Below are 56,437 nucleotides of genomic sequence, written 5' to 3' on the forward strand. Positions count from 1 at the left end.
CACGTGCGAGCGTCAACGAGGCAGTGGCGAGGTTGGTGGTTACGGCACGTCCGGCCGCCACATAAGTGCTAGCGGCGTCCTTGTAGACGATGCTGCCGCAGCCCGAGAGAACCAGGGCCGCTGCAACAGCCGAGAGCCTTGCCATCCACGCATAGGCGCGGCTGGTTCGTTGTGTTTGATGCATGAGACCTCCGAGGGAATGCCCTGCGGACGCCCCAACGACATCCCACCCAAGACACCTCGGCGCGGATGCTGACGCCCTCGGTGGTACGCAGCATCATCAAAGTTGGCGAGGCGCTCCACCTATTCGGACGAGGTCCGACCTTGTGGGCCAGACACGTGAAAGCACAGTCATATCTGACAACGATGGAGTAATTGGGGCAATTTCTCACAGCAACCTCACCCTCCTAGCGCCCTATCTATTGCTGAATGTGAAGCTGAGAACCTAGGCTGCGGAAAGCAGAAGCCGCCGCCGGCACCCCGGCACTACGGGCTGCGGAGGCGCTTCTGCACAAGTCACACCGTCCGCACTCATGGAGACAGCATGACCGCGATGAAGAACCTGCGCATCGGAACACGACTCGGCGGGGCTTTTGCCCTTGTGGCCTTGCTGATGATCGGCATGGCCGTGAACAGCTGGATGGGTCTCAGAAGCATCCGCTCGGACTTGGACTCCGTCGTGAACGACCGCTACGAGAAGGTCAAGCTCGCCAATGCCATCAACGAAGGGGTGAACCTGCAGGCGCGTGCGATGCGCAACATCCTGCTGATGGACACCGAGGCGCAGCGACAGCCCGAGATCAAGGTCATTGAGGAGGCGCGGGAGCGCATCGTCAAGCTTTACGCGGACTTGGACAAACGTGTCAATTCGCCGAAAGGCCGCGAGCTGTTGGACAGGCTGCAGCGAGAGCGCGCCATCTTCCTTTCCAGCCAGGCCGAATTTCTGAAGATGGTGCAGGCAGGCGATCTCGCAGCCGCGCGCACCCTGCTGCTGGAAAAACTGCGCCCGCACCAGTTGGCCTACATGAAGCTGCTTGACGAGATGGGCGACTTCCAAGAGAAGCTCATGGACCGCACCGCTGAATCGGCCTTCGACACGATCAGCCGCGTGACGCTGCTGTCCATTGGCGGCACGTTGCTTGGCCTCGCGATGGCGGTAGTCGCGGGCGTCGTCGTGACTCGCTCCATCACGCGGCCCGTGGCGACCGTCGTGGACGAACTCAAGACCGTGGCTGGCGGCGACCTGACCGTCAACATCGTCGCTGACCGCGGCGACGAACTGGGCGAGCTGCAGCGCGCACTGGCAGACACAGTGGGCGCTCTGCGCAGCGTCGTGGGCCGCGTGCGCCAGGGCGTGGACTCCGTGACCACGGCCTCCAGCCAGATCGCGGCGGGCAACCAGGACCTGTCCAGCCGCACCGAGCAGCAGGCTTCCAGCCTGCAGGAGACTGCCAGCTCCATGGAGGAACTGACGGCCACGGTGCGCCAGAGCGCCGATTCGGCCCGCGCCGCCAGCAGCCTGGCTGCGCAGGCCAGCACGGCCGCCAGCCGTGGCGGCGACGTGGTCGGTCAGGTCGTGGGCACGATGGACGACATCAGCACCAGCAGCCGCAAGATCGTCGACATCATTGGCGTCATCGACGGCATCGCGTTCCAGACCAACATCCTCGCGTTGAACGCCGCGGTGGAAGCCGCCCGGGCCGGCGAGCAGGGCCGCGGGTTCGCCGTCGTGGCCACAGAGGTGCGCACGCTCGCGCAGCGCAGCGCCGAAGCGGCCAAGGAGATCAAGGCCTTGATCGGCGCGAGCGTCGAACGCGTGGAGGCCGGCAGCCGCCAGGTGGCAGATGCCGGCCATGCCATGCACGAGATCGTCGAGCAGGTGCGCAAGGTCAACGACCTCATCGGCGAGATCGCCAGCACGGCCGGCGAGCAAAGCCGCGGCATCGATCAGATCAACACGGCCGTTACGCAGATGGACCAGGTGACGCAGCAGAACGCCGCGCTGGTGGAGGAAAGCGCCGCGGCCGCCAGCAGCCTCGCCCAGCAGGCCGACTCGCTCTCTAAGGCGGTGAGCGCGTTCCGCATCGACGTGGCGCAGATGGCGCGCCAGTACGCGCCGGCCGCCGGCTGAACCGCCGCGGCGCCGCCACCTGCAAAGCCAGCAGCGCGGCGCGCAGCGTCCACGGCGTACGCTAGGCCATCGCCGGTCCGCGGGCAGGTTGCCGCGCAGGAAGGCAAGGCGGATGACGCCGGCCTGGCCTTGGAAACCGTCTGACCCTTCCGGGACCACCATGCGCGCCCGCCGGGCGGGCGGCCTGAACCCATGGCCCTTGGGGCGGACATGCACGACGATCGTGCCGCCGCCCGCGTTTGGCCATGCCGGGGTCTCCTTCGCACCTGCGCACCGGGTTCGGTCGGCCTTCGGCCTGGCACAACCCTGGGGGGCGCAAGGCACGCTTGAGATCTGCCGAAATCTGGCCAAATGCGGGGCTGCATGTCCACGCCCCATTACCGCTTCGGCGACTTCAAGCTGCTGCCCGCCGAGCGCCTGCTGTTCCGTCGCGGCAGCGAGGTCGCGCTGACGGCGCGCGCCTTCGAGCTGCTGGTCGCCTTCGTCGAGCGAGCAGGCCAGCTGCTCAGCAAGGACGAATTGATGCGCCGCGTCTGGGCCGGTATCGTCGTCGAAGAGAACAACCTTGCCGTGCAGGTGGGCGTGCTGCGCAAGCTGCTGGGGGCCGAGACGATCTCGACCATTGCCGGCTTCGGCTACCGCTTCGCGCTGCCGGTACTGGACGTCGCCGAGAAGCCAGCCGCCGCTCCCGTCCCCCGCGGCCGGCTGCCGCTGCGCCTGCCCGCGCTGTTCGGCCGCGCCGACGAATTGCAGGCGCTGCAGGCGCTGCTGCAGACCAACCCCGCCGTCACGTTGTGCGGCCCGCCCGGCGTCGGCAAGACGCGTCTGGCTCAGGAGTTGGCACTGCGGCAGCAGGACGTGCATGCCGACGGCATCTGGTGGGTGGACCTGACACTGCTGCGTGACGACGAACCGGTCGCCGCCGCCGTAGCGCGCACGCTCGGCCTGCCGCCCGGGCCCGATCCGCTGGCGGACCTGACGGCCAAGCTGGCACCGCTGGCGCTGATGATCGTGCTGGACAACGCCGAACACCGCGTGCGGGACGTGGCCGAGACCGTGACCGCCCTGGCGCAGCACACCGAGCGCGTCAGCCTGCTCGTCACCAGCCAGTCGCCGCTGCAGGCGCCGGGCGAACGCGTCCACCGCCTGGCGCCGCTGCCGCTGCCCGATGCGGTGCGGCTGCTGTCTGAGCGCAGCGGCGAAGCCGATGGGGCCCGCGCCGAGCAAATCTGCGCGGCACTGGACTGCAACCCGCTGGCCATCGAGCTGGCCGCGTCGCGCGTGGACGTGCTGGGGCTCGACGGCCTGGCCGCCAGGCTGCACGAGCGGCTGACGCTGCTGGTGCCGGCGTCTGCCCACCCGTCCCGGCGCAACGCGCTGGCCGAGGCACTGGGCTGGTCACACGACCTGCTGGCCGAGCGCGAGCGGCGCGTGCTGCGCCGGCTGGCCGTGTTCCCGGGTAGCTTCTCGCTGGAGGGGGCGGCGCTGGTGCTGTCGGACGACGAACTGCCCGCGGCGGCGGCCGTGGCCTCGGTGCTGGCACTGGTCGAGCGCTCGCTGGTCAGCGTCGATCGCAGCAGCACGCAGCGCCGCTACCGGCTGCTGGAGACGATGCGGCTGTTCGCGCTGGACAAGCTCGCTGCTGCCGGCGAGACGGCACTCGCACAGGCCCGCCACTGCGCCGGCCTGCTCTGGCTGTTCGAAGACGCGCACGAGGAGTCGTGGCGCGTGCCTTATGCCGCGTGGAAGTCCCGCTACGAGCCGGAACTGCCAGGTTTGTGGGCGGCGCTGGACTGGGCGCGCGACCACGACCTTGGCAGCGCGGCGTCGCTGTTCGGCGCCTCTGCGCCGCTTTGGGCCCCGCGCGCCGTCGACGCGCGGGCGCATGCACTGAAGCTGGCCCAGCTCATTGGCGACGGTCCCGTCAGCATTCCGGCGCACGTGCTGGCGCGTTTTTGGTGGGCCTGCGCACGCTGCCACACCATCGTCCACCCCGGCCTGGCGCGTGACGCCTCGGAACGCGCCGCACGGCTGTACCGTGAGCTGGGAGACGAACGCGGCGAATACCTCGCCCTTGTGGAGCACGCATTGAACTGGCGGGTGGACGGCCCCGAGGTGCGCGCCGCGCTCGCCGCCGCCCACAGGCTGGAGAACCCCGCCTGGCCGGCGACCGTGCTGGAGCGCGGACGGACAACGGAGGCGGTCGTGCACCTGACGGCCGGCCGGCACGACGATGTGCGGCGCTGCTACCTGGCGGCGCTGCAGATCTGCGAGCGCGACGGGTTCGAAGCGGGCGCCTGGCGCGCGCGCATGAACCTGGCCGACGTCGCGCGTGCCGCCGGCGACCTGCCACTGGCCGTGGACATGGGCGAGGCCTTGCTGGCCGATGCCGACCGGATCGACGATCTCGTCGGACTGACGACGCTGTTGAGCAACCTGATCGGCGCGCTCATTGCGCAAGGCCGCTTCGAGCGTGCAAGGGAGGTCGCCCGGGACTGCCCGAGGCGCATCGGCCGACTCGGCCTGGACGACTTCTGGGTCGGGCTGGATGCGCTGGCGCTGCTGCAGCTGCACAGCGGCAACACGCCTCTGGCCGCCCGACTGGCCGGCGTCGCCGACCGCGAGTTCGAGGCGCACGGGCAGATGCAGCGTCAGCCGAACGAGGCGGAAGACCGCGCCATGCTCGAAGCCGGTCTGGCCGAGCGCCTACCGCCGCAGGACATCGAACGGCTGTCACGCGAGGGGCGCCGCATGAGCCTGAGCGACGCGATGTTCACTGCGTTCCGGTTCGACGGCGACGGCGCCGTGCCGACCGCCACGGCCGAGGCGCGGTTCACGACGCGGGGCTGACCGGCCGCTCGATGCCGAACAGGCGCCGGGCAAGCTCGCCGGCATCGTTGACGGTGCGCAGTTCGGCATACGCCGCCTCGGCCTCGGGATAGGCCCGCCTGAGGTAATGCAGCCACTGCTTGAGCCGCCCGCCCTGGTGGCGCGGCGCAACGGTGGCCCGCACCTGCGCGAAGAACACCTGCATCAGCGGCAGCAGCTCCACCCACGGCAGCGGTGTCGGGCGCAGGCCTGCCACGCGCAGCGCCAGGCCCGGGTCGGCCACCATGCCACGGCCCAGCATCAGGTGTTCGCAACCGCTACGCTCGCGGGCCAGCCCGGCGTGCTCGACAGTCCAGATCTCGCCATTGGCGATGACGGTGACCGGCACCGCCTCGCGCACGGCGGCGATGCGCTCCCAATAGGCCGGCGGCTTGTAGCCATCAGCCTTGGTACGGGCGTGCACGACGATCTCGCTGCCCCCCGCGTCGGCGATGGCCCTGGCCACGTCCAGCGTGCGGCTCGTGTCCATGTAGCCCAGCCGCATCTTGGCCGAAACCGTCACCGAAACCGGCACCGCGCGGCGCACGGCGGCCACGATGGCGTGGATCAGCTCCGGCTCGTCCAGCAGTACGGCGCCTCCGCGGTGGCGGTTGACGCACTTGGCCGGGCAGCCGAAGTTCAGGTCGATGCCCTCCGGCTTCAGCTCGGCGAGCCGCGCGGCGTTGTCGGCCAGGCAGGCCACATCGGAGCCCAGCAGCTGCGGGTGCACCGGCACGCCGGCGGCCGTTCGGCCGCCGGTCTTCAGCTCCGGCACGATTCGCGTGAAGACGCGGGCAGGCAGCAGCTGGTCGGTCACGCGGATAAACTCGCTGACGCAGCGGTCCACGCCGCCCACGCGGGTCAGCACATCGCGAAGGATGTGGTCCAGCAGGCCTTCCATCGGTGCGAGCAGGATCATGGGGCCTCCGGCCCGCTGGAGTCAGCGGTCGGCTGCGCAACCGGCTCGGCCGCGGCGGCTTCCAGTTGCATCAGGTACAGCCGCAGGTCGAACTCCAGCTGAAAGTAGTCCGGCTCCATGTGCTGGCACAACTGATAGAAGGCCTTGTTGTGCTCCAGCTCGCGCAGGTGGGCCAACTCGTGCACGACGATCATCCGCAGCAGCGCGGCCGGCGCCGTCTTGAACAGCGTCGCAATTCGGATCTCGCGCCGCATCTTCAGCTTCGCGCCCTGCACCTGCGTGCGGCGCGTGTGCGTGCCCAGCGCCTGCTGCAGCACGCGCAGCTTGGCATCGAAGCCGACGAAATTCAGCGGCCCCGCATTGCGCAGGTAGCGCGTCTTCAGCGCCTGCACGTAGTCGAACAGCGCGGCATCGCTGCGCACCTCGTGGCGCTCGGGGAAGCGGCGCGCCAGGTAGTCGGCCAGACGCCCCTGCGCATGCAGGCCGTCGGCCTGCGCAATGAGCTCTGGCGGATAGCCGGCCAGGTAACGGGCGGCCAGCCCGTCGCTGGCAAGATGGGGCGATGTCATCGGAAACGTTCAAGGTGAGGCTGCTGCCGCAAGGCGCGATTTTCGACTGCGCGGCGGACCAGACGCTGCTGCTGGCCGGGCTGGCCGCGGGCGTCGCCATGCCCTGGTCGTGCCGCAACGGTACCTGCCGGACCTGCATCACGCGGCTGGTCGACGGCCGCATCGAGCATCGCATCCCCTGGCCGGGACTCAGCATCGAGGAAAAGGCCGACAGGCTGATCCTGCCGTGCGTCGCCGAGCCTCGCAGCTCGCTGACGCTCGCTCCCGCCGACGATGCAGCCGAGCCACAGCGCTGACGGCCGCGAGCCGGCTTCAGCAAAGCATTTCACGTCCCGCACACGCGGCATCGACACCGAGCGTCGGATTGAGGTGAGGATCAGCGGATCAAACAGGCCCAAGGCCTCGGGGATCGCCATGTTCAAACTGAATCAATGGAAACTCCGCGCTCGCGTGCTGGCCGGCTTCGCGCTGGTGATGGTGTTGCTGACGGTGGCCTCCATCGTCGGCATGCTGCGCGTCTCGGCACTCAGCCAGCGCATCGACCATCTGGTGGAGGCGGACATGCGCACGCTGGAGCTCGCTCGCCAGTGGGCCGGCCTGACGGAAGGCAACATCCTGCGCCGGATCGTCGCGATGGTCGTGGACGACGAGGGCTTCGTGAAGGGCTTCACGGCCCGTTCCAAGGAGATCTCGGAGCGCATCGACAAGATTCAGAAGGAGCTGGACGGGCTGCAGCAGGACGCCGAATCCGAACGTCTGTTGAAGGCGGTGTCCGATGGCCGCAAGCAATACCAGGTGGCGCGCGAGGCGGTCGCGAAGGCCAAGGCCGCCGGCGAGAACGTCCACCAACGTGCCGTCACCGAAATGCTGCCGGCGATGGACGCCTACCTGGCCGCCATCGACGCCTATGCCGAGCACACGCGCAAGCTGCTGCAGTTGGCCCGCGACGACGCGCAGGCGCAGGTGACACGGGCCCGCGAAGTGGTGCTGGTGCTGATGCTGATCGCACTCGCGCTGGGCATCGTCATCGCCAACATCATCACGCGCTCGGTCACGGGGCCGCTGAGCCAGGCGCAGGCACTGAGCCGCACGATCGCCGACGGCGACCTGCGCCAGACCGTCAGCGTCGACGGCACGGACGAACTGGCCACGTTGAACCGCGCGCTGCATGACATGCAGCAGCGCCTGGCCGAGACCATCACCGGCGTGCGCGGCGCGGCCGAGCAGGTGCAGGTGGCATCCGCTGAAATCGCCACCGGCAACTCGGACCTCTCGCAACGCACCGAGAACGCCGCCGCCAGCCTGGAAGAGACCGGCGCCGCGATGGCCCAGCTCAGCGAGAGCGTGCGGCTGAACGCCGACTCCGCCCGCGAAGCCAACACGCTGGCGCAGGCCGCCTCGCAGGTGGCCGACCGCGGCGGAGAGATGGTGGAGCAGGTCATCACGACGATGAACGACATCCAGCAGTCGTCCGGCAAGATCGCCGACATCATCGGCGTCATCGATAGCATTGCTTTCCAGACCAACATCCTGGCGCTGAATGCAGCCGTCGAGGCCGCCCGTGCGGGCGAACAGGGCCGCGGCTTCGCAGTCGTCGCCAGCGAGGTGCGGGCGCTGGCCCAGCGCTCGGCGGAAGCGGCACGCGAGATCAAGACGCTGATCTCGGCGTCGGTGGAGCGCGTGGACGGCGGCAGCCGGCTCGTCACCGACACGGGCGCCACGATGCGCGAAGTGGTGGCCAGCGTGCAGCGGGTTACGCGCATCATCAGCGAGATCTCGTCGGCCAGCGCCAACCAGGCGACCACGCTCGGCGAAATCGGCCAGGCAGTGCAGCAGCTGGACCAGATGACGCAGCAGAACGCCGCGCTGGTGGAGGAATCGGCCGCAGCCGCCGAGAGCCTGCGCGAGCAGTCCTCCGAGCTCGTGCGGTCGGTCTCCGGTTTCCGGCTCCCCTGAAGCGCGCGGCCCCAACGCCGGGGGCCGCCATCCACAGCGCCTGTGGACAAACGCGTGCACAGCCTGCGGGCGAATTGCGCAAGTGGTTGGCAAATCAGGGGTTTTCTTGCGCTGCCTCAGTTTGAGGCAGGCCGCGGCGTCGGGACAATTCCGGCATGCACCGCACCATCTTCACGACGCCCGGCGTCAGCCTGCTGCTGCGCGGCTTCTCGCTCGCGTGGCTGAAGCTCGCCGGCTGGACCGTGTCGGGCGAATTGCCGCCCGAGGCCCGCAAAAGTGTCTTCATCGCCGCCCCGCACACGAGCAACTGGGACCTGCCCTACACCCTGTTCGCCGCCTTCGCGCTCAGGCTCACGCCGTACTGGATGGGGAAGGCGTCCATCTTCCGCTGGCCCTTTGGCGGCCTGATGCGCTTCCTCGGCGGCATCCCGGTGGACCGCAGCAAGAGCAACAACCTCGTGGCTGCGTCTGCGACGGCGCTGCAGGCCGCCGACGGGCCGGTGCAGCTCATCGTGCCGCCCGAAGGGACACGCAGCAAGACGGTGTACTGGAAGACGGGCTTCTACTGGATCGCCGTGACGGCGCAGCTGCCCATCGTCATGGCCTACATGGACTATCCGCGCAAGCTCGCGGGCCTGGGGCCGCTATTCACGCCGACCGGCGACGTCGACACCGACATGGCCGAGATCAAGCGCTTCTATGCGCAGTTCAAGGGCAAGAACTCCGCCCAATTCACGCACGAATGACCCACCTCTCCAAGGACCCGCTGCACGGCCTTACGCTCGAAGCCATCGTGACCGCATTAGTCGATCACTTCGGCTGGACCGAGCTCGGCCGACACATCGACATCAAGTGCTTTCGCATCGACCCCAGCGTGTCGTCGAGCCTGAAGTTCCTGCGCAAGACGCCGTGGGCTCGCGCCAAGGTCGAGAGCCTGTACCTGTTCATGCGGCGCGAGCAGGCGCGCAGCGCGAAGTCCGCAACCTAGCGGCTCGCCTTTGGAGCCGAGAGCCGGGGGGCCGCCCGTATCGCCGCGTTCAGCGCCCGAGACCGGGCGACGAGCTTATTTGCCTTCCGGCAGCTCGATCTTCACTTCGAGCACTTCCAGGTCTCCCTGGCGCTCCATGTGCACCTTGATGTCGTCTGGGTTGATCGACACGTACTTGCTGATGACGGCCACCAGCTCGCGCTGCAGCTGCGGCAGGTAGTCGGGGCTGCTGCTGCGTCCGTTGCGCTCGTGGGCGAGGATAAGCTGCAGCCGCTCCTTGGCGACGCTGGCCGAGCTCTTCTTCTCGCCGAGGAAAAAGTTCAGGAATCCCATGGTGCGGTCTCCTTCACTTGGCCCCGAAGACGCGCTTGAACCAGCTCTGCTTCACGGCCTCGGTGAAGCGCATCGGCTTGTCTTCGCCGAGGAAGCGGGCGACGACGTCCTTGTAGGCTTCGGACACATCCGTGCCGTCCAGGTGGATGGCCGGCGTGCCCTGGTTGGACGCCTGAAGCACGCTCTCGCTCTCGGGGATGACGCCGATCAGCGGCGTGCGCAGGATCTCGTGGATGTCGTCCAGACTGAGCATCTGACCACCCTCGACGCGATTGGGGTTGTAGCGCGTGATGAGCAGGTGCTCCTTCACGGGCTCGCCACCGTCGATGGCGCGCTTGGTCTTGCTGGACAACATGCCCAGGATGCGGTCGCTGTCGCGCACCGAGGAGACCTCGGGGTTGGTCACGACCAGCGCCTCGTCGGCATAGTGCATGGCCATCAGCGCGCCGGTCTCGATGCCGGCCGGCGAGTCGCAGACGATGTAGTCGAACTCCATGTCCTTGAGTTCGCCCAGCACGCGCTCGACGCCTTCCTGCTTCAGCGCGTCCTTGTCGCGCGTCTGCGAGGCGGCCAGGATGTAGAGCTTGTCGAGCTGCTTGTCCTTGATGAGGGCCTGCGTCAGCTTGATCTCGTCGTTGATGACGTTGATCAGGTCGTACACGACGCGGCGCTCGACACCCATGATGAGGTCGAGGTTGCGCAGGCCCACGTCGAAGTCGATGACGCAGGTCTTGAAGCCACGCATCGCGAGGCCGGTGGCGAAGCTCGCGCTGGTAGTGGTCTTGCCGACCCCGCCCTTGCCGGAGGTGACGACGACGATCTTGGTCATCTGGATGTTTCCTTGCGTTGAATCTGGGGTCAGGCAGGCAGCGGCTGCAGCAGCAGCTTCTCACCTTCCAGGTAGACCTGGGCCGGCTTGCCCGCCACGTCGGCCGGCAGCGGGTTCTCGGCCGTGCGGTAGATGCCCGCGATGGCCAGCAGCTCGGGCTCCAGGCTGCGCGTGTAGATGCGGGCCGACGTGTCGCCGCGCGCGCCAGCAATCGCCTTGCCGCGCAGGGGAGCGTAGATGTGGATGCTGCCGTCGGCAATGACCTCTGCTCCATGGCTGACGACCGCCAGCACGACGAGGTCGCCGCCCTTCGCATAGACCTGCTGGCCGGAGCGCAGCGGCTTGTCGATGACGAGCGTCGGTGCCGGTGCGCCGGGCTTCTCGACGACTTTTTCGATGATCTTCTCGACGACGATCTCGCGGACGACTTCCCGCACCTCCGCGGCAGCAGCGGCCACAGGCTCGCTGGCAGCATCGGCCAGGCCCAGCTCGTGCGCTAGGGCCAGTTCCTCGGCCGAGGCCCCGGCGACGGCGACCGGTTGCAACTGGCTGGCGCGCAGCAGCTCGACGATGGCGCGCAGGTCGACCGGCGCGGGGCCGTCCAGCGCCAAGGGCGCCTGCCCATCCAGGGGCGGTGTGACCGACGCGCGCTGCACGCTGCTCAGGTCGATGACGACAGGCTCATGCTCGAAGCCACCCTGGCCGGCGCGGGCAGACCAATCCGCCGCGAGCTCGGCCATGTCCGCGCTGTGCAGCAGGAAGCCCAGCAGGTTGAAGCGGCGCGATTTCAGCTCGAATGCGCCGGCGCGCGAGGCACCCTTGTTGCGCCCGCCGCTCTCCCTCGTCGTGTCCACCATCTGCGCCGCTGCCGCCGTTCAAAAGGCCGAGAGTTTAGCCGCCGGCATCTCCCAGGCCCTTGGGGACTGCCCCCAGGGACGCCGGCGCCGACCGCCTCAAAAACAGGCACGGCAGCCCGGACCACGGCCGATCAAGCACTTAGCGACGCTGTCGTCAGCCCGCCCACAGACTTGTCCACAGTTCGCGGGGACAACCGTCACGCGATCGTCATGTTGCGATCCGCCATAGCCACGACGGCGGATGCCGCCATCCGGTGAAGTGCCGTCAGGCGCCCCGGGCGTTCAGCCAGCCGATGATGTCCGCTTCCACCTCATCGCGGTTGATCTCGTTCAGGATCTCGTGGCGCGCGCCGGGGTAGAACTTGTGCGAGACGTCGGTGAGGCCCAGGCGCCGGTAGTTGGCCAGCAGCACCTGTAGGCCCGCGGTGCCGCCACTCACCGGGTCCGCATCGCCGGCCACGACGTAGAACGGCAGGGTCCTCGGGATGCGCGCCTCGTTGGCGGGGTTCCACAGATCACGCAGGCCGGTCAACAGGTCGGCGACCAGTTCGTTGTTGAACGTGAAGCCGCAAGCCGGGTCGTCCATGTACTTCCTGACCTCGACCGGGTCACGGCTGAGCCACTCGGCGCCCGGCCTGCCGGCGAACGGCTTGTTGAAAGCCTCGAAGGTGCTCGCCAGCATCGGCGAAGCGCCAAGTGGATTCGCCCTGGCGAGTCCCCGGGCCGCCGCCACGGCCGCGTCGGCATCCGGCAACACACCGCTGCTGCCGGAGAGCACCACGCCGGCCAGCGTACTGCCATAGCGGGCCGCATAGTCCTGCGCGATGAACGAGCCCATGCTGTGCCCTAGCATGAAGACCTTCAGGCCCGGGTGCCGTGCCTTGATGTGGTCGTTGAGCGCCTTCTCGTCGGTGACGAAGCGATTCCACGCATCGGGGCCGGCGTCGCCCAGCGCGCCGCTGCGGACGCGCGTGTTGCCGTGGCCGCGGTGGTCGTCGGCATAGACCAGCCAGCCTTCGCGATTGAGACGCTGCGCAAAGCGGTCATAGCGCGCGCTGTGCTCAGCGGAACCATGGACCAGCTGCACTACGCCCCTGGGCCTGCCGCTGACGGCCAGCCAGCGCCGGACGAACAGCGGCGTGCCGTCGCTCATGTCGAGCGTGAAGGTGGGAGACGGCGGCACCACCGACACGCAGCCGGGCACGCCGGACGCGGCCAGCACGGCGAGGGCAACAAGATGGCGACGGGGAAGCGACATGGTTCGGTGCTGAGGGCCGGGGGCCGCCCGGCGGATGGTGGGCCTGCGCGCAGCGCAGGGATTTACGACCCGCGAGGCAGGCCGACACCGGTCACTGGGCGGTCCAGCCCCCGTCCACGCTGAGGGTGGCACCGCGGATCTGGTCGGCGGCCGGCGAGCACAGGAAGGCCACGACGCCGCCGATCTGCTCGGGGGTCGCGAACTCCAGCGACGGCTGCTTAGCCGCCAGCAGCCGGGCCTTCGCTTCATCGACCGACACGCCATCGCGCAGGGCCCCCTCATCGATCTGCTTCTGCACCAGCGGCGTCAGCACCCAGCCCGGGCACACGGCGTTGCAGGTGATGCCGGTGGTGGCGGTCTCCAGCGCGGCCACCTTGGTCAGGCCGATCAGGCCATGCTTGGCCGCCACATAGGCCGCCTTGGTGGTCGAGGCGACGAGGCCATGCGCCGACGCGATGTTGACGATGCGCCCCCAGCCGCGAGTGCGCATGTGGGGCAGTGCCACACGCATCAGGTGGAAGGCCGCCGACAGGTCGATCGCGAGGACGCGGTCCCATTGCTCGGTCGGGAAGTCCTCGATCGGCGACACGTACTGGATGCCTGCGTTATTGACGGCGATGTCGATCGAGCCGAAGCGCTCGACGCATTGCGCCACCATCGCCTCGACGTCCGCCGGCCGCGCCATGTCGGCGCCGCTGTGCACGACATCGACGCCATGGCGCTGCGCCAGTTCCTTCGTCAGCGCCTCGATCGCCGCGGGCTCGCCAAAGCCGTTGATCACCAGGTTGGCGCCCTGGGCCGCCAGCGTCTGCGCGATGCCCAGGCCGATGCCACTTGTCGCGCCCGTGACGAGCGCGGTCTTGCCGTTCAACATGTTCGAGATCTCCAGGGTTAGGCCGCCAGAGCCGCAGGCTCGGCACGTGCCAGATAGTCGAATGCCACCTCGCCGTAGCCCAGCGTCAGGTCGGCGATGAAATGCTGTCCGCTCAGTACCTCCAGCACCGGCAGGCGCGCCACGTCGGCGATGACGTGGTTGAAGAGCTGCAGTTGCGCCGGCGACGTCCAGGCTTCCTTGAGGTGGACGTCCTGGAGGTGGTAGCGCACCAGCTCACAGATGCGCGGCGTGCCATCGACGTGCGGAATGATCTTCAGCACGAAGTTCGGCTCCTTCATGGACGCGAGCACCTTGTCGTGATCGAGCGGGTGGTGCTTGTAGCCCATGGTGAGCGACGCACACAGCGATTGGCCGTAGTGCAGCGTGCCCGAGATGAGCTCGCCTTCGTGCGTGATCTTGGGCGCCGCCAGCTTCTTCGGGAAACCCCAGAGCTCGCGGCCGCCGAGGATGGGCGCGTCGTCATCGAGGAACATCGAATGCACGAACGCGCCACGCTGCCCCTCGAACCGGACCGGGATCACCTGGCCGGACTCGGTGTAATCGCCGAACCCGGTGGAGTCGGGCATGCGAATGAATTCGTACTTGACGATGGGATCGATGATCTCGAGCGGCTCGGGCACGACCCGGCGCAGCGCCTCGAGGTCGGTGCGGTAGGTGACGACCAGAAACTCGCGGTTGAAGAACCGGTAGGGGCCGCGCGGAAACGCGGGGTTCGTCAGCGGCATGGCGTAGGCCGTGCGCCTCACTTCGTCGATCTTCACGATGCAATCTCCGTTGTGCCTGGTTTGGCGGCTGGGGGGGAAACGGGCTTGGCCTTGATCACCGACGTACCGGTCAGCAATCCATGGGCGGTTGGCAGCAGCGGCGTCAGGTCGAGCGACGAGCTCTGGCCGAGCGCGGCACGGTGCGCTTGCAGCCACCGCTCGGCAGCTTCCACGCCGCGCGCATGCAGCTGGCGCAGGAAGCGCATGTCGTTGTTGATCTTGCTGGACGCGCCATACGTCGCCAGCGTCGTGTCGCCGATGCCATGCACGAAGAGCGACTTGAACTGCCCACGAGCAGCGCCGGCGCGCACCAGGTCTTCGATGAACGCGACCGCGGCCAGTTCCAGCATCAGCGTCGAGTTGAAGCTGATCTCGTCGATGCGGTCGATGATGGCCCGGGCGCTTCGCGGCACCTGGGGTCGCTCGATCGGGTTGATGCCGATGGCAATCACATCGGTCGCCTGCGTGTACAGGTACAGCGGCGACAGCGACGGGTTGCCGGTGTAGCCCCCGTCCCAGTACGACTCGCCGTCGATCTCGACCGCCTGCATCATCTGCGGCAGGCAGGCCGACGCCAGCAGCGCGTCGATGGACAGGTCTTCGTTGACGAACACGTGTCGCAGGCCGGTGCGCACATTGGTGGCCGTGACGAAGACGCGGGCTGCCCGGGTGTCGTGGCGCAGACCCTCGAAGTCGATGCGCTCGAGCAGCCCGCGCAGCGGGTTCAGGTTGGCGGGGTTGGTCTGGTAGGGCGACCACACGCGCGTCATGAAATCCATCGCGCGGAACACAGGGTTCTCGTCGAGATGCCAGACGGGCTCCCGCCCCGGCATCGTGAACGAGAAGCTCGAGAAACCTGGCAGCGCGCCGACGTCGGTCCAGTAGCGGGCAAGTTCCTGCCTCGCATGCTCCGGCCCGCCACGGCGCAAGGCGTCGGCCAGGATGCCTGCATTCATCGCGCCGGCGCTGGTGCCGCTGATGCCGACGATCTCCAGGTCGGGCTCCTGCAGCAACCGGTCGAGCACGCCCCAGGTGAAGGCGCCATGTGAGCCGCCGCCCTGCAGGGCCAGCGCGATGCGATGCGGCGCGCGATGCTTGCTTCGAGTCGCCATGTCAGCAGCGCCCCTTCAGTGACGCGAGGGCGGCGCTGGCGACGAGCGAGCGGCCGCCGTGAAGCACGGCCGGCCAGCGCGCCACCCGCAGCTGTGCAGATCGGCCGGGCGCCAGACCGAAGCGCTCCGATGCACGGCGCGCGCCGCTCGTGCGCGCTGTCATGGTGCGGTCGTCCGTTTCGAGCCCTGCCGGGCAAAGAGGATCCGGCTGCACCGCGTGGGTGGATGTCGTCATAGAGGTACTTCCAGATATGTGCCGCTGCACCGGCGCTGGCAGTCCTTACGCTCGTCGCGACAGTGGGCCCGATCACGGGACCAGCGCCTGTCCCGGCGCCAGCCCAGCTTTCATGCCTGGTTAACGCCGCGGTGCACGGACAAAAGTGTCGTGTCGAGGCCCCTCCACGGGGAATGTCCGGGTCGGACAGTTTGAACATCGATTCGGACAAACCGCCCCATCGGCAGACAGCCACCGCAACGACGACGATGCCGCGCGCCCCTCTGCTGCGAAGACGCCGACGCGAGGGACAGCCCCCGTCACCCCGCGCATGGGCGCGTCATCACGGTCATCGCGGGCTTGACTTATCCCCACTTTTGGCGACCGTCAAGTCCTTTGGACCCTGAAGCGTCTCGTCGTGCCACCGCCGAGGCATGCGGCGCTAAGTGCTTGATTTATATAAGCCCGCGAGCGTTGCTTAAAAAACGGGCAACCTAAGCGGAGGCCCATCAGACAAGGGCTTGGCGGCGGCCGCACTGGGTTCTCCACAAAGTTTTCCACAGACTCGGTGGATAGCTTGCGGAAACATTACGAATCAGTGACTTAAGCGTGTTCCTTGATGTGACATGGAGATTCCGCCGGCAACTTGCGCAAGCCAGCCCGCCTGGGCGGCGCTACATTGGGCCGGTCGCAGTGCAGCAAGGAGAGTCCATTGGCCACCCCCAACTACAGCTATGAGAAACGCCAGCGCGAGCTGGCCAAGAAACGCAAGGCCGAGGAAAAGCGCCAGCGCAAGATCAACGGCCGCCCCGATGACGCCGCCCCGGCCGAACCGGATGCCGACGAGCCGTCCGCCGCACCGGCGGAGCCCGGACCGTCCGAACCGCAAACCTAGAATCGCGGGTTTTCCTCAGCAGCCGACGCCATGCCCCGCCAGCTCTTCGTCACGACCGCCCTGCCCTATGCCAACGCCGGTTTTCACATCGGCCACATCATGGAGTACACCCAGGCAGACATCTGGGTGCGGTACCAGCGCATGGCGGGCTCGCAGGTGCATTTCGTCTGCGCGGACGACGCCCACGGCGCGCCCATCATGATCGCGGCCGAGAAGGCCGGGAAGACGCCGCAGGACTTCGTCGCCGGCATCGCGGCCGGCCGCAAGCAGTATCTCGACGGCTTCCACATCAGCTTCGACAACTGGCACTCCACCGACGGTCCGGAGAACCACGAGCTGTCCAAGGCCGTGTACCTGGCGTTGCGCCACAACGAGCTGATCACGACGAAGACCATCGAGCAGTTCTTCGACCCTGAGAAGTCGATGTTCCTGCCCGACCGCTTCATCAAGGGCGAATGCCCCAAGTGCGGCGCGAAGGACCAGTACGGTGACTCCTGCGAGGTCTGCGGTGCCGTCTACGCGCCCACCGAGCTGAAGAATCCGTACTCCGTGCTGTCGGGCGCCACGCCAGTGCTCAAGAGCAGCGAGCACTACTTCTTCCGCTTGAGCGACCCGCGCTGCGTCGACTTCCTGACGCAGTGGACGCAGGAGCCCGGCCGCCTGCAGCCCGAGGTGCTGAACAAGATCCGCGAGTGGTTCGAGCCCGACGAGCAGGGCAACAACCGTCTCAGCGACTGGGACATCAGCCGCGACGCGCCGTACTTCGGCATCGAGATCCCCGACGCCCCAGGCAAGTACTTCTACGTCTGGCTGGACGCGCCCATCGGCTACCTGGCCTCGCTGAAGAACTACTTCGGCAAGATGGGCAAGGATTTCGACGCCTTCATGGCCGACGAATCGGTCGAGCAGATCCACTTCATCGGCAAGGACATCACCTACTTCCACACGCTGTTCTGGCCGGCGATGCTGCATTTCAGCGGCCGCAAGACGCCTAACCACGTCTTCGTGCACGGTTTCATGACCGTCAACGGCGGCGAGAAGATGAGCAAGAGCCGAGGCACCGGCCTGGACCCGCTGAAGTACCTGAGCCTGGGCCTGAACGCCGAATGGCTGCGCTACTACATCGCCGCCAAGCTCAATGCCAAGGTCGAGGACATCGACTTCAACCCCGAGGACTTCGCCGCCCGCGTCAACAGCGACCTGGTGGGCAAGTACATCAACATCGCGTCGCGCGCGGCCGGTTTCCTGGCCAAGCGCTTCGACGGCAGGCTCAGCGCCGACCTTGGCGTCGAGGGCTCGGCATTGCTGGAAACGCTGCGCGCCCACAGCGGCACGATCGCCGAGCTGTACGAGGAGCGCGAGTTCGGCAAGGCGCTGCGCGAGGTCATGTCGCTGGCCGACAAGGTGAACGAATTCGTCGACCAGCACAAGCCCTGGGAGCTGGCCAAGCAAGAAGGCATGGACGCCGCGCTGCACGACGTCTGCAGCGTCTGCATCGAGGCGTTCCGGCTGCTGACGATCTACCTGAAGCCCGTGCTCCCGGCGCTGGCTTCCCAGGTGGAGGCTTTCCTGAAGGTCGTCCCGCTGCAGTGGGGCGATGCCGCGAAGGCGCTCGGCGCGCATCAGATCGGCGCCTACCAGCACCTGATGCAGCGTGTGGACACCGCCAAGGTGGAGCAGTTGTTCGAGGCGCCGCCCGCCCCGAAGGTCGCGCCCGGCGGCGAAGACATTGCGCCCGAGATCAAGATCGACGACTTCACCAAGGTCGACCTGCGCATCGCGAAGATCGTCAAGGCCGAGCACGTCGAAGGCTCCGACAAACTGCTGCGCCTGACGCTGGACGTGGGCGAAGGCCGCCTGCGCAATGTCTTCAGTGGCATCAAGTCGGCCTATAAGCCGGAAGACCTCGAAGGCAAGCTCACCGTTCTGGTCGCCAACCTCGCGCCGCGCAAGATGAAGTTCGGCGTCAGCGAGGGCATGGTGCTGGCCGCCAGCCACGCCGACGAGAAGGCGCACCCGGGCATCTTCGTGCTGGAACCCTTCGCCGGCGCCCAGCCTGGCATGCGCGTCCGGTAAGGCGATGAAGAACGCGCCGCAAACGCCCCAGGGCTTGTCGCGGCGCAAGCGCTTCATCGCCGAGCGCTACCACTGCGGACCTCCGGTCGCGGCGCCCCTCGCGTCGTGTTCCCGCTTCCGGAGATCCCATGCCCCTGCCCCGACTCCATCCGTTCCGCCCGCGCAGCCTGTCGCTGTTGGCAGGCTATTCGCGCCAGCAGCTGCTCACTGACATCGGTGCGGGTGTCACGGTCGGCATCGTCGCGCTGCCGCTGGCGCTGGCCTTCGCGATCGCGTCGGGGCTGCGGCCCGAACAAGGGCTGGCCACGGCCATCATCGCGGGGCTGCTCATTTCATTGCTGGGTGGCTCCAGCGTGCAGATCGGCGGGCCGGCCGGCGCCTTCATCGTCGTCGTCTACGGCATCCTGCAGCGCCACGGCCTGGCCAATCTGCTGATCGCGACGATGGGCGCCGGCGTGCTGCTGCTGGCCATGGGCGCATTGAAGCTGGGCGCGCTGGTGCGCTACATCCCGGTGGCCATCGTCACCGGCTTCACGAACGGCATCGCGGTGCTGATCGCGCTGGCCCAGCTGAAGGACTTGCTGGGCCTGAACATCGCACGAATGCCGGCCGACTTCTTCGGCCAGATCGAGGCCATCGCCCGCCACGCCGGCAGCCTCAACCCGGTCGCGCCGGCGATGGCCGCTGCCTGCATGGCCATCGTGCTGCTGTGGCCGAAGAACATCGCGACCGACCGGCCGCTGACTGGCCTGCGCCGCGCGCTGGCGCTGCTGCCGAGTACCGTCATCGCGCTGGCCGCGGCCACAGCGGCGACCGCCGGGCTGGCGCTGCCGCTGGAAACCATCGGCAGCCGCTTCGGCGGCATCCCGCAGAGCCTGCCGGCGCTGAGCCTGCCGGCGATGGACTGGGCCGGCGCCAAGCAGCTCGTCATTCCGACACTGACGCTGGCGCTGCTGGGGGCGATCGAGTCGCTGCTGTGCGCCCGCGTGGCCGACAAGCTCACGCCGCAACTGCCCCGCCACGATCCCAACCAGGAGCTGATGGCGCAAGGCATCGCCAACCTCGCCGCGCCGCTGTTCGGCGGCCTGCCGGCCACCGGCACCATCGCCCGCACCGTCACGAACATCCGTGCCGGCGCCACCAGCCCGGTCGCCGGCATCGTGCATGCACTGACGCTGCTGCTGATCCTGCTGGCCGCCGCGCCGCTGGCCGCCCATGTGCCACTGGCGGCGCTGGCCGGCATCCTGCTGGTGGTCGCCTGGAACATGGGCGAATGGCACGAGTTCGCGCGGCTCAGGCGCTTCAACCTGACCTATCGCACGCTGCTGGTGGGCACGTTCACGCTGACTGTCGTGGCCGACCTGACGGTGGCCGTCGAGGTCGGGCTGGTCACCGCCTGCCTGTTCTTCGTCTGGCGCATGAGCCAGTTGTTCGAGCTGCGGCCGCTGGCCGGGCTGCCGGCCGGCGTGGCCGGCTACGAGCTGTACGGTGCGCTGTTCTTCGGCGCCGTCGGCAAGCTGGAAAGCCTGCCGGAGCAGTTGCCCGCGGGAACCCGCACCGTCGCGCTGCAGATGCACCGGCTCGTGCAGATGGATACGACCGGCATGGAAGCGCTGCGCGAGCTGCGCCGGGCGCTGGCCAAGCGCGACGTCGGCCTGGCGCTGGTGCAGGTGAATGCCCAGCCGCTGGACCTGCTGCAGCGCAGCGGCCTGGCCGACGAGCTGGGCCCCACCGGCTTCGCCGCGACGCTCGCCGAACTAAAATCGCCGGCCTAACTCGAAAGTGCCGCCATGCCGCTGTTCTGGAAGCCCTACAAGTCCGACATCACCCAATTCATCGACCAGCTCAAGGCCCAGCGCCCGACGCTGGAGGCCGAACAGCGCGCCGGCCGTGCGCTGCTGTGGGACAAGGAGCAGGACCGCACCGCGCAGGCCGGCTTCAACGAAGCCCGCGTCGCGCAGAAGCCCTACGTCTACCAGACGGACAACAAGTAAGCCGTGACGACGGCCGTGGCTGACGACGCGAGCGACGTCGAGGCCGACATGCCCGAGGCGATCGACACGGTCGCCGTCGCCCGCCTCTACGGCGAGCCGCTGTTCCAGCTGCCGCTGGACCTCTACATCCCGCCGGACGCGCTGGAAGTCTTCCTCGAGGCCTTCCAGGGCCCGCTGGACCTGCTGCTGTACCTGATCCGCAAGCAGAACTTCAACATCCTCGACATCCCGCTGGCCGACGTGACGCGCCAGTACCTGAGCTATGTCGAGCAGATCCGCCAGCACAACCTGGAGCTGGCCAGCGAATACCTCTTGATGGCGGCGATGCTCATCGAGATCAAGTCGCGCATGCTGCTGCCGCCGAAGAAGACCGAGGACGGCAAGGAAGCGGAAGACCCGCGGGCCGAACTGGTGCGGCGGCTGCTGGAGTACGAGCAGATCAAGCTCGCCGCTGCGCGGCTGGACCGGCTGCCCGTCCTGGGCCGCGACTTCCTGCGCGCGCAGGTCCACATCGAGCAGTCGCTGACGCCGCGCTTCCCCGACGTCAACACCGACGACCTGCGCGAGGCCTGGCTCGACATCCTCAAGCGCGCCAAGCTCAACCAGCACCACAAGATCAGCCGAGAGCAACTGTCGGTGCGCGAGCACATGAGCCTGGTGCTGCGCCGGCTGCAGGGCCAGCGCTTTGTCGAGTTCGAGAACCTGTTCGACGTCACGCGTGGCCAGGCCGTGCTCGTCGTCACCTTCATCGCGATGCTGGAACTGGCGCGCGAACGACTGCTGGAGATCACGCAGGCCGAGGCCTTCGCGCCGATCTACGTGCGGCTGGCGTACACGCAGGTCTGATGCGATGCCCAACGAGCGGCGGGACCGGCTGCTGCAGATGATTCACGAGGCGTTCGCCGACGTGAGACTCGGCGGTGGCGTCACGTTGCACGAAGCGACGGCCATCGACGACCACGCGTCGCCGGCCGAACGCCAGGCCGCCCGCCGGCTGGATGCTGCGGAACGCTGGCAGGACGTCCCCGACGAACATATCGAACGCAACAGTTCGGTGTTCTCGTTTCTCGACGTCGAAGGCCATCGCTTCTACGCACCGGCCTACATGTGCTGGCTGCTGCGCACCGGCCACGACACGGCGTCTAACTCGACGGAAGCCGCGCAGCAGGCGTTCCACCCCTGGGGTGTGCTGGACGGCGCCAGCTATCGCAAGCCGCACGACATCTACACACCGGCGCAGTGCCGCGCCATCGCGCACTACCTGCTTTACGTCTACGAGGTGCTCGACGAGGAAGGCTGCTCCCTCGTCAAGGAGTCGCTGGATCGCTACTGGCGGCAATACCTCTGAAGCATCACCTGCCGCGCAGCTTCTGCACCGCCATGACGGCCGCCAGCACCAGCGCGCCGGCCACCACGCCGAACAGCGCATTCGCACCGTTCTCAAGCACCACGCCAAGCAGCCCGCCGCCTTCGGCCAGAGACTGGACTGAATGGTGCAACGGCCCGATGCCGTGCACGAGGATGCCGCCGCCGACGAGGAACATTGCCGCGGTGCCCAGGACGGACAGCGTCTGCATGAGCCGCGGCGCCGCGGCCAGCAGGAAGCGGCCGACCGCACGGGCTGCCGTGCCCGCCTTGCGCGACAGCCACAGCCCCGCGTCATCCATCTTCACGATGCCCGCGACGAAGCCGTAGACGCCCAGCGTCATCGCGATGGACACGACCACAAGCACGGCCAGTTGGTTCACCAACGACGCTTCGGCAACGGTACCGAGCGCGATGACGATGATCTCCGCGGACAGGATGAAGTCGGTGCGGATGGCGCCCTTGATCTTGTCCTTCTCGTACGTCGCCATGTCCACCGCCGGGTCGGCGACGGCCTTGACCAGCTCCTCGCGTTGCGCCTCGTCCTCCTCGGCACCATGCAGGAACTTGTGCGCCAGTTTCTCGAAGCCCTCGAAGCACAGGTAGGCGCCGCCCACCATCAGCAGCGGCGTCACGGCCCAGGGCGCCAGCGCCGAGATCGCCAGCGCAGCCGGCACGAGGATGGCCTTGTTGAGCAGCGAACCCTTGGCCACGGCCCACACCACCGGCAGCTCGCGATCGGCATTCACGCCGGTCACCTGCTGGGCGTTCAGCGCCAGGTCGTCGCCCAGCACACCGGCCGTCTTCTTCGCGGCCACCTTGGCCATGGTCGCCACATCGTCCAGGACGGTGGTGATGTCGTCGAGCAGGATCAGCAGGCTGGAGGCCATGGTGCGGGGCGAGTTGGAAGGAGCGCCATGCTATCCGGCGCCGTGCCATCCGGCGGGTGCGTTACGCTGGCGCGCCTCGCCCGACTTGAAGCCGCTAGTTCATGCACATCCTGTTGATCGAGGACGACCTCGACCTTGGTCACGCGCTGCAGGCCGCCCTGCGCGCCGACGGTCATAGCAGCACCTGGCTGCGCCGCTGCGGCGACGCGCCCGTGCAGCTGGACCCGGCCTCGCAGGACGCCGTGCTGCTGGACCAGACGCTGCCCGATGGCGATGGCCGTAGCCTGCTGAAACGCTGGCGCCGCCAGGGCAGCATGGTGCCGGTACTCGTCATCACCGCGCGAGTCGCGCTGGAGGATCGTCTTGCCGGCTTCGATGGCGGCGCCGACGACTACGTCGTCAAGCCCTTCGAGATGCCCGAGCTGATCGCGCGGCTGCGCGCGGTCCTGCGGCGATGCGCGCAGCAGGCCAGCGACGAATGGACGCTCGGCGACCTGACCATCGAACCGCGCCGCCAACGGGCGCTGCTCGATGGGGCCGAGCTGGCGCTGTCGCCGCGCGAGTACCAGCTGCTGCTGGAACTGGCCCGTGAGCGTGGCAGTGTGGTGCCCAAGCAGCAGCAGCTGGCGCAGCGCCTGGCGCCGCTGGGCGAGCCGCTGGAGTTCGGCACGCTTGAAGTGCACCTGGCCAACCTTCGCCGCAAGATCGGCGCCGAGCGCATCGGCACGGCGCGGGCCAGCATGGCGCTGGGCGAGTCAATCATGCTGTTCGGCAAGCTGGGTGTGGCAGCGAACCGGTTGAAGGCCGACGATTCGCTGGGTCATGCGCAGCGCGAGACCTGCGTGCGTCCGATGGTCGGTGGCGGCCTGGCATGGCAGCACACACCGCGGATGTCGGCCGCCGTCGAGTACAACCGTTACGGCTCGCACACCAGCGAAGGCAGCCGCGTCACGCAGCAGAAGGCCGAGGTGGGCCTGGCGTTCAAGTTCTGAACGCGCTCGGGGGCATGCCGCAACCCGGCCGGGTTACGCTCCAGGCCCATGCCCGATGCTCAAGCCCGCGACATCCTCGTCCTTGTCGCCCACCCTGACCTGGCGCGCTCGCATGCCACCCGCAAGCTGGTCGATGCGCTGCGCGCATCCCCTGCGGCCGGTCGCGTGGAACTGCGCGACCTCTACCGGCTCTACCCGGACTTCCACATCCACATTGACGCCGAGCAGCGCGCACTCGAGGCGTCCCGGCTCGTCGTCATGCTGCACCCCATCTACTGGTACAGCATGCCGGCGCTGCAAAAGCTCTGGCTCGACGAGGTGGCCCACCTCGGCTGGGCCTACGGCCCCGGCGGCACGGCGCTGCACGGCAAGGACTTCTGGCTCGTCAGCTCCACCGGCGGCAGCGCGCAGGCCTACGGGCCTGGTGGCCACAACCACCACCCGATCGAGGACTTCCTGCTGCCGTACCGGCAATCGGCCCACACCTGCGGCATGAACTGGCTGCAGCCGCAGATCCTCCACGGCGCCCATCGCGCCACCGACACCGAGGTGGTGGCCCATGCCGACCTCTTCGTGCAGCGGCTGGCACACTACCCCGACTGGTGCGAGCACGCCGCCGAGCCGGCAACACCGAGCGACGAGGCTGTGGCGCTGGACGAGCGGCCGGCGCTGTTCTCGCCGCTGACGGTTGGAGGCGACGCATGACGCACGGCAGCTGGCTGCAGCTCCCCCTCGTCTTCCTCGCCGCCGCGGTGCTGGCCGTGCCGCTGGCGCGCTGGGCGCGGCTCGGCTCCATCCTGGGCTACCTCGTTGCGGGCGTGCTCATCGGCCCGGCGGTACTGGGCCTCATCCCGGAATCCACCGCCATTCCCGAGGTCGCAGAACTGGGCGTCGTGCTGATGCTCTTCCTCGTCGGCCTGGAGCTGGAGCCCAAGCGGCTGTGGGCCATGCGCCGGCCCATCTTCGGCTGGGGCAGCGTGCAGCTGCTGGGCTGTGCGGCGGTGCTGAGCCTGGTGGGCATCGCGCTCGGCACGCCGTGGCGGCTGGCCGTCGTCGTCAGCCTGGGCCTGGCGATGTCCTCCACGGCGGTCGCACTGGCCGTGCTGGCCGAGCGCAATCTGGGCCGCACGACGGCGGGCGAGAGCATTCTGTCCGTCGCACTGCTGCAGGACATCGCCGCCATCCCCGTGTTGGCCCTCGTGCCAGTGCTGGCGCTCAGCGGCGCGCACGACGACGCCGAGAGCCGCACCTGGCTGGCCGCGGCTAAGGCGCTGGGCGCCATCGTCACCATCATCTTCGGCGGCCGGTTGCTGCTGCGCCCGGCGCTGCGCTGGATTGCGCAGAGCAAGACACCCGAGATCTTCACCGCCGCCGCGCTGCTGCTGGTGCTGGGCACGGCCGCGCTGATGCAGGCCGTGGGCCTGTCGATGGCGCTGGGCGCATTTCTGGCCGGCGTGCTGCTGGCCGAAAGCGAGTACCGCCGCGAGCTGGAGACCGACCTGGAGCCCTTCAAGGGCCTGCTGCTGGGGTTGTTCTTCATCGCGGTCGGCATGGGACTGGACCTGGCCGCCGTCGCCGCGCAGCCCGGCTTCGTGCTGGCCGTGCTGGCGGCGCTGCTCGTGTGCAAGATCGCCGTGCTGATGCTGATGTCCAAGGCCATGAAGATCCCGCTCGTCGAGCGGCCGGCCTTCGTCATCCTGCTCGCGCAGGGCGGCGAGTTCGGCTTCGTCGTGTTCCAGCTCGCGCAGAGCGAGGGCATGATCAACGCGGCGCAGAACTCCGGGCTCGTCGCCGCGGTGGCACTGTCGCTGGCGCTGACACCGCTGCTGCTGACCGGTGGGGACCGGCTGATGTCGCAAAAGCTGGCCCGCCTCGGACAGAAGAAGAAGCGCAACGACCCGCCTCCGACGCCCGCGCCCATCATCATTGCCGGCGCCGGCCGCTACGGGCAGGTGATCGGCCGCATGCTGCGCGCCGCCGGCCTGGAGTCCACCGTTCTGGACCATGACGCCGAGGCCATCGAGGGCCTGCGCAGGTTCGGCTGGACGGTGCACTACGGCGATGCAACGCGGCTGGACCTGCTGAAGAGCGCCGGCGCCGAGACGGCCCGCGTGCTGGTCATCGCCATCGACGACATCGGCCAGAGCCTGGAAGTGGCCCAGCTCGCGCGGGAGCACTTTCCGCAGCTGGTCGTCGTCGCGCGGGCGCGCAACGTGCAGCACTACTACCAGCTGCACAGCCTGGGCGTGCAGCACATCGAGCGCGAGACCTTCGACTCGGCGCTGATGAGCGCGCGCAGCGTGCTGGAGCTCAGCGGCATGGAGCCCCACGCCGCCCGCCGCCAGGCCATGCGCTTTCGCCGGCACAACGTCGACGTGCTGAACCAGATGGTGCCGCTGCAAGGGGACGAGAACGCGCTGATCGCCGCCGCCAAGCTGGGGCGCCAGCAGTTCGAGCAGCAGATGGCCGCCGAACGCGACGCCGACGAACGTCGCCGGCATGTGCGGCACACGGGCTGGGACCGGCAGGACGACGAGTCGGACGGACTCCGCTGAACGCCACCCGTTCCTGCGGATGCCCCGCCGGCAGCCGCTGCCCACGCGGGTTGCGACAATCGGCGCATGTTCGCCCCCTCCCAGCTCGAAGTCCGGCGCTTCTTCTGCGCCACCTACCGCAAATGGCGCGACGGCGCGCCGCTGATCCCGATGGAGGCCATCGCCGCGGACTGGATCGCCGAGCATCCGGAGTACCACGACGAGCTGGCCGACGAGGCTGGCGCACTGGAGAAGGTCTACACGGTCGAGGAAGGCCGCACCAACCCATTCCTGCACCTGTCCATGCACCTGACGATCACGGAGCAGCACGCCATCGACCAGCCGTCAGGCATCCGCCAGGCGGTGGACCTGCTGGCCGCCAAGCGCAATTCGCGCCACGAGGCGCACCATGTCGCGATGGAAGCGCTGGGCGAGATGATCTGGGCCTCTCAGCGCAGCGGCCTGCCGCCCGACGGCCACACCTACCTTGACAAGGTGCGCCAGGCAGCCACCCGCTGAACACGCCGCGGTAGCGCCGCATCGGGCGCTGACTGTTGCCTCGGTTGCAGATTTGTAACCCGGGCACGACGTATCGTGTGACGCGCAGAAGGCGGCCACATCCGGCCCGCCGACACCATCCCTAATGCGGTTGACATCTCCGGTGCCACAAGCACCGGGGCCGTCTGCTGCGACCGTCCCGGGGGGCGTGGTGACCGACCTCCTGAGCGGAACATGAGAAAGACCCTCGACTTGCCCGGCGCTCCCCTGCGTCTGGCCCCCACCACGCTGGCCCTCGCGCTGCTGGCCGCCGCACTCAACACCGCCTGTGGCGGTGGTGGCGGCGGCGGATCGGCAGACAGCACGACGCCACCGGCAAGCAGCCAGCCTGCGGCCCCGGCCCCCGTGGCTTCCGCGCCAGCGTCATCTCCGCAGGCTCCCGAGCCGGTGCTGGAACTGCCGCCGGCGAGCACGCCCGTCGATCTGCCCGGCGGCTCAACGACCGCGACGCCACACCTGCCTGCAGCGCTGCAGCTGCCCGACGGCACCGACATCAGCAAGCCGGGCGCACCCGTACGCGTGGTGGCGGCGACGTCGTCAGCCGTCGAGGGCGCCAATACCGCCAGCCTTGCCATCGACGGCAATGCCGGCACCCGCTGGTCCAGTGCGCAGGACGATGCAGCGTGGATCCAGTTCGACTTTGGCGCAAAGACCGCGTTGGGCTACCTGAGCCTGACCTGGGAGAACGCCTACGGCAAGGAATACGCGCTACAGGGGTCCGACGACGGCAAGACCTGGTACCAGATCCGCTACGTGACCGGCGGCAAGGGCGGCACCGAGGAGTTCTTCAACCTCAACGCCAATGTGCGCTATGTGCGGCTGCAAGGCGTCGCGCGGGCCACGCAGTACGGCTATTCGCTGTTCGAGGTCACGTTCAAGTCGCCCGGCAGCGACAACTCGCTGCCCACGATGAGCACCGCCACGGTGCCCTTCCCCACCGACGGCGCCGCGCTGGCGCCCGCCCCGGCGGTGCAGCCCCCGCTGGAGACGGTGCAGTTCACGCTGCCCGACGGCACGCTCGTCACGCGCTTCGGCATGATGGGCCGCTCCCGCCATGGCCGCGAGCGCGGCGAGGACTGGAACGAGATCGGCTTCGGCGTCAACGACACGGTTGACGCCGCCGGCAAGCCGCAGGACAAGGGCCCGGGCGCTTACCTGAACTTTGTCGCGAACTACTTCAAGAACCGCACCTGGGGTGTCGAGTTCATCGACAACAGCCGGGTCGCCGGTGTCACCAAGCCGACGATCGTCGTCAATCAATACTTCCAGCAGGCACAGAAGGGCGGCGGCCATTCCTTCTTCCGCCGCTTCGACGAGCCGGGCGTGACCGGCTACGGCTGGATGTCCCCGGGCGACCTGCTGGACGACTCCACCTACACCGCCGGCTTCAAGGATGTGGCCGCCTGCCCGGTCGTGCCCAAGCCACCGCAGAACACACTGCTCACGCCGAACAGCGGCTACAACGGCGTCAAGGGCGCCAATGATGGCTGCAGCGTCGTGCTGGACAACGTGCCGGCCTACCGCGACCTGTCGGCCAACGCCGATGGCGTCATGGTGCCCAACGGCAAGACCATCGCCTCGCGCGCGCTGAAGGCCGGCGACGCCATCGAGTTCACCGGCTCGTTCTTCTCGACCCGCGCGGCAATGGATGCCATCGGCGACAGCGGCGCCGTGCGCTACTACACCAACGACGTGACCTATGTCGTCGGCACCGGCCTGCGTCCCTGGTACGGCGTGCAGCCGCGCCTGATGAACGCGCCGCTGCCCGAGGAGACGCTGCAGGGCGGCACCGGCTCGGTGTCCTACGACTACGCGGACAACGGCGCCTTCATGTTCCAGCAGCCGAACAACCAGATCGGTATGCAGAACATGCAGCGCTTCGTCGAAGGCCGCCGCTGGATCCACACGCACATGTGGACGGGTGACCACAACGAGCCGGGCAACGACAGGAACACCGCAGCCGTGCAGCTGCAGGGCCCGCGTTTCAACCAGTCCACCTGCTTCTCCTGCCACATCGGCAATGGCCGCAGCCTCGCACCGGTCGCCATCAACCAGCGGCTCGACACCATGGGCGTGCGTACCGCGGCGCTGGACGCCAACGGCCGGCAGATTCCACACCCGGTCTATGGCGTGGCCGCGCAGATGAACGCCCGCTCGATGGCCACCGGCGCGCTACAGGACTGGGGCACCAGCGTGCGCGTTGCTAGCTTCGACGTGCACACCGTGAAACTGGCGGACGGCACCACCGTCGAGCTCAGCAAGCCGCGTGTGGCCTTCGACGGCCCCACACCGGCCGCGTTCTCGCTGCGTAGCGCCCAGCCGATGATCGGCATGGGACTGCTGGAGGCTGTGTCCGACGCCGACATCCTCGCCCGCGTGCGCCCCACGCCCGACGCCGACGGTGTGAAGGGCATCGCCAACTTCGTGTTCGACCCCGAGACGGGCGCCGTGCGTCTGGGCCGTTATGGCTGGAAGGCCTCCAAGGTGAGCCTGCGCCACCAGGCCGCGGCCGCCGCGCTGCAGGACATGTCCGTCACGAGCCCTGTCTATCCGAACCGCGACTGCCTGTCGGGCAAGTGCACGCCGTCCAAGGTGGAGAAAGGTCTGTCAGAGGATGACCTGACGCTGATCAGCCGCTACCTCGCGCTGCTCGCCGTGCCGGCGCAGCGCAGCGTGGCCAGTGGCTTCCCGAAGGGCGTCACGCCGCTGCCCGACCTGGACGTCAATCCCGCCCAGGTGGCCACTGGCGCGCAGGTGTTCCAGGCCAACCGCTGCACCGCCTGCCATGTGGCCTCGATGAAGACGGGCAACGGCTCGGAGTTCGCCGAGCTGCGCAACCAGCTCATCAAGCCCTACACGGACCTGCTGCTGCATGACATGGGCCCGGACCTGGCAGACGGTTTCGTCGAAGGCCAGGCGAGCGGCACCATGTGGCGCACCTCGGCGCTCTGGGGCATCGGCTACACCGAGCGCGTGGCCGGCGGCGCCGGCAAGGTGGGCTACCTGCACGATGGCCGCGCCCGCACGTTGACCGAGGCCATCCTGTGGCACGGTGGCGAGGCCACCACCAGCCGCCAGCGCTTTGAGGCGCTGTCCAAGGCCGACCGCGACGCGCTGCTGGCCTTCCTGAAGTCGCTGTGAAGCCGATGCCCGCCTTCTCCGATCATCTGCGCCGCCGCCAGCTCCTGGCCAGCGCCCTCTCCTCACTGGCGGCAGCGGGCCTGTCGGCCTGCGGCGGTGGGGGTGGCAGTGGCGACACGGCGGCGGCGCCTCCCGTCGCCGCGCCGGCCCCCTCCACGCCCGCTGCGCCGGCGCCAGCCACCAAGAGCGCCAAGCGCGGCATCGCCTACGACCTGGCCACGGCGGACGACCTGCAGGCCCTCGCGCCGGGCGTCAGCTGGTGGTACGACTGGGGCCAGAAGCCCAACCAGGGCGTACCCACCGACTACGGTCAGCGCTACGGCATGGATTTCGTGCCCATGCTGTGGCGCGAATTCACGGCAGCCGACATCGAGGCTTTCCTTGCCGCCAACCCGGGCATCAAGTACCTGCTGCTGCTCAACGAACCCAACCTCACCGACCAGGCGAACCTGACGCCCCAGGCCGCCGCCCAGCTGTGGCCACAGTACGAGGCCGTGGCGAAGAAGACCGGCGTGAAGCTCGTCGGCCCGGCTGTCACGTGGGGCACGATGGCGGGCTATGCCGACCCGGTCGTCTGGCTTGACGCCTTCCTGGCCGCTTACGCCGCGGCCAACGGCGGTCGCGCCCCGCAGATCGACGCCCTCGCGTTCCACTGGTACGACTACGGCCTGAAGGATCAGCTCGACCGCCTGACGAAGTACGGCAAGCCCTTCTGGGTGACCGAGATGGCGAACTGGCACACCGGCGACGGCGCCGCGCAGATCGACTCGGTGGACAAGCAGAAGGTGCAGATGGCCGACATGGTGAAGGTCTGTGAAGGCCGTACCGATGTGATCCGCTATGCCTGGTTCACCGGACGCTGGAACAACGACATGCACTTCACGAGCCTGCTGGGCGCCAACGGCCAGCTGACCGAGCTGGGGCGCTACTACCTGAGCCTGCCCTTCTGAGGCCTTCTCGCAAGACAACCGGACAGCAAAAAGCCACCTCGCAAGGTGGCCTTTGTACGAAGGGCGGGCAGCTCAGGCGGTGTAGCTGCCGCCGCCGAGGCTGCGACGTTCGGCCTTGCCACCGGCGCCGTAGAGGCCGGTGGGCTCGCTGGGGATCAGCACGTCCAGCGCCCGGTCCAGCGACGCATTGCCGCGCGCCAGCGCCTCGCGCTGTGCGGCCAGCAGGCCGCCGGCACGCACCAAGCGGCTGCGCAGCGCTGCCGGCACGCTGCCGGTGCGAGCAGCTTCGCTGAAGCTCTGCACCGCCTGGGCCAGGTGCTGGTGCAATTCGGCCGCATGTTGCTCGATGGCGGCAGCATCGCGCCGGGCGAGCGCGTCGCCGAGCTGATTCAGAGTCGCCTCGACGGCCAGCAGCGGCCGCTCAAGTTCGGCACTCAGGGGGGTGGACGGGACGGTCATGGGGTTCAGTGCTTGTTGGCGCGCGCGTTCAGCAATTCTTGCGCATTGGCGACCAGCTTGTCGGCGATCGCGCGGGCGTTGACCGTGAACTTGCCCTCACTGATGGCTTGGGAGATGCGCTGCACCTTGGCGGCATCGAAGCTGCCATCCTCGCCCTGGGCGCCGGCGGCCAGCTTAGCGGCGCTGGAAATCTCGACCTGGGCGCTGGGCGTCGGCGCGCTGGCCTTGGCCGCCTGCTGAGGTGCGGTCGTCGCCGTGGCCTCGGGCTTGCGCGGCGAGGTGGCGCGCTCGGCCTTGGGCGGGCTGGCGCTTCCTTCAGGGCTGTTACCGATCTTCATGGGCTTCTCCAGGGTGCGGGGCGGACCCCGCCGGGGCATTGCAGGGGGAGTTTCCTCCTGTATCGGTGCCCAGCCGCCATTCTTGAGCGGGATTTGGCGGGTTTTTGCCGTCCATTTCGGCGGTTCGTGGCGCTTTGCTCACAGCGTCAGCTCCACGCGGCGTTCGCCCACGGCCCGACCGCTGGCCACGCGGCCACTCTCGAACCGAACGCGCACCTCCTGGCCCTCCAGCCCGGCACTCAGCGCCTGGGCCTCGGCCGCGACCGAAAATCCCTCGCCCACGGCATGCACCTGCACCGTCTCGCCGGCGGCAAACCACTGGCGAGACTTGAGTGACGGCGCGCGCACGGCCTCGGCCGCCGCCACGGGACGGGCCAGCACGCGGCCCAGCAACTGCGCGGGGTCGGTGAAGACGGCGCCAGGTTCGGCCGCGATGTCGATATCGGCGGCCGCGAGCAACTCTTGAGACAAATTCACGCCAGCCGGCAACGGGCCGGCTGCCACGACGGCGCGGCCGAAGACGGCGACCCGCACCGGCACTGTCACGTTCCAGCGCGCCGTCCCCTCCATGCAGCGCAGGCCGATGCGGGTCTTGCCCCACATCGCGAGGCCGGGCGGCAGATAGGGCTGGACCTGCTGGCAGGGCGCCAGCCGCAGGCGTGCGTCCAGCGTGCCCACTTCCACGACGACGCGCGTGCCCGCCGGCGCGGCGGCACGGGCCGCCGTCTCGGCCAGCGCGCGCACGCGTGCCAACAGCGCCGGATCGAGCGCGGTCTGGGCGCGCGCCGGCAGCGTAGCGAGCAGGCAGGCAAGGAGCAGGGTGGCACGGAGCATGGCCGTCACTCTAGGGACCGGCCCGGCACGCACGAGGGCGGAATTGAGCGGCTTTGGCCCCGCTAATCCCGCTCATGTTTTCGGGGCCGGTCCAGACAATTCGCCCCAAAGAGCCGCCCCGGCTGTGCATCTTCGAGGGGCACACGATGCTGAACCGACTGACCGACACGCTGAATTTCCAGACCCAAGCGCTCACGCTCAGGGCGGAGCGCCAGCGCCTGCTCGCCAGCAACATCGCCAACGCCGACACGCCGGGCTACCAGGCCCGCGACATCGATTTCGCACGGGCGCTGCGCGAGGCGACCGGCGAGGTCGGTACCCCGGGCGCGATGGCCACCACGCAGCGCGCCCACATCGCGCCGCTGGCGGGCGCGCGCGGCGAAAGCGGCAAGGAATACGCGCTGCAGGCGCAGACCAGCCTCGATAGCAACGGCGTCGACATGGACCGAGAACGCGCGAGCTTTGCCGACAACTCGGTGAAGTACGAGGCGACGCTGCGCTTCATCAACGGCGCCGTGCGCACGACGCTGGACGCGATGAAGTCGCACACGCAGGGCTGAGCGAGGAGTAGGCCGCCATGTCGATGTTCCAGATCTTCAACGTCGCCGGCAGCGCGGTCAGCGCGCAGAGCCAACGGCTGAACGTGGTGGCCAGCAACCTGGCCAATGCCGACACCGTGGCTGGCCCGGACGGCCAGCCCTACAAAGCGCGCCAGGTTGTCTTCCAGACCACGCTGATGGGCGCGGGCAACGACGGCGGCAACGCCGGCGTGCGTGTGACCAACATCACCGAGGACCAGACCCCCGGGCGTCGCGTGCTGGACCCCAAGCACCCGCAGGCGGACGCCGACGGCTACGTGACCTACTCCAACGTGAACCCGGTGGAGGAGATGGTCAACATGATCTCGGCGTCGCGCTCCTACCAGAACAACATCGAAGTCATGAGCACGGCCAAGAGCCTGCTGCTCAAGACCCTGCAACTCGGCCAGTCCTGACCGCTGAACGGAACGCCACCCCATGGACCTCACCGCACTCAACGGCACGAGCAGCTCGACGAGCGGCAACGTCACGTCGACGAAGAACGCCGCCGACACGCAGGACCGCTTCCTGAAGCTGCTCGTCGCGCAGATGAACAACCAGGACCCGCTCAACCCGATGGATAACGCGCAGGTGACAAGCCAGATGGCGCAGATCCAGCAGGTGACGAGCCTGTCGACGCTGGACACCAGCATCAAGGGCCTGGGCTCACAGCTCGGCCAGATGCAGGCGCTGCAGTCCATCTCGCTGGTGGGCCGGGAGGTCAGCGTGCCGAGCGACAAGATCCAAGTCGTCAATGGCATCGCCGAAGCCAGCTACGAGCTCGACAGCGCCGCCAAGACCGTCAAGCTGGAGGTCCTCAACGGCGCCGGCGCGGTCATCGACACCCAGCAGCTGGGCGCCCAGGGCCAGGGCCGGCAGACGTTCACGTGGAACGCCGGCAAGCTCGCCGCAGAGGGCAGCGAGGTCAAGTACCGCATAACCGCCACCAACGGCACCGCCGCTGTGGCGTCGACGACCTATGCCTACGACAAGGTCGATGCCGTCTACAGCGAGGGCGGCACCCTCAAGCTCAAGCTCGAACGACTCGGCCCGGTGGACTACACGTCCGTCTCGGCCGTCAACTGAAACCGCCTCCCGGCTCCGCACGACAGCAAGGACCCTCCCATGGCATTCCAGCAAGGCCTCTCCGGACTCAACGCCGCGTCTAAGAACCTCGACGTCATCGGCAACAACATCGCCAACTCCGGGACGTACGGGGCCAAGTCCTCGCGGGCGGAGTTCGCCGACATGTACGCCTCCGCGCTGAACGGCGCGGGGCAGAACCAGATCGGTATCGGCACGCAGCTGCAGTCGGTGGCACAGCAGTTCACGCAGGGCAACATCTCGACGACCGAGAACCCGATGGACCTGGCCATCAACGGCGGCGGCTTCTTTCAGGTCAGCGACGGCGTGAACCCTACGCGCTATACGCGCAATGGCCAGTTCAAGGTGAGCAAGGACGGCTTCGTCGTCAACAACGACGGCCTCAAGTTGATGGGATACCCGGCCAACGGTGCCGGCGTCATCCAGCCGGGCACGGCGCAACCGTTGCAGTTGCCCACAGGCGGCATTCCGCCCGCGGTGACCACGAAGGTGAAGGTCGAATTCAACCTCGACTCGAGGCTGAAGACCACTGCCCCTGACGGCGGCACCGGCACCGGCATGGACCTGAAGGACAGCACGACCTACAACAACGCCACCTCCATGACGGTGTACGACGCCAAGGGCCAGGAAGTGGCGGTGACGTTCTACTTCCAGAAGGCCGCCACGGCCGACGACGGCAGCGATACGTGGAACGTCTACGCCACCGCCAACGGCACACCGTTCGAGAGCACCGCGCCCGACGAGAACGGCAACCCGACGGCACCGTACACCGTCATCACCTTCCCGCCCACCGGCGGCTCGCCGATCGACATCGGCGGCAACCCGCCGGCGTCGATCACGATGGACGTGCCGGCCGGCACCAGCACGCGTGGCAACCCGACGCTGGACATCCCGGGCATCCAGCTCGACCTCACCGGCGCCACCGAGAACGGCAGCAGCTTCTCAGTGACCAGCCTGACCCAGGACGGCTATGCGCCGGGCCAGCTGACGGGCATCCAGGTCGCCAACAACGGCACCGTCCTGGCCCGCTACTCCAACGGCCAGAGCAAGCCGGCCGGCCAGGTCGAGCTGGCCAGCTTCCGCAACCCGCAGGGCCTGCAGCCCCTGGGTGGCAACGTCTGGGTGCGTACTGTCGCGTCCGGTGACGCCGTCGTGGGCGTGCCGGGCGACGGCAACATGGGCGCACTGCAGTCCGGCGCACTGGAGGAGAGCAACGTCGACCTGACCGCCGAGCTGGTCAACATGGTGACGGCCCAACGCGCCTACCAGGCCAATGCGCAGACGATCAAAACGCAGGACCAGGTCCTGCAGACGATCGTGAACCTGCGCTGATCGCAACGACGGCTGAGGACGCGCGATGGACCGCATGATCTACCTCTCGATGGCCGGCGCGAAAGCCGCCATGCAACGGCAGGATGTGCTGTCTCACAACCTCGCCAACGTCTCGACGAACGGCTTCCGCGCGGAGCTGCAGGCCTTTCGCGCCGTGCCCGTACGTGGCGACGGCGCCTCCACGCGCGCCTTCGCGCTGGAGACGACGATCGGCTACAACGACGCGCCCGGGCCGCTGACACCGACCGGGCGCAACCTCGACGTGGCCATGCAGGGCAAGGCCTGGCTGGCCGTGCAGGCCAACGACGGTACCGAGGCCTACACCCGTGCCGGCTCGCTGGACGTCAATGCCGAAGGCGTGCTCGTCATGCGCAACGGCATGCCGGTGCTGGGTGATGGTGGCCCCATCAACGTGCCGCCCAACAGCGAGCTGGGAATCGGCAGCGACGGCACCATCAGCGCCAAGGCCCCCAACCAGCGCCCCACGACGATCGGCCGGCTCAAGCTCGTCACCCCCGAAGCCACGACGCAGCTCACGCGCGGCGACGACGGACTGTTCCGCGCCGCCGACGGCGACCTGCCCGCCGACCCCGCCGCCCGGCTGCAAGACGGTGCGCTGGAAGGCTCCAACGTCAGTCCCGTCGAGACGATGGTCGCCATGATCGCCGCAGGCCGCCAATTCGAGCAGCAGATGAAGCTGATGCAGATCGCCCAGACGCAGGGGCAGCAATCCGCCAAGTTGCTTGGCAGTCAGTAAAGAGGCCCCGCCATGATGCGTTCCCTGTGGATTGCCAAGACCGGCATGGAAGCCCAGCAGACCCAGCTGGACAACATCTCCAACAACCTCGCCAACGTCGCGACCAACGGCTACAAGCGCTCGCACGCCGTCTTCGAGGACCTGATCTACCAGAACATGCGCCAGGCCGGCGCCAACAGCACCGAGCAAACGACGCTGCCCACCGGCCTGCAGGTGGGCCTGGGTGTGCGGCCCGTGGCCACGGCGCGCATCTACACGCAGGGCAACCTGCAGCAGACGAGCAACAACCTGGACCTGGCCATCAAGGGCGACGGCTTCTTCCAGATTCAGATGCCCGACGGCACGAACGCGTACACGCGCGACGGCAGCTTCCAGCTCAATGCCAACGGCCAGATGGTGACGAGCAACGGCTACACCGTGCTGCCCGGCATCACGATCCCGCAGAACGCGCAGAGCCTGACCATCGGCGCCGACGGCACCGTCAGCGTCACGTTGCCGGGCCAGGCCACGCCGCAAACCGTGGGCCAGATCCAGCTCGCCAACTTCGTGAACCCGGCCGGCCTCGATCCGAAGGGCCAGAACCTGTTCGCCGAGACGGCCGCCAGCGGCACGCCCAACACCGGCGCGCCCAACAACAACGGCATGGGCGCGCTGCAGCAGGGTTTCGTCGAGACGTCCAACGTCAATGTCGTCGAGGAGCTGGTGCAGATGATCCAGACGCAGCGGGCCTACGAACTGAACTCCAAGGCCGTTCAGACCTCCGACCAGATGCTGCAGAAGCTGGCCCAGATTTGAAGGGTGCCGCCATGAAGAAACTCGTCGCTGTCGTCGCCCTGCCCGCCCTGCTCGCCGGCTGCGCCACGCCCTATCCGGAGCCGCATGTCGAGATGGCCGCCACGCCGGTCGTCAATTTGCCGCCTGTGCAGCCGCTGGCGCCTACCAACGGCTCGATCTACCAGGCCGCCAACTACCGCCCGCTGTTCGAAGACCATCGTGCGCGGCTGGTGGGCGACACGCTGACGATCAACATCACCGAGAAGGTCTCGGCCACGCAGACCAGCACGAGCGAGCTCAGCAAGAGCGGCACGCTGTCGGCTGGCGTGACGGCCCTGCCCGGCATCGCACCCAACTCCTTCGGTCGCGCAAGCGCCGGCGCCACATCGGCCAACGACAACAAGGGCAAGGGAAGCAACCAGAACACCAACGAGTTCACCGGCGCCATCACGGCCGTCGTCACCGGCGTGCTGCCCAACGGGCACCTGATGATCAGCGGCGAGAAACAGATCGGCGTGAACCACAACGTGGATGTGCTGCGATTCTCCGGCCAGGTCGACCCGCGCATGATCGGTCAGGGCAATGCGGTGCCATCAACGTCCGTCGCCAACGTCCGCATCGAGCAGCGAGGTCGCGGTGCCACGGCCGATGCGCATGCCGTGGGTTGGCTGTCACGGTTCTTCCTGAACATCGCGCCGAGTTGAACGCGCCATCGTGGGCGCTCGCGAGTGCCCGCGGCACAGCGCACATCGGTCACGCCTGCAGCACCGCTCGCGAGCGGTGCGCCCAACGACATCAGGACAGATCAAGCTGGATTGATGTGAGCTGGCCAGACAGCATGGTCAACGCCGCTGACGACCCCACGACGCCCACCGCTGCTGTGTTGTCGTGAATACCGGCGCGCACATCCACCTCGCCAGCCAGCCCGTTGAGCATGATGCCGTCAATGCGGACCGTGAAGGTGCCTGGCACGTTCAACTCGGTGTGCCAGATGGCTGGCGCCACGGCGGCGCCCAGCGGCCAGCTCCGGGCGTAGTCGCCGCCGATCGAGAGGCTGGCCGTCATCAGCAATTCGGCACTCGCCGTCGCACCACCGAGAACGGTGAGCGACCAGAGATATGCCTGGTCGAGCCGGATCGTGGCCGTCATCGAAAGCTGCGCATAACCCTCGGGCCATTTCATCGTGGTGCCGAGCAGTGCCCGTGAGTCGGTGCCGCCGCCAGCGAACACCGGCGCAAAAGCCGAGGACGCCAAGCTCAGCCTACCGTCACTGACGGTGGCCGATGGCTGCACGTGCAGATCAGCGACGCCCGAGGTGGCTGAGTCGGGATACGCCCGCTCGTACGGTGCCACGGTCATGATGCGCATGGGCGGCGGCGAATGCGGCGCAGGCGGCGGCGGTGCCGGCGCGGGCGCAGGCGCGGGACCGCCATCGTTAGCGCCACCGCCACCGCCACCGCCACCGCCGTCGCCCGAATCGCCCCCGTTGCCGGGCATCGGCCGCAACGCCGTGATCCCGAATGGCCCAGTCACACCCAGCCACTGCCGCGTTGGACCGACATGATTCGGGAATGCTGCCTGCAACAACGCCGGGCTGGGTTCGCCGCTGCGCAGACCGGCCTGCGCATGCCAATCCGCAACGTGGACGAGCACCTCGCTCTGGCTCACCGCCCGCCAGAGGCCATCAAGCGCTTCACGCGCGTCGGCCTTCAAGCCGAGTCCCGCGCGCAAGCTCTGGCGAGCCTTGGCGAAAGCCTCGGCATACGCGTCCAGCGCCTTCACGTGGGTGGTGAAGGTCGAATCGGCTGCAAGCGGATTCGCAACGATGCCGGCGTGCCTATCGGCATGGCGTCGTAGCGCGTCGAGATAGGCGGCAACGCGGTGCGCTCCCGAGTCGTTGGAACAATCGGACATGACAAGCTCTCCTGGATCAACGCGTCCAGCACCACCCGGCGCCGGTCCGTATTGACAAGTTAGCTGGCCACCATTTCGCTCACATCATCAACCCACATGCCGTGGCCGAGAGCTCGTCAGCTTTGTGGACGGCGGGCTGACAGGCTGGACAACTTGCTGTGACCAAAAGCCTGCCTGCGACAAGCGCCGGCCGCGCATGGCAGAAGCCATTCACCCCTTGATCGACCCCAGGTAATCAACCGCCAGGTGGGCCAGCGCCCGCACACCCACCTCCAGTCCGCGTTCATCAACGACGAATCGCGGCGAGTGGTTGGAATAGGCCTTGCTCGGCTCGATGTCCGGCGGCGTGACGCCGACGAAGAAGAACAGCCCCGGGATCAGTCGCTGGAAGAACGAGAAGTCCTCCGCGCCTGTCGCCTTGGGCACGACCTCGATGCCCATGGGCCGCGGGCCAGTGCTGGCCACGCGGGTCAGTGTCGGCACCATCTGTGCGGTGAGCACCGGGTCGTTGAGGGTGACCGGGTAGTTCTTTGTGATGCAGACCTTGCAGGTGGCCCGCGACGCCGACGAGATGCCCTCGGCCAGCGTCGTGATGCGCTCGTGGATGGCGTCGCGCATGCCCTCGTCGAAGCTGCGGATCGTGCCGCGCATCTCGACCGAGTCGGGGATGATGTTCTCGCGCACGCCGCCCTTGATGGCGCCGATGGTGACGACTGCCGGCTCGCGGTTCAGGTCCAGCGTGCGGCTGACGATGGTCTGCAGGCCCAGCACGATCTGCGCGGACGTGACGATGGGGTCCACACCCAGCCACGGCGCCGCGCCATGCGTCTGCTTGCCGTGCACGGTGATCTTCAGCTTGTCGGAACTCGCCATCGTCGGCCCCGGCCGATAGCCGATGACGCCCACCGGCTGACGCGACGTGACATGCAGGCCGAAGATCGCGCCGGGCGTCGGGTTCTCCAGCGCGCCCTCCTGGATCATCAACGCCGCGCCGCCCTCCTCGCCCTCGGGCGGCATTTCTTCGGCCGGCTGGAAGATGAACTTCACGGTGCCGGGGATCTGATCGCGCAGACCGGCCAGGATGCTGGCCACGCCCATCAGGATGGCAACATGGCAGTCGTGGCCGCAGGCATGCATGACACCGACCTCCTCGCCATTCCACATGGCGCGGGCCTTGGACGCGAACGGCAGGTCCAGCTCCTCCTTGACGGGCAAGGCGTCCATGTCGGCCCGCAGCGCCACGACACCGCCGGGCTTGCCGCCCCTGAGCAGACCCACCACGCCGGTGTGGGCCACACCCGTCCTGACCTCGTCGAACCCAAGGCTGCGCAGGTGCTCGGCCACGAGGCTGGCCGTGCGGAACTCGCGGTTGCCAAGCTCCGGATGCTGGTGGATATCCCGCCGCCAGGCAATGACCTCGGCCTCCAGGACCGCGGCGGCGGCATCGATGCGGTCGGCGAGCGATGTGTCCATGGCTGGCGACGCTAGCACGCGCCCGGCCGGACGGCTGGGCTATGGTTTCTGGCGTCAGCGGCTCGTCAACCGCCTCCAACGCCGCTTCAGATCCAGCCACTGCTTTTCGCGCGAACGGTCGATGCGCTTCACGTCGATGAGAGCGAGACCATCGCCGCAGCCGTTGAGCGTGTGCAGTCCGGCGGTGTGCGTGGCACTGGCCAGGTCGCCGGTCAGCCGCTCGGTGCCGGCCAAGATGTCCACGCGCTCGGGCGTCAGCACCGGGAAGCGCAGCAGCCGCGTCGCTCCGCCGTAGCCGGTCGAGCTGTCCTGCACGGGCAACGCGAGCACGCCGTCGCGGTCGACGAAGGGACGCCCCGCCGGACGGGCACCGTCGCGGCTGACGCGCACCGGGTTGCCGGCCAGCGGCGTCCACGGGCCGGTCAGCGTCGGCGCGTGAGCCGCGTGCAGCTCCCGCTGGTCGCGGGCCTTGGGGCCGACCAGCGTGTAGAACATCCACCAGCGCCCGCCATGCTCGACGAGGCTGGCATCCGCGCCAGGCAGGCCGCTCAGCAGCGCCGTCTCGCGCTGCCAGCGGTCCAGCGAGGCGTCGACGGCGCGGTAAAGGGCGACCTCGCCGGCCTGGTGGCTTTCCGGAACCATCCAGGTCTCGCCGCCATGCTCGAAGACCTGCGGGTAGGACAGGTGGAAGGGCCGCTCCAGCACCGTTGCCTGGCCGCGCCAGCGCAGGCCGTCGCGCGAGAACTCGTGGCGCTCGATGTGGGCGCGCTTGATGCGGTAGTCGAACGCCTCGACGAAGACGTGCAGCGCGTCGCCGCGTACGAGGCCGAACGGATCGGCGAGGTAGCGCCAGCGGCCGGCGTCGGGCAGCCAGGTGATGTGGTCACGCACCGCCTGCAGCTGGCGAGCATCGACGTCCTGGACGGACAACGGAACGATACCGACCTGCCAGAAGTCGGTGCGGGGAGGCTTGAACATCAAGCGATGATCGCTTCTTCCTCGTCCTCGAAGGCATCTGCCGCAGCCACCCGGCCCCGCATGACCTCGCGATAGAAGGTCAGCGTTCGGGCCACGGCGTTGGCGCGGTCGTAGGCCGCCGTGGCGTAGTTGACGGCACGCGCTTCGGCCGGCAGCAGGCGCAACCGCGCCAGTTCCTCGGCGATGGCGAGACCCAGCGCGTCGACATCCCCCACCGGCACGAGCCGACCGGGTTGGCCAGCCAGCATCTCCAGCGGGCCCTGCGTCGCCGTTGACACCACCGGCCGCCCGGCGCGCATGGCCTCCAGGATGGCCAGTGGGAAGGCTTCCTCGCGAGAGGGCGACACGAACAGGTCGAACGCCTTCAGCGCCGCATCGACATCGCTGCGGAAGCCCAGCAGGCGAACGCGCCCATCACCTGCGGCGAGTTGCGTGAGATGACCCGCTTCGGCCCCTTCGCCGAGGATGGCCAGCACCGCATCCGCCGGCGCATGGGCCTTGAACGCGGCGATCAACAGGTCCATGCCCTTGCTCGGGTGCAGCCGGCCGACGCTGCCCACCAGCAGTTGTCCGGCCGTCAGGCCGAGTTCGTCGCGCAAGTCGGTCGGACGCTCTGCTGCTACATCGCGCTCCGGCGCCCAGTTGTAGATGACGGTGGCGCGCGGGCTGCCCGCCGCGAGGCCGTCCAGCTGCGCACGGTTCACGCAGACGAGGCCATCGAGCTGCGCATGGTGATGGGTCTTGTAGCCGACGTGTAGCGTGCCGATGCGTGTGGCGCTGCCGGCATGGGCGACCGCCTTGCAGGCTGGGCCGAGATGGCCGTGGCAAATGTCCGCCCCGAGCCGACGTGCCAGTGCGGCGACCCGCCAGCCGCGCAGCACGGGCAGCTGCAAGCCATGAAAGCACACCGCCGGCGCCAGCGCGGTGGCCACTGCCGACCCGGCAGAGCCGATGACATGCACCCGATGGCCCAGGGCGGCCTGGGCGTTGGCGAGATCGATGCAATGCCTCTCGCCACCGGCGATGCGGGACGAGAACACGACATGAACCAGGGTCAGCGGTTCGGAAAACGGGTGCATGGGGCGCGGATTCGGCAAGCGTTACGGGTCGGTACAAAAAACTTTACCTAACGACACATTCCGCAACCTGTCTCACCCCGCAATCCGAGGGGGTTTAGCGGCCGTAATCTGCCCGCAAACGTCCGCAATTACCCTGAACTTCAGGGAAATTACCAGGCCGGACTGACTCACCTGTGAACCCCGGACGCGCACCACGACCGGGCGCTCGTATGAAGAGGGATTGACAGCATGGCACCGCCAGAAGCCGCATACCTGATCGGCAGCTTGCGGCACGGTGAATCCACGGGCATTCCCTGAACACACGCATCGCGGGCACGGCCCGCAGCCTGGAAAAGCGGGGGGGTGATGGCCCTTTTCGCCGGCTCGGCGGCCTCAAGCCTCCGCAGAATCGGTCGAGTGAAGTACCTCCAAGCCCTCCTCCTCAGCCTCGCCGTCGTCCTGGCGCCCGTGGCCCATGCCGTCCGCATCAAGGAAGTGGCCGCCGTCGCCGGCGTGCGCTCCAACCCGCTGACGGGTTACGGCCTCGTTGTGGGCCTGGATGGCACGGGGGACCAGACGACCCAGGCGCCTTTCACCGGCCAGAGCCTGACGGCCATGCTGCAGCAGTTCGGCGTGCTGCTGCCCCAGGGCGTGACCATGCAGCCGCGCAACATCGCCGCCGTCATGGTGACGGCCTCGTTGCCGCCCTTCGCCCAACCCGGCCAACAGCTGGACATCAACGTCTCCTCCATCGGTAACGCCAAGAGCCTGCGCGGCGGCACGCTGATTGCGACCCCGCTGCGCGGTGCCGATGGGCAGATCTACGCCATCGCCCAGGGCAACCTCGTCGTCGGCGGCGCGGGTGCCTCGGCCGGCGGCTCCAAGGTTCAGATCAATCACCTGAGCGCCGGCCGCATCCCGGCGGGCGCGCTCGTCGAGCGCTCGGTCCCCACACCGCTCGCGACCGGCGACTTCATCCAGTTCGACCTCAACAGCAGCGATTTCGCGACCGCCCGCGCGGTCGCGCAGGCAATCAACCAGGCGAAAGGCGCCGGCGTGGCCCAGGCCATGGACGGCCGCGTTGTGCGCGTGAAGGCGCCGACCACACCCGACGACCGCGTCGCCTTCCTCGCCGACCTGGAAAACCTGCCCGTGGACCAGGCCGCACCGGCCGCACGCGTCGTCATCAACGCCCGCACCGGCTCCATCGTCATGAACCAGGCGGTCACGCTGTCGTCCTGTGCCGTCGCGCACGGCAGCCTGTCGGTCACGATCAGCTCCACGCCCATCATCAGCCAGCCCAACGCGCTGTCCGGTGGCCAGACAACGGTCGCCGAGAAGGCCGACATCGCGATCCGCCAGGAGCCGGGCAGCCTCATCCAGCTGCCGGCCGGCGCGCGACTGTCGGACGTCGTCAAGGCGCTGAACTCGCTCGGCGCCACACCCCAGGATCTGCTCGCCATCCTGCAGGCCATGAAGAGCGCGGGCGCACTGAATGCCGAACTCGAGGTGATTTAGATGTCCTCGTCCTTCCAGTCCATCTCCGGCCAGAGCCTCGGTAGCCTCGACCAGCTCAAGGCCCAGGCCTCGCGCGATCCCAAGGGCAGTGTCCGAGAGACGGCCAAGCAGTTCGAGTCGCTCTTCATGCAGGAGGTCATGAAGAGCATGCGCGCGTCCACGCTGTCCAGCGGCATGCTGGACAACAACGCGACGCAACTCGGCACCGAGATGCTGGACACGCAGTTCGCCGGCAAGCTCACCGGCCTGCCGGGCGGTCTGTCGGACGCGATCACGCGCCAGCTGCAGCGCCAGATGGGCGTACAGGACCTGTCTCCGGAGAACATCAAGAAGAACAGCCAGACGACGCTGGCACAGGCGCTCCCGGCCCTCGCCACCAAGGGCATTCCCAATCATGTGCAGGGCTTCATCCAGAAGCACGATGCCGCCGCCCGCGCCGCGTCGGCGGCCACCGGCATCCCGGCCAGCTTCATGGTGGCGCAGGCCGCGCACGAAAGCGGCTGGGGCAAGCGTGAGATCACCGGCGCCGACGGCTCCAAAAGCTACAACGTCTTCGGCATCAAGGCCACGCCGGGCTGGACCGGCAAGACCGTTGACGTGCAGACGACCGAGGTCATCAATGGCCAGGCACACAAGGTGACGGCCAAGTTCCGCGCCTACGGCAGCTACGACGAGGCGTTCAAGGACTATGCCAAGGTCATCAGCAGCAATGAGCGCTACGCCAAGGTCGTCGCGCAGGCCCAGAACGGCAACGCCGCTGGATTCGCGCGCGGCCTGCAGCAGGCCGGCTACGCGACGGATCCGGCCTACGCCGAGAAACTGGCCAAGGTGATCAGCACGACACAGCGCGTGCAGAGCACGCTGGCATAACGACGGATTGAACGATGGCAGGCCTGCTCTCCCTCGGCGCCCGTGCGATGTTCGCCAACCAGGCGGCATTGCAGACCATCGGGCAGAACATCGCGAACGCGAACACGCCCGGATACTCGCGCCAGTCCGTCGTGCTGACCACCTCCGCCGGCCAGTTCACCGGCGCCGGCTTCTTCGGCAAGGGCGTCGACGTGAAGACCGTCGAGCGCTCGCACAACGACTTCCTGACGAAGGAAGCCGCCGCCACCAAGGCGACAGCGTCTGCCGACAGCACGCGCGCCGACCAGCTCTCCCGCATGGAGAAGCTCTTCCCGCCCGGCACGGACGGCCTGGGCTACGCAGCCAGCCAGTTCCTCAATGCGATGGTCGACGTGGCCAGCCGACCCAGCGACCCGTCGGCCCGCCAGGTCGCGCTGGGTCGCGCCAACGAGCTGGCCGTGCGCTTCTCCAATGCCGGGCAGCAGGTCAACGACCTCCAGGCCGGTGTGGTCAGCGATCTCAAGGCCAACGTCTCCATCGTCAACCAGCTCGCCCAGCAGATCGCCAACGTCAACGACCAGATCTCCAAGACGCGCGGCACCGGCCACACGCCCAACGACCTGCTGGACCAGCGCGAGCAGCTCATCTCGCAGCTCAGCGAGCACATCGCGGTGACGACGCTGCCGGCCGACGACGACACCGTCGGCGTGTTCATCGGCGGCGGCCAGCGCCTCGTGCTGGGCGCCCAGGCGTCGACGCTGCAGGTCTCGCCCGACTCCTACGACTCGCTGCGCGCCGTCGTCTCGCTCAACGAAAGCGGCCAGATCCGCCCGCTGGACGAAAGCGTGCTGACCGGAGGCTCCATCTCCGCCCTGCTGCAATTCCAGAACAAGGACCTGCAGGACGCGAAAAACATGCTGGGTCAGCTCGCCAGCGCCATCGGCACGCGCGTCAACGAGCAGAACGCGCTCGGGCTGGACCTGTCCAATCCGCCCGGCAAGGGCGCGCAGATCTTCAACGTCGCCATACCGCGCGTGCTGCCGGCGGCCAGCAACGCCCGCAATCCGGACGGCAGCTTCACTACCGGAGTGGCGGCCAGCATCGTCGACGCCACGCAGCTGCAGGCCAGCAGCTACAAGCTCACCTCCAGCGTCGCCGGCAACTACCAGCTCACACGGCTGTCTGATGGCCTGGTGCGCACCGTCAACGATGGCGACACCGTCGATGGCTTCAAGCTGAGCTTCACGCCGGCAGCCCCCAATGCCGGTGAAAGCTTTCTCATCGAACCCGTCGGTGCCGCGGCCGTGGAGATGCGTCGCGTGCTCGACAACCCCAACGGCATCGCCGCCGCGTCGCCGCTGACAGCGGCAGCCTCGGTCGACAACAAGGGCACCCTGACGGTCGACAGCATCTATGCCGTCAACCAGAACTTCGATGCAACGAAGGCGCCCATCACGCTGGCATTCGGGGACCCGGATCCCAACAACGCCAACAACCTCCAGTACACGCTGACCCTGGCGGATGGCAGCGTGCTGAACGGCGTCTGGAGCGCCGGCCAGCCCATCGGCAACCAGCCCGCTGCCGGCATCGACCTCGGGTTCGAGTTCCGCAGCAACGGCGTACCGCGCACCGGCGACGTCGTCACGCTGGCACCCACTGCCTACACCAGCACGAACAACGGCAACGCGAAAGCGTTCCTGAACATCCAGTCTGAAGGGCTCGTCGGCCGTCAGACGCTGCCCGACGGCAGCGTCACGGCGGGCTCCACGATCAACGATGCCTATGCCGCGTCGATGAGCGATGTCGGCGCCCGCGTGCAGAGCGCCAACTACCTGTCTGGCGTGTCCACTGCTGTCGCCAGCGACGCCGAGACCACCCGCTCCGGGCAGGCCGGCGTCAATCTCGATGAAGAAGCCTCGCGGCTGATGCAGTACCAGCAGGCCTACCAGGCCGCGGCCAAGGTGCTGCAGACCGCGCAAAGCCTGTTCGATGAACTGATGAAGATCGCCCAGAGGTAATTCCCATGCGACTGTCCACCGCCAACCTCTACGACGCCTCCATCGCCAACCTGCAGCGCCGCCAGCAGACGCTGCAGGAGCAGCAGTCCCAGCTGACGTCCGGCAAGCGCGTGCAGAAGGCCAGCGACGACCCGACCGGTGCCGCACGGGCCGAGCGGGCGCTCGCCTCCATCGGCCGCGTGGAAGCCAACCAGCGAGCGCTCGAAGCCAGCCGCAACAGCATGACGCTGGCCGAGTCCGCACTGGGCGACGCCAACGAGCTGCTGCAACAGGCGCGCGAGACGATGATCGCCGCCGGCAACGCCAGCTACTCCGACGCCGAGCGGCAAGGCCTGGCCAACAAGCTGCAGGGCCTGCGCGACCAACTGCTGGCCATCGCCAACCGCCCCGACGGCGCCGGCGGCTACCTGTTCTCCGGCCAAGGCTCGGCCAACCCGCCGTTCCTGGACCAGGCCGGAGGCGTCACCTACGTGGGCACCCCGGGCAACATCCAGACGGGCAACCTCGACAGCTTCCAGCTGACGGTGGACGGTCGCGGCGTCTGGGAGCAGGCAGCCAGCGGCAACGGCAGCTTCGTGACCGACACCCAACCCAACAGCATCGACCCGACCCAGCCTGCCAAGGGCTGGATCGACTCGGGACGCGTCACCGACCCTGGCCGGGTGACCGGGCAGCACTACCGCATCGACATCACCGGCACCGCGCCGACGCAAACCTACGCCGTCACGAACACCGACACCGGTGCAGGCGTCGCCGGCGGAGATTACAAGTCGGGCCTGGCCATCCAGTTCGACGGCATCAGCGTCACCGTGTCCGGCGCACCGGCCAACGGCGACAACTTCTCCGTCGCACCGTCGACCAACACGCTGAAGGTCTTCGATGTGATGGACCGCGCCATCGCCGAGCTGAAGACGCCCTTGCGCAATGCCGCGCAGATCCAGCAGAGCAACACGGGCCGGCTGCGCGACCTCGATGCCGTCATGGGCAGCCTGCAGAACGCCCGCAGCCAGGTCGGCGAGAAGCTCAACAACCTCGATGGCACGGAGGGCCGCCTGGCCGCGCTGAAGCAGTACAGCACCGAGGAGAAGAGCGCCGCCGAGGACCTCGACATGGTGCAGGGTCTGTCCGAGTTCCAGAACCAGCAGACGGGCTACGACACTGCCCTGAAAACCTACTCGCTCGTTCAGCGCATGTCGCTGTTCCAGTACATCCAGGGCTGATCCACGGTGCGGGCCGGCGCGTGGCACACGCGGCGGCCGGCGTTTCGTCACGAATCGCGGCGTCTGCGCGGCAGCGCTCATGGCAGACTGCCATATTCATCGCCTGCCCCGCGCCGCGCCATGCCCGACAACATCCCAGCCGCCCTCGACCACGCCATCCTGCCCGGCATCGCCCTCGGCTACGCCCCGGTCATCGACCGGCAGCGTGCCGTCACCGGCACGCGACTCACGCTGGTGCCGCTGCGGGCCGATGCCAAGCCGGACCACGCCGAGCTGCTCGCGGCGCTGAGCGCGACCTTTCCCAATGGGGGCGCCGTGCTGAGCCCGCAGGGCGAAGCCCTGCTGGCGGCACTGCTGGCGCAGCCGCCGGCTGAGCCGACGACGATCGAGGTGCCCGCCTTCTTCGCCGCCGACGTGGCGCATTCAGATGCCCTCACGGCACTGAAGGGGGCCGGCCACGGCGCGCTGCTCAAAGGTCTGCCCAATGCGCCGCTGCCCTCACCGGTGGCGGCCGTGTTCAAGCAGGTCGTGCTGGAACCGGGCCAGACCGCACCGGCTGGCATGCAGGCCATCTGCGCGGGCGTGCGTGGCGCCGACGCCATAGATGCCGCCTTCAACGCCGGCGCTCAGGGCTTCATCGGCTGGCCGATGGACGGCCCGTACGAGCCGGTGGCCGGCATCAAGGCGGAGGTGGCCGCGGACCTGCAGGTCATCGTCGAGCTGATGTCCCGCGTCGACGAAGGAGAGGACGTCGAGCGGCTGGAGCAGACGCTCAAGCGCGACCCGAGCCTGGCCTTCAAGCTGCTGCGCTACATGAACTCCGCCGCCTTCGGCCTGCCAGTCGAGGTGTCCAGCTTCCGCCACGCGATCATGCTGCTGGGCTATGCGCGCCTGAAGCGCTGGCTGGCGCTGCTGCTGACGACCGCCAGCAATGACCACAGCATGCGGCCCATCATGTACGGCGCGCTGCGCCGCGGCGTGCTGATGGAGGAGCTCGCCGCCGGCAGCATGCAGGAGCGCGAGACGAAGGACGAGATGTTCATCTGCGGCCTGTTCTCGCTGCTGGACCACATGCTGAAGGCCCCGTTCGAGAAGCTGCTGCAGAGCATCCCCGTGCCCGAGCGTGTGCGCCAGGCACTGGTGGACGAGACCGGCCCCTTCCTGCCCTACCTGCAACTGGTACAGGCCATCGAGGCCGAGAGCGTCTTCGACTACCGCGAACGCGCCGATGCGCTGATGGTGGGTGCCGCCGAGATCAACGCCTGCGTGCTGCGGGCCCTGCACAAGGCGGCCCAGCTGGAATGACCGTCAGCCCCTCGCCCGGCCCGACCATCGCTGGACGCCGGACAGCCCAGTCGGCCTTGCCCGCCGCGCCACATCCGCGCATCGGCTGACCCATGTTCGGCCCGCCCGCTTCCGCTGCGCTGCTGGACCTTGTCAGCGACCCGGTGCTGACGCTGCGGGCCGACCTGTCCGCGCTGCGCGCCAACCCCGCTGCCCGCGAATGGCTCGGGGCCGACGCCGCCGAAGGCTGGCGGCTGCTGCGCCACGCGGCTGGCATGCGGCTGGAGGCCTGGCTGCGCGACGCCGTCATCGCGCTGGACAGCGGCCGTCAGCCGCCGCCGGCGCCGCCGCTCAAACTCGCCGACGGGCAGCGCGCGACGCTGCAGCTCGTGCGCGACCGCCCCAACTGGCTGCTCCACGCCCGGTTGAGCCCGGCCGACCCGGGCGAGCCGCCGCTGGTCGAATGGCTGGCACTCTCACCGCTGCCCGCCGTGCTGGCCGATGCCAGCGGCGCACTGCTGCGGCGCAATGCCGCCTTCGACGCGCTGAGCCCCGGCAGCCCGCGCCACCTGAATGACCTGCCCGATCTGCTTCAGGCGCTGCTCGGCTGGCACCACGGCGCGCCCCTGGCCGCGCTGGCCGCGCAACGACTGCAGGACCCGCCGCTGGTCACCGAGGCCGAGTTCGTCGACCCCCAGGGTCGCCAGCGCTGGCTGCAGGCCCGGTTGCGTCTGTGGCGCCACCACGGGCGGTCGCTGCTGCTGGCCATCCTGGAAGACCACAGCACGCTCCACGAGCGCGACCTCGCGCACCAGCAGCTCGAGGCGCTGATGGACACCGCCGCCGTGGGGCTGGCCACCTTCCAGCCCGAGGCCGGCTGGCTGAAGGCCCACCGCAAGGGGTCGCCGTTCAAGACCGGGGCCAAGCAGTCCATCGGTTCGCTGCAGGGCATCCATCGCGAGATCGTCGAGCCCGGCTCGCTGCCCGAGTTCGAGCGCCTGCAGCGCGCGCTGAAGAAGGGCGACCCGGTCGAGGTGCGCTATGCCGTGCGCCACCCCGAGCTGGGCCGGCGCTGGCTGCTGACGCGCGTGACCCCCGGGCAGCTGGCCGGCGGCCGGCGGACGACGTCGGTCGTCACGCTGGACGTGACCGCCCAGGCCCAGGCCGAGAACGCACTGCTGCTGCGCGCCGAGAGCGAGCGCACCGTGCTGGATTCCGTGCTGGTGGGCATCGTCACCGTCGGCCCCGAGGGCATCGAATGGATGAACCGTTCGGCGCGTCGCATGTTCGGCTGCGAGCTGGACGACGTGCGAGGCCAGCCCATGGGTGTCCTGGCACCAGAGGGCGAATCCGAACACCCGTTCCACCGCGCCGAGCCAAGCCACGACGTCTTCGAATGCCGGTTGCGCGGGCGCGACGGCCGGGAGTTCTGGGTCATCGGCAACGCCGTGCAGACACCCCGAGAGGACGGCCCTGGCCTCGTCACGCAGCAGCTGACTTACGCGTTGCTGGACATCGACCGGCGCCGCCAGGCCGAAGCACAGAGCCGCCAAGCGCAGGCGTCGCTGGCTCGCATCATCGAAGCCGCGCCGCTGGCCATCAGCCTGCACGAAGCGCAGAGCCTGCGCATCGTCAAGCTCAACCAAACCGCCGCGACGATGGCCGGCCGCAGCGAGGCGCAACTGCTCGGGGGCAGCCCGGCCGCACTGTTCGGCGCCGAACAGGGTGAGCAGGTGGCGGCCGACATGCGCGAAGCGCTGGCCTCGCTGACCGTCGTGCAACGCGAATACCGCGTGCCCACCGGACAGACGGCCCGCATGTGGGACACGCGGCTGCTGCACCTGGCCGGCGTCAGCGGTGACGACGCGCCGGAGCTGCTGCTGCTGGTGGCCAGCGACGTGACCGAGCAGCGCGCCGCGGAGCAGGCACGGCTGCAGGCGGCCATCTCGCAACGCGAGCTGCTGGTGCGGGAGGTGCACCACCGCATCAAGAACAACCTGCAGGGCGTCGCAGGCCTGCTGCAGCAGATCGCTGCACGGCGGCCCGAGGTGGCGCCGGTGCTCAGGGAAGCGGTCGGGCAGGTGCAGGCCATCGCGCAGGTCTACGGCCTGCAGGTCGGCGCCAGCGGCCCGCTGGTGCTCAAGCGCGTGTTCGACGCCATCGTCGGCTCGGTGCAGCGCCAGCAGGGCCGCATCACGACGACAGCGGCCGAGGGCGGCGCGCTGATGGCGGACTGGTGCCTGCCTGAGGCCGAGGCGATCCCGATCGCGCTGAGCCTCAACGAGCTGCTGGGCAATGCGCTCAAGCACAGCGACGGCGCGCAGGTGCGCTGCCAGCTGCTGTGCGACCTGACCGGCGTGACGGTCGAAATTGTCAACCCGGGCCGGCTGCCCGAAGGTTTCGCGTTGCAGAACATCCGCAGCGGCGTGTCAGGCCTCGGCCTGGTGCGCGCGCTGCTGCCCCGTCGCAGTGCCATCCTCAGTCTGGAACAGCACCACGAGAACGTGGTGTGTCGGCTGGAGCTGATTCCACCCAGCGTGGTCCACAATCCAGCCACAAAAGCAAGTTCTTGACTGAAGGGGCGCGGTGAGCAAGGGCAAGATCCTGGTCGTCGACGACGACAGACTGGTACTGGCGACGCTGAGCTACGGGCTCACGCAGGCGGGTTTCGACGTCATCGACGCCGACAACGGCGACGACGCCATCCTGCTGGCACGGGAGCACCGCCCCGAGCTGGCACTGCTCGACATCCGCATGGAAGGCCTGACCGGCTTCGACGTTGCGGCCTACCTGCGCGAGTACCTGCAGACACCGTTCATGTTCCTGTCGGCCTTCGCCGACGAGGCGACGGTGGCCAAGGTCAAGGAACTGGGCGCCGTGGCCTACCTCGTCAAGCCACTCGACATCTCTCAGATCGTGCCGGCCGTCGAGGCGGCTTTCGCGCGCAGCCACGCCGCCGCAGCGCCCCCCCCTGCCGCGGCGCCAGCAGCACCGGCCGAACCGCCTTCGGAGCTGCCGGCCCAGCTGGATCCGACGGCGGTGGCCGTCGGCGTGCTGATGCACCGCTACTCGCTGCCGCGCGACGAAGCGCTGTCCCGGCTGATGAGCCTGGCCGCCGCAGATGGCCACAGCCTGCCGGAGCAGGCCCGGCGCATCGTGGACGCTGTCGAGCTGCTGGCCAGGCCGGGTACACGCTGACTTGAGAATGGCTCGGCCGTCGAGCATTGACGCGGACCGCGCGGCGGGCCGCTCCCAAGCCGGCCCGTCCGGCGATGCCGCAAGCACCGCCGTCCCCTTGGTGGACCGGTCGGGCTCGCCGCGTTCAGCGCGCGAGACCGGACGAGGGGCTCATCACCCCAGCGTGAAGTAGAAGCGGGCACCCTCACCCACCGCCGACTCGGCCCAGATGTCGCCACCGTGGCGGCGCACGATGCGGCGCACCAGCGCCAGGCCCACGCCGGTGCCCTGGAAATCGCTGGCGCTGTGCAGCCGCTGGAACACGCCGAACAGCCGCTCCGCGAAGCGCATGTCGAAGCCGGCACCGTTGTCGGACACGACAAAGGCACGCCGACCGTTCTGCTCCACGCAGCCGAAACGGATCTCGGTGCACGGCACCTTGGCGCTGTACTTCCAGGCATTGCCCAGCAGGTTCTCCAGCACCATGCGCAGCAGTGTCGGGTCGCCCTGCACGGTGAGGCCCGGTTCGATGTCCAGCACCAGCTCGCGCGGCGGTCCCGAGCGGCGCAGCTCCTCCATCACGTAGCCGGCCAGCTGCGACAGGTTGACCGGCTGACGGGCCAGCGGCCGCGTGGACAACTGGCTGAGCGACAGCAGCGCGTCGATCATGCTGTTCATGCGTGCCGCCGCGCTCATGACGCGGTCGAGGTGGTCGTTGCCGACGCGATCCAGCCGACTGCCGTAGTCCTCCTTCAGGATGCGGGCAAAGCCCTCGACGACGCGCAGCGGCGCGCGCAGGTCGTGCGAGACGGTGTAGCTGAAGGACTCATGCTCGGAATTCAGGTCCGGCCCCGATGCGACAGGCGCCGGGGACACAACGGCCGGCAACGCCGCAGCCTCGCGAGGCCGGGCCGTGCCCACGTAGCCGGCGAAATGGCCCTGGGCATCGATCCACGGCAGGCCGCGCAGGCACCAGTGCTGCTCGCCTTCCGCTGCGGCCAGTTCGAGATCGGCAAACGGCTGGTGCGCATGCAGCCGACCGCGCAGCTCGGCGGCCGGTGCCGCAGCCGAAAATCGTTCCCACAGCAGCTGGGTGCTGAGCCCGGCGCCGGCCCAGCTCGACGACGGCGCGCCCTGCGGCGCCTGCCAGCGCACGAGCCGGTGTGTGGCATCCGTCGCCCACAGCCAGTCGCGCTGCAACTGCGCCTGCATCAACACCTGCAGGCGCGCATCACGCAGCGGTTCAGCCAGGCGCTGGCGCGTCAGCCGCACGCCGGCATGCCAGCCCAGCGCCGCGGCGACCAGCACCATCAATCCAGTGAAGAATGCCGTCAGCACCAGCGCGGCGTGCACCAGGCCCACCTCGCCGCCCCAGACGCGCATCAGGGCCAGCACGACCAGCCCGCCGAGCACCAGCATCAACAGCGTGGCGCCGGCCAATCCCGCCGCCACCAGCCGCATCGGGAGCCGCCGTTCGAGGCGGCGCGATGGCGCGCTGTCGTCGCTGAGACTGTTCATACAGGGCATTGTAGGCAGCGCCTCCGCACGTTTCGGAGGGATGCACCAAGCTGTTCTGCCGTGCAAATCTGTGCAATTCTTCGCGTCGCCGCCCCCCCTGCGCCAAGCTACATTTGCGGATGCCCCGTGCCTAGCCGCCCATGACCGCTTCATCCTCCGCAGCCTTGCTCGATCAAGAGGCGATCAGACGCCTGCGCGAGCTCGACCCTAGCGGCGGCAATAAGCTGCTGGAGCGCGTCGTGGCGGCCTTTTCCAGTTCATTGGACCGCTTGCTTCCCGATCTCGCCCGCGCGCGCTCTGCGCCCACCCCCGACTACACCGTCATCCGCCACGTGACCCACACGCTGAAGTCCTCTTCGGCAAGCCTGGGCGCGATGGCGCTGGCCGCGCGCTGCGCCGACATCGAGGCCATGGCCCGCGAGGGTCGCAGCGATGGCCTGGCCGAGCAGCTGGACGCCATGCTCGACGACATCCAACAGGTACGCGCGGCGCTCGCCGCGCTGCTGTGAGGCCAGCCCATGCAGCCTGCTGGCCAAGACCTGGATGACCTGCCGCCGCAGCCGCGCGTGCTGCTGGTGGACGATGACGAAGTCAACCTGCTGCTGACCGCTGCCGCGCTGCGCGAGCGCGGCTTCGAGGTCACCGAAGCGGCCAGCGGCAGCGACGCCCTGGCACAGCTGTCCGTGCGTCCGCCCGACGTTGTCGTGCTGGACGCGCTGATGCCCGAGCTGGATGGCTTCGAGACCTGTTCGCTGCTGCGCGCCACGCCGGGTTTCGAGTCGCTGCCCGTGCTGATGCTCACCGGCCTGGACGATGAGGCCTCCATCAACCGCGCCTACCAGGCCGGCGCGACGGACTTTTTCGTCAAGTCGCCGCAGTGGAGCCTGCTGGTGGGGCGCCTGCGCTACCTGCTGCGCAGCTCGCGCACGCGGCTCGAGCTGGAGCGCAGCAAGGCCAAGCTGGCCCGCGCCCAGGACCTGGCGCGCATGGGCAGCTTCGAGTGGCGCCGTGGCGTGCCGGGCAGCTTTTCGATCTCCGCCGAGGGCCTGCGCGTCTTCGGTCGCGGTCCGCAGGACCGGCTGGACTACATCAGCGTCATGCGCATGGTGCCGGGCGACGACCGCCATGTCTTCATGCGGCTGCTGCGCGATGTCATCGCGCACACCTCCGTCCTCATCACCGACCTGCCGCTGACCTTGCCCGATGGCCGCCAGCGCGTCGTGCACATCGAGGCGGAGCCGGAGTTCAACGAGCACGGCAGCGTCAGCGGCTACACGGGCATCCTGCAGGACGTGACCGACCGCCGCCAGGCCGAGGACCGCATCCGGCAGCTCGCCCATTTCGACGCCCTCACCGGCCTGCCCAACCGGCGCCAGCTCATCTGGCGCGTCGAGCGGGCGATCGAGAGTGCACGCCGCGGCGGGCACGAGGTGGGCCTGCTGCTGATCGACTTGGACCGCTTCAAGGTCATCAATGACACGCTGGGCCATGCGGCCGGCGACGAGCTGCTCATCGAGGTGGGCCGCCGGCTGCGCAGCTGCGTGCGCCATTCCGACCAGATCATGGAAGGCGTGCTCGAAGGCCTCGGCAACCGCAGCCACCGCGGTCTGGAAGCCGTGGGCCGGCTGGGCGGCGACGAGTTCGTCGCGCTGCTGCCGGAAGTGACCGACGAGCGCGATGCCGAGCGCGTCGCCGACCGCGTGCTGGACTCGCTGCGCGAGCCGATCTTCGTCGGCGGCCAGGAGTGCTTCGTCACGGCCAGCGTCGGCATCGCCATCTACCCGCGCGACGGCCAGAGCATGGCCGACCTGCTGCGCAACTCCGACGTCGCGATGTACGCCGTCAAGAGCCAGGGCCGCAATGCGTCGGCCGTGTACTCGCCCCAGCTCGCCGGCCACGGCAAGCAGAAGCTGGAGCTGGAAAGCGCGCTGCACAAGGCGCTAGAGCGCAACGAGATCGTGCTGCACTACCAGCCCAAGATCGACGTGCGCGCTGCCCGCATGGTGGGCGCCGAGGCGCTGATGCGCTGGCAGCGCGGCAACGTGCTGGTACCGCCGGCCGACTTCATCCCGCTGGCCGAGGAAACCGGCCTCATCGTGCCGCTGTCCGAGTGGGCGCTGAAGGAAGCCGCTCGCCAGGCCAAGCTGTGGTCGCTGCAGTTCGGCT

The 56,437-nt window shown here is 68.5% G+C and carries 54 protein-coding genes (2 of these 54 only partly in view); 34 read left to right on the top strand and 20 right to left on the bottom strand.

The window, feature by feature from the left end; translation table 11 throughout:
* Window positions 1–184 carry the 5' end (the start) of a hypothetical protein gene (locus LXT13_RS10040; RefSeq protein WP_233371783.1) on the bottom strand. The gene continues 1,040 nt to the left of window position 1, outside the view, so 184 of the gene's 1,224 nt are visible here — the first part of the coding sequence; its start codon is at window positions 182–184; its stop codon lies beyond the left edge, outside the window.
* 360 nt (window positions 185–544) lie between these two features.
* Here LXT13_RS10040 and LXT13_RS28450 point away from each other — a divergent pair, with 360 nt between their 5' ends.
* Window positions 545–2,131 (top strand): methyl-accepting chemotaxis protein, encoded by a 1,587-nt coding sequence (locus LXT13_RS28450; RefSeq protein WP_255719357.1) that lies wholly within the window; start codon window positions 545–547, stop codon window positions 2,129–2,131.
* Window positions 2,132–2,494: 363 nt separating this feature from the next.
* The gene (locus tag LXT13_RS10055; RefSeq protein ID WP_233371784.1) at window positions 2,495–4,981 is read left to right on the top strand and encodes an ATP-binding protein; all 2,487 of its coding nucleotides are present in this window, start codon (window positions 2,495–2,497) and stop codon (window positions 4,979–4,981) included.
* On the opposite strand, the gene LXT13_RS10060 is transcribed toward LXT13_RS10055, so the two are convergent.
* Window positions 4,965–5,918, bottom strand: a complete 954-nt coding sequence (locus tag LXT13_RS10060) for a tRNA dihydrouridine synthase (RefSeq protein WP_233371785.1) — start codon at window positions 5,916–5,918, stop codon at window positions 4,965–4,967. The genes LXT13_RS10055 and LXT13_RS10060 overlap by 17 nt on opposite strands.
* Complete coding sequence (locus LXT13_RS10065; RefSeq protein WP_233371786.1) at window positions 5,915–6,487, bottom strand: M48 metallopeptidase family protein; 573 nt, start codon at window positions 6,485–6,487, stop codon at window positions 5,915–5,917. The genes LXT13_RS10060 and LXT13_RS10065 overlap by 4 nt, the downstream gene beginning before the upstream one ends.
* Here LXT13_RS10065 and LXT13_RS10070 point away from each other — a divergent pair.
* The 4 genes from LXT13_RS10070 (at window position 6,481) to LXT13_RS10090 (ending at window position 9,431) form a co-directional block, all read left to right on the top strand.
* Window positions 6,481–6,783: a 2Fe-2S iron-sulfur cluster-binding protein gene (locus LXT13_RS10070; protein WP_233371787.1), complete on the top strand. Its 303-nt coding sequence runs from the start codon at window positions 6,481–6,483 to the stop codon at window positions 6,781–6,783. The genes LXT13_RS10065 and LXT13_RS10070 overlap by 7 nt on opposite strands.
* Before the next feature lie 118 nt (window positions 6,784–6,901).
* A complete protein-coding gene (locus LXT13_RS28670) occupies window positions 6,902–8,443 on the top strand; it encodes a methyl-accepting chemotaxis protein (RefSeq protein ID WP_304622808.1) in 1,542 nt (513 codons plus the stop codon).
* Between the two features lie 155 nt (window positions 8,444–8,598).
* The gene (locus LXT13_RS10085) at window positions 8,599–9,189 is read left to right on the top strand and encodes a 1-acyl-sn-glycerol-3-phosphate acyltransferase (protein ID WP_233371788.1); all 591 of its coding nucleotides are present in this window, start codon (window positions 8,599–8,601) and stop codon (window positions 9,187–9,189) included.
* A complete protein-coding gene (locus LXT13_RS10090) occupies window positions 9,186–9,431 on the top strand; it encodes a VF530 family protein (protein ID WP_233371789.1) in 246 nt (81 codons plus the stop codon). Before LXT13_RS10085 ends, LXT13_RS10090 begins: the two co-directional genes overlap by 4 nt.
* 75 nt (window positions 9,432–9,506) lie before the next feature.
* On the opposite strand, the gene minE is transcribed toward LXT13_RS10090, so the two are convergent.
* The 8 genes from minE to LXT13_RS10130 all read right to left on the bottom strand — a co-directional run bounded on the left by minE (window position 9,507) and on the right by LXT13_RS10130 (window position 15,714).
* On the bottom strand, window positions 9,507–9,764 hold the full coding sequence (minE, locus tag LXT13_RS10095; RefSeq protein ID WP_233371790.1) for a cell division topological specificity factor MinE: 258 nt from the start codon (window positions 9,762–9,764) through the stop codon (window positions 9,507–9,509).
* Between the two features lie 13 nt (window positions 9,765–9,777).
* Entirely contained in the window at window positions 9,778–10,593 is an 816-nt protein-coding gene (minD, locus tag LXT13_RS10100; RefSeq protein WP_233371791.1) for a septum site-determining protein MinD, read from the bottom strand.
* A gap of 29 nt (window positions 10,594–10,622) precedes the next feature.
* A complete protein-coding gene (gene minC, locus LXT13_RS10105; protein WP_419964660.1) occupies window positions 10,623–11,450 on the bottom strand; it encodes a septum site-determining protein MinC in 828 nt (275 codons plus the stop codon).
* Window positions 11,451–11,715: 265 nt separating this feature from the next.
* Window positions 11,716–12,708 carry an alpha/beta hydrolase gene (locus LXT13_RS10110; RefSeq protein ID WP_233371793.1) on the bottom strand — a complete coding sequence of 331 codons (993 nt, stop codon included), beginning with the start codon at window positions 12,706–12,708 and terminating at the stop codon, window positions 11,716–11,718.
* 91 nt (window positions 12,709–12,799) lie between these two features.
* A complete protein-coding gene (locus tag LXT13_RS10115; RefSeq protein ID WP_233371794.1) occupies window positions 12,800–13,582 on the bottom strand; it encodes a 3-hydroxybutyrate dehydrogenase in 783 nt (260 codons plus the stop codon).
* A gap of 17 nt (window positions 13,583–13,599) precedes the next feature.
* A complete protein-coding gene (locus LXT13_RS10120) occupies window positions 13,600–14,364 on the bottom strand; it encodes an acetoacetate decarboxylase (RefSeq protein ID WP_233371795.1) in 765 nt (254 codons plus the stop codon).
* Window positions 14,361–15,479 carry a patatin-like phospholipase family protein gene (locus LXT13_RS10125; protein WP_233371796.1) on the bottom strand — a complete coding sequence of 373 codons (1,119 nt, stop codon included), beginning with the start codon at window positions 15,477–15,479 and terminating at the stop codon, window positions 14,361–14,363. The genes LXT13_RS10120 and LXT13_RS10125 overlap by 4 nt, the downstream gene beginning before the upstream one ends.
* Window position 15,480: 1 nt before the next feature.
* Window positions 15,481–15,714, bottom strand: a complete 234-nt coding sequence (locus LXT13_RS10130; RefSeq protein ID WP_233371797.1) for a hypothetical protein — start codon at window positions 15,712–15,714, stop codon at window positions 15,481–15,483.
* A gap of 691 nt (window positions 15,715–16,405) precedes the next feature.
* Between LXT13_RS10130 and LXT13_RS10135 the strand changes: the two genes are divergently transcribed.
* The 6 genes from LXT13_RS10135 to LXT13_RS10160 all read left to right on the top strand — a co-directional run bounded on the left by LXT13_RS10135 (window position 16,406) and on the right by LXT13_RS10160 (window position 22,006).
* Window positions 16,406–16,588, top strand: a complete 183-nt coding sequence (locus LXT13_RS10135; protein WP_233371798.1) for a hypothetical protein — start codon at window positions 16,406–16,408, stop codon at window positions 16,586–16,588.
* A 30-nt stretch (window positions 16,589–16,618) separates the two neighbouring features.
* Window positions 16,619–18,664, top strand: coding sequence for a methionine--tRNA ligase (metG, locus tag LXT13_RS10140; protein ID WP_233371799.1), 2,046 nt, complete (start codon window positions 16,619–16,621; stop codon window positions 18,662–18,664).
* A 128-nt stretch (window positions 18,665–18,792) separates the two neighbouring features.
* Complete coding sequence (locus LXT13_RS10145) at window positions 18,793–20,439, top strand: SulP family inorganic anion transporter (RefSeq protein ID WP_233371800.1); 1,647 nt, start codon at window positions 18,793–18,795, stop codon at window positions 20,437–20,439.
* A gap of 15 nt (window positions 20,440–20,454) precedes the next feature.
* Window positions 20,455–20,658: a DUF3460 family protein gene (locus LXT13_RS10150; RefSeq protein ID WP_233371801.1), complete on the top strand. Its 204-nt coding sequence runs from the start codon at window positions 20,455–20,457 to the stop codon at window positions 20,656–20,658.
* Window positions 20,659–20,706: 48 nt separating this feature from the next.
* On the top strand, window positions 20,707–21,504 hold the full coding sequence (locus tag LXT13_RS10155; RefSeq protein ID WP_233371996.1) for a segregation and condensation protein A: 798 nt from the start codon (window positions 20,707–20,709) through the stop codon (window positions 21,502–21,504).
* 4 nt (window positions 21,505–21,508) lie between these two features.
* Window positions 21,509–22,006 (top strand): DUF6714 family protein, encoded by a 498-nt coding sequence (locus tag LXT13_RS10160; protein ID WP_233371802.1) that lies wholly within the window; start codon window positions 21,509–21,511, stop codon window positions 22,004–22,006.
* Window positions 22,007–22,010: 4 nt separating this feature from the next.
* On the opposite strand, the gene LXT13_RS10165 is transcribed toward LXT13_RS10160, so the two are convergent.
* Window positions 22,011–22,913 carry a DUF808 domain-containing protein gene (locus LXT13_RS10165; protein ID WP_233371803.1) on the bottom strand — a complete coding sequence of 301 codons (903 nt, stop codon included), beginning with the start codon at window positions 22,911–22,913 and terminating at the stop codon, window positions 22,011–22,013.
* 101 nt (window positions 22,914–23,014) lie between these two features.
* Here LXT13_RS10165 and LXT13_RS10170 point away from each other — a divergent pair, with 101 nt between their 5' ends.
* The 6 genes from LXT13_RS10170 (at window position 23,015) to LXT13_RS10195 (ending at window position 31,088) form a co-directional block, all read left to right on the top strand.
* Entirely contained in the window at window positions 23,015–23,905 is an 891-nt protein-coding gene (locus LXT13_RS10170; protein ID WP_349254832.1) for a response regulator, read from the top strand.
* A 48-nt stretch (window positions 23,906–23,953) separates the two neighbouring features.
* Window positions 23,954–24,610 (top strand): glutathione-regulated potassium-efflux system oxidoreductase KefF, encoded by a 657-nt coding sequence (kefF, locus tag LXT13_RS10175; RefSeq protein ID WP_233371804.1) that lies wholly within the window; start codon window positions 23,954–23,956, stop codon window positions 24,608–24,610.
* Window positions 24,607–26,460: a glutathione-regulated potassium-efflux system protein KefC gene (gene kefC / locus LXT13_RS10180; RefSeq protein ID WP_233371805.1), complete on the top strand. Its 1,854-nt coding sequence runs from the start codon at window positions 24,607–24,609 to the stop codon at window positions 26,458–26,460. The genes kefF and kefC overlap by 4 nt, the downstream gene beginning before the upstream one ends.
* Before the next feature lie 66 nt (window positions 26,461–26,526).
* Window positions 26,527–26,958, top strand: coding sequence for a DUF1841 family protein (locus tag LXT13_RS10185; protein WP_233371806.1), 432 nt, complete (start codon window positions 26,527–26,529; stop codon window positions 26,956–26,958).
* A gap of 213 nt (window positions 26,959–27,171) precedes the next feature.
* A complete protein-coding gene (locus LXT13_RS10190; protein WP_233371807.1) occupies window positions 27,172–30,138 on the top strand; it encodes a di-heme oxidoredictase family protein in 2,967 nt (988 codons plus the stop codon).
* A gap of 5 nt (window positions 30,139–30,143) precedes the next feature.
* Window positions 30,144–31,088 (top strand): glycosyl hydrolase, encoded by a 945-nt coding sequence (locus LXT13_RS10195; RefSeq protein WP_233371808.1) that lies wholly within the window; start codon window positions 30,144–30,146, stop codon window positions 31,086–31,088.
* A gap of 72 nt (window positions 31,089–31,160) precedes the next feature.
* On the opposite strand, the gene LXT13_RS10200 is transcribed toward LXT13_RS10195, so the two are convergent.
* From LXT13_RS10200 to flgA, 3 genes are all read right to left on the bottom strand, one after another.
* A complete protein-coding gene (locus LXT13_RS10200; RefSeq protein ID WP_233371809.1) occupies window positions 31,161–31,547 on the bottom strand; it encodes a hypothetical protein in 387 nt (128 codons plus the stop codon).
* Window positions 31,548–31,552: 5 nt separating this feature from the next.
* The gene (gene flgM, locus LXT13_RS10205) at window positions 31,553–31,885 is read right to left on the bottom strand and encodes a flagellar biosynthesis anti-sigma factor FlgM (RefSeq protein WP_233371810.1); all 333 of its coding nucleotides are present in this window, start codon (window positions 31,883–31,885) and stop codon (window positions 31,553–31,555) included.
* A 138-nt stretch (window positions 31,886–32,023) separates the two neighbouring features.
* Complete coding sequence (flgA, locus tag LXT13_RS10210) at window positions 32,024–32,719, bottom strand: flagellar basal body P-ring formation chaperone FlgA (protein WP_233371811.1); 696 nt, start codon at window positions 32,717–32,719, stop codon at window positions 32,024–32,026.
* Between the two features lie 146 nt (window positions 32,720–32,865).
* Between flgA and flgB the strand changes: the two genes are divergently transcribed.
* From flgB to LXT13_RS10245, 7 genes are read left to right on the top strand one after another with little or no spacing between them, the layout of a single operon-like run.
* A complete protein-coding gene (gene flgB / locus LXT13_RS10215; protein ID WP_233371812.1) occupies window positions 32,866–33,279 on the top strand; it encodes a flagellar basal body rod protein FlgB in 414 nt (137 codons plus the stop codon).
* Between the two features lie 17 nt (window positions 33,280–33,296).
* A complete protein-coding gene (flgC, locus tag LXT13_RS10220) occupies window positions 33,297–33,713 on the top strand; it encodes a flagellar basal body rod protein FlgC (RefSeq protein ID WP_233371813.1) in 417 nt (138 codons plus the stop codon).
* A gap of 22 nt (window positions 33,714–33,735) precedes the next feature.
* Window positions 33,736–34,383 (top strand): flagellar hook assembly protein FlgD, encoded by a 648-nt coding sequence (locus LXT13_RS10225; RefSeq protein ID WP_233371814.1) that lies wholly within the window; start codon window positions 33,736–33,738, stop codon window positions 34,381–34,383.
* Between the two features lie 39 nt (window positions 34,384–34,422).
* Complete coding sequence (flgE, locus tag LXT13_RS10230; RefSeq protein WP_233371815.1) at window positions 34,423–35,733, top strand: flagellar hook protein FlgE; 1,311 nt, start codon at window positions 34,423–34,425, stop codon at window positions 35,731–35,733.
* A gap of 25 nt (window positions 35,734–35,758) precedes the next feature.
* Window positions 35,759–36,490 (top strand): flagellar basal-body rod protein FlgF, encoded by a 732-nt coding sequence (gene flgF / locus LXT13_RS10235; RefSeq protein ID WP_233371816.1) that lies wholly within the window; start codon window positions 35,759–35,761, stop codon window positions 36,488–36,490.
* A 12-nt stretch (window positions 36,491–36,502) separates the two neighbouring features.
* Window positions 36,503–37,285 (top strand): flagellar basal-body rod protein FlgG, encoded by a 783-nt coding sequence (flgG, locus tag LXT13_RS10240; protein WP_233371817.1) that lies wholly within the window; start codon window positions 36,503–36,505, stop codon window positions 37,283–37,285.
* A gap of 11 nt (window positions 37,286–37,296) precedes the next feature.
* Window positions 37,297–37,968, top strand: coding sequence for a flagellar basal body L-ring protein FlgH (locus LXT13_RS10245; RefSeq protein WP_233371818.1), 672 nt, complete (start codon window positions 37,297–37,299; stop codon window positions 37,966–37,968).
* 91 nt (window positions 37,969–38,059) lie between these two features.
* On the opposite strand, the gene LXT13_RS10250 is transcribed toward LXT13_RS10245, so the two are convergent.
* From LXT13_RS10250 to LXT13_RS10265, 4 genes are all read right to left on the bottom strand, one after another.
* On the bottom strand, window positions 38,060–39,046 hold the full coding sequence (locus LXT13_RS10250; RefSeq protein ID WP_233371819.1) for a hypothetical protein: 987 nt from the start codon (window positions 39,044–39,046) through the stop codon (window positions 38,060–38,062).
* Between the two features lie 342 nt (window positions 39,047–39,388).
* Entirely contained in the window at window positions 39,389–40,651 is a 1,263-nt protein-coding gene (locus LXT13_RS10255; protein ID WP_233371820.1) for an amidohydrolase, read from the bottom strand.
* Window positions 40,652–40,705: 54 nt separating this feature from the next.
* Window positions 40,706–41,629 (bottom strand): glucosamine inositolphosphorylceramide transferase family protein, encoded by a 924-nt coding sequence (locus LXT13_RS10260; protein WP_233371821.1) that lies wholly within the window; start codon window positions 41,627–41,629, stop codon window positions 40,706–40,708.
* Window positions 41,629–42,708, bottom strand: coding sequence for a glycosyltransferase (locus tag LXT13_RS10265; protein WP_233371822.1), 1,080 nt, complete (start codon window positions 42,706–42,708; stop codon window positions 41,629–41,631). Before LXT13_RS10265 ends, LXT13_RS10260 begins: the two co-directional genes overlap by 1 nt.
* 345 nt (window positions 42,709–43,053) lie before the next feature.
* On the opposite strand from LXT13_RS10265, the gene LXT13_RS10270 reads away from it, so the two are divergent.
* The 7 genes from LXT13_RS10270 (at window position 43,054) to LXT13_RS10300 (ending at window position 52,774) form a co-directional block, all read left to right on the top strand.
* Window positions 43,054–44,205: a flagellar basal body P-ring protein FlgI gene (locus tag LXT13_RS10270; protein ID WP_233371823.1), complete on the top strand. Its 1,152-nt coding sequence runs from the start codon at window positions 43,054–43,056 to the stop codon at window positions 44,203–44,205.
* Window positions 44,206–45,075, top strand: coding sequence for a flagellar assembly peptidoglycan hydrolase FlgJ (gene flgJ, locus LXT13_RS10275; protein WP_233371824.1), 870 nt, complete (start codon window positions 44,206–44,208; stop codon window positions 45,073–45,075).
* 14 nt (window positions 45,076–45,089) lie between these two features.
* Window positions 45,090–47,072: a flagellar hook-associated protein FlgK gene (flgK, locus tag LXT13_RS10280; protein WP_233371825.1), complete on the top strand. Its 1,983-nt coding sequence runs from the start codon at window positions 45,090–45,092 to the stop codon at window positions 47,070–47,072.
* Window positions 47,073–47,077: 5 nt separating this feature from the next.
* The gene (gene flgL / locus LXT13_RS10285) at window positions 47,078–48,292 is read left to right on the top strand and encodes a flagellar hook-associated protein FlgL (protein ID WP_233371826.1); all 1,215 of its coding nucleotides are present in this window, start codon (window positions 47,078–47,080) and stop codon (window positions 48,290–48,292) included.
* A gap of 120 nt (window positions 48,293–48,412) precedes the next feature.
* Window positions 48,413–49,597, top strand: a complete 1,185-nt coding sequence (locus LXT13_RS10290) for an EAL and HDOD domain-containing protein (protein WP_233371827.1) — start codon at window positions 48,413–48,415, stop codon at window positions 49,595–49,597.
* Window positions 49,598–49,689: 92 nt separating this feature from the next.
* Window positions 49,690–52,149 carry a PAS domain-containing sensor histidine kinase gene (locus LXT13_RS10295; RefSeq protein WP_233371828.1) on the top strand — a complete coding sequence of 820 codons (2,460 nt, stop codon included), beginning with the start codon at window positions 49,690–49,692 and terminating at the stop codon, window positions 52,147–52,149.
* A gap of 13 nt (window positions 52,150–52,162) precedes the next feature.
* Window positions 52,163–52,774, top strand: a complete 612-nt coding sequence (locus LXT13_RS10300) for a response regulator (RefSeq protein ID WP_233371829.1) — start codon at window positions 52,163–52,165, stop codon at window positions 52,772–52,774.
* Between the two features lie 153 nt (window positions 52,775–52,927).
* Here LXT13_RS10300 and LXT13_RS10305 read toward each other — a convergent pair whose 3' ends face one another.
* Window positions 52,928–54,271: a sensor histidine kinase gene (locus tag LXT13_RS10305; protein WP_233371830.1), complete on the bottom strand. Its 1,344-nt coding sequence runs from the start codon at window positions 54,269–54,271 to the stop codon at window positions 52,928–52,930.
* A gap of 140 nt (window positions 54,272–54,411) precedes the next feature.
* On the opposite strand from LXT13_RS10305, the gene LXT13_RS10310 reads away from it, so the two are divergent.
* Window positions 54,412–54,780: an Hpt domain-containing protein gene (locus LXT13_RS10310; protein WP_233371831.1), complete on the top strand. Its 369-nt coding sequence runs from the start codon at window positions 54,412–54,414 to the stop codon at window positions 54,778–54,780.
* 9 nt (window positions 54,781–54,789) lie between these two features.
* Window positions 54,790–56,437, top strand: partial view of a putative bifunctional diguanylate cyclase/phosphodiesterase gene (locus tag LXT13_RS10315; protein ID WP_233371832.1) — the 5' portion only. The gene runs 572 nt beyond the window's last position; 1,648 of the gene's 2,220 nt are visible here — the first part of the coding sequence; its start codon is at window positions 54,790–54,792; the stop codon falls past the right edge of the window.

Source organism: Pelomonas cellulosilytica (genome assembly GCF_021353265.1).
GTDB classification, from domain to species: Bacteria; Pseudomonadota; Gammaproteobacteria; order Burkholderiales; family Burkholderiaceae_C; genus Pelomonas; species Pelomonas cellulosilytica.

Bases quoted from the DNA above. Each gene is read 5' to 3' on its own strand.
- LXT13_RS10295 (WP_233371828.1), top strand. From the start codon at position 49,690: ATGTTCGGCCCGCCCGCTTCCGCTGCGCTGCTGGACCTTGTCAGCGAC.
- kefF (WP_233371804.1), top strand. From the start codon at position 23,954: ATGCCCGATGCTCAAGCCCGCGACATCCTCGTCCTTGTCGCCCACCCT.
- minC (WP_419964660.1), bottom strand. From the start codon at position 11,450: ATGGTGGACACGACGAGGGAGAGCGGCGGGCGCAACAAGGGTGCCTCG.
- LXT13_RS28670 (WP_304622808.1), top strand. From the start codon at position 6,902: ATGTTCAAACTGAATCAATGGAAACTCCGCGCTCGCGTGCTGGCCGGC.
- LXT13_RS10160 (WP_233371802.1), top strand. From the start codon at position 21,509: ATGCCCAACGAGCGGCGGGACCGGCTGCTGCAGATGATTCACGAGGCG.
- LXT13_RS10270 (WP_233371823.1), top strand. From the start codon at position 43,054: ATGGCCCTTTTCGCCGGCTCGGCGGCCTCAAGCCTCCGCAGAATCGGT.
- LXT13_RS10125 (WP_233371796.1), bottom strand. From the start codon at position 15,479: ATGGCGACTCGAAGCAAGCATCGCGCGCCGCATCGCATCGCGCTGGCC.
- LXT13_RS10305 (WP_233371830.1), bottom strand. From the start codon at position 54,271: ATGAACAGTCTCAGCGACGACAGCGCGCCATCGCGCCGCCTCGAACGG.
- flgL (WP_233371826.1), top strand. From the start codon at position 47,078: ATGCGACTGTCCACCGCCAACCTCTACGACGCCTCCATCGCCAACCTG.
- LXT13_RS10190 (WP_233371807.1), top strand. From the start codon at position 27,172: ATGAGAAAGACCCTCGACTTGCCCGGCGCTCCCCTGCGTCTGGCCCCC.
- flgE (WP_233371815.1), top strand. From the start codon at position 34,423: ATGGCATTCCAGCAAGGCCTCTCCGGACTCAACGCCGCGTCTAAGAAC.
- flgM (WP_233371810.1), bottom strand. From the start codon at position 31,885: ATGAAGATCGGTAACAGCCCTGAAGGAAGCGCCAGCCCGCCCAAGGCC.
- LXT13_RS10055 (WP_233371784.1), top strand. From the start codon at position 2,495: ATGTCCACGCCCCATTACCGCTTCGGCGACTTCAAGCTGCTGCCCGCC.
- flgA (WP_233371811.1), bottom strand. From the start codon at position 32,719: ATGCTCCGTGCCACCCTGCTCCTTGCCTGCCTGCTCGCTACGCTGCCG.
- flgK (WP_233371825.1), top strand. From the start codon at position 45,090: ATGGCAGGCCTGCTCTCCCTCGGCGCCCGTGCGATGTTCGCCAACCAG.
- LXT13_RS10165 (WP_233371803.1), bottom strand. From the start codon at position 22,913: ATGGCCTCCAGCCTGCTGATCCTGCTCGACGACATCACCACCGTCCTG.
- LXT13_RS10245 (WP_233371818.1), top strand. From the start codon at position 37,297: ATGAAGAAACTCGTCGCTGTCGTCGCCCTGCCCGCCCTGCTCGCCGGC.
- LXT13_RS10170 (WP_349254832.1), top strand. From the start codon at position 23,015: ATGCACATCCTGTTGATCGAGGACGACCTCGACCTTGGTCACGCGCTG.
- LXT13_RS10265 (WP_233371822.1), bottom strand. From the start codon at position 42,708: ATGCACCCGTTTTCCGAACCGCTGACCCTGGTTCATGTCGTGTTCTCG.
- LXT13_RS10255 (WP_233371820.1), bottom strand. From the start codon at position 40,651: ATGGACACATCGCTCGCCGACCGCATCGATGCCGCCGCCGCGGTCCTG.
- metG (WP_233371799.1), top strand. From the start codon at position 16,619: ATGCCCCGCCAGCTCTTCGTCACGACCGCCCTGCCCTATGCCAACGCC.
- flgC (WP_233371813.1), top strand. From the start codon at position 33,297: ATGTCGATGTTCCAGATCTTCAACGTCGCCGGCAGCGCGGTCAGCGCG.
- LXT13_RS10150 (WP_233371801.1), top strand. From the start codon at position 20,455: ATGCCGCTGTTCTGGAAGCCCTACAAGTCCGACATCACCCAATTCATC.
- minE (WP_233371790.1), bottom strand. From the start codon at position 9,764: ATGGGATTCCTGAACTTTTTCCTCGGCGAGAAGAAGAGCTCGGCCAGC.
- LXT13_RS10115 (WP_233371794.1), bottom strand. From the start codon at position 13,582: ATGTTGAACGGCAAGACCGCGCTCGTCACGGGCGCGACAAGTGGCATC.
- LXT13_RS10225 (WP_233371814.1), top strand. From the start codon at position 33,736: ATGGACCTCACCGCACTCAACGGCACGAGCAGCTCGACGAGCGGCAAC.
- LXT13_RS10060 (WP_233371785.1), bottom strand. From the start codon at position 5,918: ATGATCCTGCTCGCACCGATGGAAGGCCTGCTGGACCACATCCTTCGC.
- flgF (WP_233371816.1), top strand. From the start codon at position 35,759: ATGGACCGCATGATCTACCTCTCGATGGCCGGCGCGAAAGCCGCCATG.
- LXT13_RS10260 (WP_233371821.1), bottom strand. From the start codon at position 41,629: ATGTTCAAGCCTCCCCGCACCGACTTCTGGCAGGTCGGTATCGTTCCG.
- LXT13_RS10130 (WP_233371797.1), bottom strand. From the start codon at position 15,714: ATGACGACATCCACCCACGCGGTGCAGCCGGATCCTCTTTGCCCGGCA.
- LXT13_RS10085 (WP_233371788.1), top strand. From the start codon at position 8,599: ATGCACCGCACCATCTTCACGACGCCCGGCGTCAGCCTGCTGCTGCGC.
- flgB (WP_233371812.1), top strand. From the start codon at position 32,866: ATGCTGAACCGACTGACCGACACGCTGAATTTCCAGACCCAAGCGCTC.
- flgG (WP_233371817.1), top strand. From the start codon at position 36,503: ATGATGCGTTCCCTGTGGATTGCCAAGACCGGCATGGAAGCCCAGCAG.
- flgJ (WP_233371824.1), top strand. From the start codon at position 44,206: ATGTCCTCGTCCTTCCAGTCCATCTCCGGCCAGAGCCTCGGTAGCCTC.
- kefC (WP_233371805.1), top strand. From the start codon at position 24,607: ATGACGCACGGCAGCTGGCTGCAGCTCCCCCTCGTCTTCCTCGCCGCC.
- LXT13_RS10310 (WP_233371831.1), top strand. From the start codon at position 54,412: ATGACCGCTTCATCCTCCGCAGCCTTGCTCGATCAAGAGGCGATCAGA.
- LXT13_RS10090 (WP_233371789.1), top strand. From the start codon at position 9,186: ATGACCCACCTCTCCAAGGACCCGCTGCACGGCCTTACGCTCGAAGCC.
- LXT13_RS10065 (WP_233371786.1), bottom strand. From the start codon at position 6,487: ATGACATCGCCCCATCTTGCCAGCGACGGGCTGGCCGCCCGTTACCTG.
- LXT13_RS10070 (WP_233371787.1), top strand. From the start codon at position 6,481: ATGTCATCGGAAACGTTCAAGGTGAGGCTGCTGCCGCAAGGCGCGATT.
- LXT13_RS28450 (WP_255719357.1), top strand. From the start codon at position 545: ATGACCGCGATGAAGAACCTGCGCATCGGAACACGACTCGGCGGGGCT.
- LXT13_RS10290 (WP_233371827.1), top strand. From the start codon at position 48,413: ATGCCCGACAACATCCCAGCCGCCCTCGACCACGCCATCCTGCCCGGC.
- minD (WP_233371791.1), bottom strand. From the start codon at position 10,593: ATGACCAAGATCGTCGTCGTCACCTCCGGCAAGGGCGGGGTCGGCAAG.
- LXT13_RS10110 (WP_233371793.1), bottom strand. From the start codon at position 12,708: ATGTCGCTTCCCCGTCGCCATCTTGTTGCCCTCGCCGTGCTGGCCGCG.
- LXT13_RS10200 (WP_233371809.1), bottom strand. From the start codon at position 31,547: ATGACCGTCCCGTCCACCCCCCTGAGTGCCGAACTTGAGCGGCCGCTG.
- LXT13_RS10155 (WP_233371996.1), top strand. From the start codon at position 20,707: ATGCCCGAGGCGATCGACACGGTCGCCGTCGCCCGCCTCTACGGCGAG.
- LXT13_RS10195 (WP_233371808.1), top strand. From the start codon at position 30,144: ATGCCCGCCTTCTCCGATCATCTGCGCCGCCGCCAGCTCCTGGCCAGC.
- LXT13_RS10185 (WP_233371806.1), top strand. From the start codon at position 26,527: ATGTTCGCCCCCTCCCAGCTCGAAGTCCGGCGCTTCTTCTGCGCCACC.
- LXT13_RS10145 (WP_233371800.1), top strand. From the start codon at position 18,793: ATGCCCCTGCCCCGACTCCATCCGTTCCGCCCGCGCAGCCTGTCGCTG.